We start from the raw sequence: 57,296 nt of genomic DNA, 5'->3' as shown, positions 1-57,296 counted from the left end.
TCGCGGACCCCGGTGGTCACCGTCCACTGTTGCCGGCCGATCTGCACGGTGCCGGCGTCGGCGCCGATGGTGCCGAACTCGTCGGCCAGCAACTTCTCCGGGGCGGCGTTGCTGGCCACCAGCGAGATGAATCCGTCGGGAGTCTGCCAGCCGCCGCGGACCGTCGCCGGCGTTCCGGTCTCCGACGACGGTTGATGCCCCCGCCGCACCACGCCGGGGTCGTTGTCGCCCCGACTGATCAGCGCGCTCGATCCCTGCCAGTCGTCCGGCAGATCCGTCGGCACCACCGGGGTGAACGGCAGCACCCGCGGGGCCTTGGCGAACTCGGCGGCCACATCCGCTTGCGGCACAGGACCTTCGGTCGGCCGTCCTGGGGAGAACGAGAAGAAGCCGTAGATGCCCGCGGCCGCCAGCACCACCACCGCGAGCAGGCCGATGGACCACACCATGTCTTTGATGGTCTTGTTGCGCTTCTCCGGCACCACACCGGTCCGCGGGTCGGGTGCGGCCGCGCCGCGCAGCCGCTGCCGGACGGCGACGGCAGCACCGGCCTCGCTGAGCGGCGGGCCGGACGCCCGGCTCACCGTGGGCGGCGCCGGGGCGTGGCCAGCAGCACGGTGGTCGACCCCGCCGTGTTCTACAACAGCGGGTTCAACAACAGCGGGTTCAACAACAGCGGGTTCAACAACAGCGGGTTCAACAACAGCAGGTTCAGCACCAGCGTGGCCACCAGCATTGGGTCCGTCAGCATCAGTGCCGCCAGCACCGTGCCCCCCAACACCCGGCCCCTCAACACCCGGCCCCTCAACACCGTGCCCCCCAGCGTCGGGTCCAGCGGTACCGTGGTCGCGACCCGGATTCGCCGAGCCGTCGTCGGCACCGGACGCCTGGTCCGGGCCGGCACCGCCGGGGAAAGCCGCATTCACCACGCTCCCGATCTTCCCACGCCGCAGCGGGCCCGGCGGACGGACGCTGCTCGCTACCCGCCCCGCTACACCGGCGCGGCGATACTCGCGGTGTCCGGGCGCCGGCCGCGGCGATGGCGGCGGATTCGATCCGCCCGGGTTTACCCCGGCCCAGCGTCCGGACCTAGGGTGATGGCATGGCCGACGACACCGCTGTGACCGCTGACGATTCCGCCACCACCAAGGGCGCGCCGACGGGGCAGCCGGCGCAGCGCAACCCGACCGTACAGACCGAGTACCGCGTCGAGCACGACACCATGGGCGAGGTCAGGGTTCCGAAGAACGCCGCCTACCAGGCGCAGACTCAGCGGGCGGTGGAGAACTTCCCGGTGTCCGGGCGCGGCCTTGAGCGCGGGCAGATCCGCGCGCTCGCGCTGATCAAGCAGGCCGCGGCGGCTGTCAACGCCCAGCTCGGCGTCATCGAAGCCGACCAGGCCGACGCCATCCGCCAGGCCGCGGAAGCCGTCGCCGCCGGCGAGTACGACGACGACTTCCCGATCGACGTGTTCCAGACCGGATCGGGCACCAGCTCGAATATGAACACCAACGAGGTGTTGTCGACGCTGGCGACGGCCAGCCTCGGCCGCAAGGTGCATCCCAATGATCACGTCAATGCCAGCCAGTCGTCCAACGACGTGTTCCCCACCTCCATCCACGTCGCCGCCACCGAGGCGGTGGTGCGGGACCTGATCCCGGCGCTGGACCATCTGGCCGGGGCGCTCGAGGCGAAGTCGGTCGAGTGGGAGACCGTGGTGAAGTCGGGACGCACCCACCTGATGGACGCCACCCCGGTGACGCTCGGCCAGGAGTTCGGTGGGTACGCCGCGCAGATCCGTTACGGCATCGAGCGGGTGCAGGCTGCCCTGCCCCGGCTCGCCGAGTTGCCGCTGGGTGGCACCGCGGTCGGCACCGGCATCAACACCCCGCCCGGGTTCGCCGCCGCGGTGATCGCTGCCCTCGCCGACAAGACCAACCTGCCGTTCACCGAGGCGCGCAACCATTTCGAGGCGCAGGGGGCGCGCGATGCGCTGGTGGAGACCTCTGGCCAGCTGCGCACCATCGCGGTGGGGCTGACCAAGATCTGCAACGACATCCGTTGGATGGGTTCCGGACCGCGGGCCGGCCTTGCCGAGATCCACCTGCCCGATCTGCAACCGGGATCGTCGATCATGCCTGGCAAGGTGAATCCGGTGCTGCCGGAGGCCACCCTGCAGGTGTGCGCCCAGGTGATCGGCAACGACGCGACGGTCGCGTTCGCCGGCAGCCAGGGCAACTTCGAGCTGAATGTGATGTTCCCGGTGATGGCCCGCAACCTGCTGGAGTCGATCCGGTTGATTTCCAACGTGTCTCGGCTGCTGGCCGACCGCTGCATCAGCGGCATCATCGCGGATGTGGAGCGCTGCAAGGAATATGCCGAGTCGAGCCCGTCGATCGTGACGCCGCTCAACAAGTACATCGGCTACGAAGAGGCCGCGGCCGTCGCGAAGCAGGCGCTCAAGGAGGGCAAGACCATCAAGACCGTGGTGTTGGAGCGCGGGTACGTCGATCAGGGCAAACTCACCAATGAGCAGTTGGACGCGGCGCTGGACGTGCTCTCCATGACCCACCCGTAGCGTCCCTGATCGGCGGGATCCCACTCTTGCGGGGTCCCGGGCGAGAGCCCGACGGCGCTCAGCGGAACAATCGGCGGCTCGAACCGCAACGCCCCAGGTCGAACTGGGCAAACGCGGTTCGAGACGCCGATTTTGCTCTTGCTGACCCGCCGGGTCCGGCTCGATCAGCCGCGCGGCGGTCGCCGACCATCCTGGACTACCTGACCCCGCCGGGCCGGCTTGATCAGCCGCGCGGCGGTCGCCGACCGTCCTGGTCGTCGTCATCGGCCGAGTCCGGACCAGCGCCGGTGGCACCGCCGGTGTCGGCGTCGCGCAGCGGGTCGAAGCGTTGGGTGCCTGGTCCGGAATCGCCCTGTCCGGCCGCGGATCCCGCCGCGGTGTCATCCCGCAGCGGGTCGAAGCGCTGAGTGCCAGGCCCGGAATCTCCTTGCGCCGCACCGGAAGCGGTACCTCCGGCGTCACGGTGCTGCAGCGGATCGAACCGCTCGGTGCCGGGTCCGACATCGGCGTTGTCACCGGCGTCGGGCTCGGACTGCTCGCGCCCTCCGGAAACCACGGTGGGATCCTGCGATCCGGCGAAAGGCACGGCCTGCGTTGGCATCTCGCCCGGATCGACCGGGTTGCGGCCGTCCGGGTAGTCCTGGGCGCGTTGATGGGAGAACAGGATCGGCCGATCGGGATGTTCGGAGTACATCCCGGCGACGCCAGGGGCCGGCGGCTGACTCGGCTGGGCCGGCTGGCTCGGCGGGAAACCCTGCTGCCCGGCGGCCTGCATGGCCTCACGCTCGCGCTGCGCCAGCTCGGCGTCCTCCTGCCGCCGACGCCGGATCACCATCGCAACGATGCCGGCGATCAGCGCCGCCACCACCAGCGCGGCAAGCACGATCCACAGCCAGACCGGACCGCGCGAGCTCTCCGCCGCGGTGCCGCCGATGGGCGGGGCCGAGCTTTCCGCTGCCGAACTCTCCGGGGTGGGGCTGGGGGTCGAGGTGGGCGGCGGCACCACGATCTGCTCCGAGCTGGTGGCCGGACCGGGGGTCGTCGGCTCGCTGCTGGTCGGCGGGGAGGTGACTGCCGCAGCCAGCACGGTGACATCGGCGACGCCGACCCGCTCGGAGTCCTCGCCAGTGACCCGCACCTGGTATTCGCCCGGCGCCGCCGACTCCGGCACCTGCCAGTCGATCGTCACCGTCCCCGAGTCGCTTGCCCTGGTGTCGGACAGCCCCGCGTCGGACGGCCCGTCGGCTTCCACATCCACGCCCTCCGACGGGGTGAAGCCGGCGAACCGCAGTTGCACGCTCTGGCCCGGCCTGGCCTGGCTGGGATCCACCGCCACCGCCGGCACCGTGGTGGGCGCCGGAGCCGAACTGGTCGACGAGCTGGTGGTCGGGGTGCTGCTGGTTTCCGTGGTCCGGGTGGTGGTCGGGGTGCTGCTGGTCTCGGTGGTCGGCGTGGTTTCGGTGGTCTGAGTGGTCGGCGTGGTCTGGGTGGTGCTGGTGGTCGGGGTGCTGCTGGTCTCGGTGGTCGGCGTGGTTTCGGTGGTCTGAGTAGTCGGCGTGGTCTGCGTGGTCTGCGTGGTCTGGGTGGTCTGGGTGGTCTGGGTGGTGCCGGTGCCGCCGGCACTGGTGGACGCGAACGCCACCGGGGCTCCCAGCACCGGGTCGTCACCGGGATCGGACTGCGAAAGCAGTTCCACCGCGCAGCCGTCGCCACAGTCGATGCCGAGCTGGTCCGGGATCCGCAGCGTGCCGCGGAACTGCCCGTTGTTCAGCGGCACCGCGCCGCGGCCGCCGCCCACCCGCAGCCACGCGGGCGAGCTGTTGTCCGGGATGGGGCCGCCGATGCACTCGCTGGTGTCGCCGTCGCGACAGATGGCGAGGTACATGCCACCGTCGACGGCCCCGTCACCGGAGAAACCGCTGCCCTGCACGGCAACGCTGCCGCCGGGCCTGAGCTGATCGACGGGATTGACGACGAGGCGGCGTCCGTTGTCGGTCACCGTGGTCGCGGCGACCAGCCGCGCCACCGCAACCCGAACAGCGGCGTCAGCCCGAGCAGCGGCTGCCGACCCGGCGTCAGACCGGCCAGCCGCTTCGGCGGCACCCGCCGACGAGCCGAGCAGCGGCAGCACCGCGACGACGGCTCCGGCAGCCAGCGCCAGGCCCGAAACCGCCAGCGCGGCCGGGCGGCGCCCCCGCCGGCCTCCGGCCGGGTCCGAGCGGGTCGGGCCGGGCGGCGCGGGGTGGGCGGATCCGGCGGCCATGAACTCTCCTTAGACGGATGCTGGGCTGTTGTCTGCAGGCCATTGTCCCGATGCCCGCTGTCCACGCCCCGCAGCCTGCCTGGCGGCAGCCGTCGTTCGGCGTGTCACCCCAGGTCAGGCGACTCCAGCAGGTCGGTCACCAGGGCGGCGATCGGCGACCGTTCGGAACGGGTCAACGTCACGTGGGCGAACAGCGGGTGTCCCTTGAGCGCCTCGATCACCGCGGTGACGCCGTCGTGCCGGCCCACCCGCAGGTTGTCCCGCTGGGCGACGTCGTGGGTGAGCACCACCCGAGAGTTGGTGCCGAGCCGCGACAGCACGGTGAGCAGCACGTTGCGCTCCAGTGACTGCGCCTCGTCGACGATGACGAACGAATCGTGCAGGCTGCGGCCGCGGATGTGGGTCAGCGGCAGCACCTCGAGCATGCCGCGCTCCACCACCTCTTCGATCACCGGTGGCGAGGCGACGGCGGACAGCGTGTCGAACACCGCCTGTGCCCATGGCCCCATCTTCTCGTTCTCGCTGCCGGGCAGGTAACCGAGTTCCTGCCCGCCGACGGCGTACAGCGGCCGGAACACCACCACCTTGCGGTGCGCCCGGCGTTCCAGCACCAGATCGAGGCCGGCGCACAGCGCCAACGCCGATTTGCCGGTGCCGGCCCGCCCGCCGAGCGACACGATGCCGACCTCGTCGTCCATCAGCAGATCGAGGGCGATGCGTTGCTCGGCGGACCGGCCGCGCAGCCCGAAGACCTCCTTCTCGCCGCGCACCAGCCGCAGTTGTTTGCCCGGCGTCACCCGGCCAAGCGCCGAGCCGGTGGCACCGGTCAGCTTGACCCCGGTGTGGCAGGGCAGATCCCTGACCTCGTCCAGGTCGATGAGTCCGCCGGCGTACAGCGCGTCGACCTGGTCGCCGGCGACGTCGATCTGCTCCATCCCGGTCCAGCCGGACGGCACCACGTCCTGCGCCCGGTACTCGTCCGCCAGCAACCCGACCGCTGCCGCCTTCACCCGCAGCGGCATGTCCTTGCTGACCAGCACCACGTCACGGCCCTCGGCGCGCAGGTTCAGCGCGCAGGCCAAAATCCGCGAATCGTTGGAGTCGTTGCGGAATCCCGCGGGCAGCACCGACGGGTCCGAGTGGTTCAACTCGACCTGCAGGGTGCCGCCCTGCGCGCCGATCGTCACCGGCGTGTCCAGCCGGCTGTGCACCAGCCGCAGGTCGTCCAGCAGCCGCAGCGCCTGCCGCGCGAAATACCCGAGCTCCGGATGGTTCCGCTTGGCCTCGAGCTCGCCGATCACCACCAGCGGCAGCACCACCGCGTGCTCGGCAAACCGTTGCAGCGCACCGGGATCGGACAGCAGCACCGAGGTGTCGATGACAAAGCTGCGGCGGCCGTCGTCGGCGCCGGACGCCGCCGTACCAGCCCGCTTGCGGCGGCGACTCGGGCTGTGCTGTGCCACCGATGCCGGCTCATGCTGGTGCGGCGGCCCTGCACTGCCGGCGGCGCCGGCCGTGCCTGCGCCGGCGCTAGCGGCAGCGCCGGGATCGGCCGGTCGGTCTGGGGTGGTGTCCGCACGAGCGGAGGCGGACTGGGCAGAGCCGGACTGGGCAGAGGCGGACTGGGCAGGGGCGGGACGACGAGCAGCCACAACGTGCTCCTGGTGAGCGCGGGTCCGCGCGCCCACGTGTTGGTCGATCACGGCCGGTGAGCCCCGGCGATGCCGCCCATCGGCGCCCGGCGTGCCGCCGGCCACGCCGCAGGTCAGACGCCGCGGGGGCCCGGTACCGGCCCCCTTCGATCGAGCCGGTGGGCGGCTGATCCGCCCGGGCTTGACGTCATGTTTCGGGGCCTCCCGTGCGGACCGCTTCCCCACGGCCCGCACCGCGGACGCTACCGGCCCGGCGCGAGCCGATCGGCGACGACACACGCAACCAGCGGATGAACTTCCGTTGGCCGGACGGGGTGTATGCGGTGCCCATCCACCGGTCACCGCAACGGTTCTCGGGCAGTCACCGTCCGTCGCCCGGCGCTGACGGCCGGGATCTCCCGCTGCGCGCGGGGCCCGCATGACACCATGGGCAGAGGGCGGCGTCCGTGCCGTCCTGGCCCGTTTCCTTGGCCACCAGGTCAACAGGTCAAATAAGCGCGCCAACAAGACCGACTCGGGAAGGTCCAACGCTGTGCACCACCGCGGTTTGACGCCAGAGCACACCAGGCAGGCTCGACTGCCCGACCAACCGGCGGCCGGCGGTCGCCAGGTCCGCGCATCTTCCAGGTCCCGGTGGCAGAGCCGGGCGCGCACCGCGCGCTGGGGCGCCGCGCTGCTGGTGCCGGTGACGGTGCTGGCTGCGTGCAGTTCCGGCGCCGGCAACTCGGCACCGGTCACCGAGACCGTGCAGGTGACCGTGCCGCCCAGCGACGCCGGCGGCGGCTCATCGACCGACGCCGGCGCAACGGGCACCGGGTCGGCAGCGCCCGGCGGTGCCACCGGCGGCACCGGCTATCCCGCGTCGGGCACCGGCGCGTCCGGGTCGGGCACCGGCGCGTCCGGGTCCGGAACCGGCGCGTCCAGCGCGAAACCCGACGCCTCCACCGCGCAGAGCAGCAAGCCGGCACCGACCAAGCCGACTGCGGGCAAGCCGTCGTCCGGCAAGCCGACAGACCCGAGCGCGGGCGCCATGCCGCCGGTGGACACCTCGAAGGACACCGAGCTCTGGGACGACAACTCGATGGTGCCGCACCTGTTCTTCCATTCGCTGGTGGTCGATCCGAAGCGGGCCTTCAGCGACCAAGAGTCCGGCGCCGGTTATCTCGACTACATGGTGACCCAGCGGGAGTTCGGCAAGATCCTGCAGCAGCTGTACGACAACAACTACGTGCTGGTCAGCCCGCACCAACTGGCCACCGTGCAAGCCGACGGCAGCATCAAGCCCAAACCGCTGAAACTGCCGAAAGGCAAGAAGCCGCTTGTACTTTCGGTGGACGACGTCTCGTACTACGAGTACATGGAAGGCGACGGGTTCGCCTCGAAGCTGGTGGTCGCCGACAACGGCCGAGTGCTCAACACCTATACCGACGCGGCCGGCACCACCAAGCAGGGCTCGTACGACGTGATGCCGATGGTGGACGATTTCATCCGCAAGAATCCCGACTTCTCGCACGCCGGTGCTCGCGGCGTTGTCGCGCTGACCGGCTACAACGGCGCCCTCGGCTACCGCTCGTCACCCAGCGAGTACGCCGGCAAGAACAAGAACCTCAAGCAGGACATCGCCACCGCCACCAAGGTCGCCGACGCCATGAAGAAGGAGGGCTGGGAGTTCGCCTCACACTCGTGGGGGCACATCAACTTCACCAAGTCATCGGTCGACCGCATCAGGAGCGACAACGAGAAGTGGATGTCGGACGTGGCTCCGATCGTCGGCAAGACGGACCTGTTGATCTATCCGTTCGGCGCCGACATCTCCGGGGTGGCCGAGTATTCCGGCGACAAGTACGACTACCTCAAGGGCCAGGGCTACTCGTTCTACTTCAACGTTGACGGTTCGACCACCGCCTGGGGTCAGTGGGGCGACGGCTACCTCAGGGAGGCAAGGATCAACGTCGACGGCCTCAGCATGAAGGCCGAGCTGGACGGCCGGAAGGTGCTCGACGCCTTCTTCGACACCAAGTCGGTGTTGGATCCGGCGCGTCCGCCGTCGATCTCCGGGAGCGGTTCCTGATCCTCGGTCACGGCCGTTGCTGTGACCGGTTGCGTCGCTGCCCGCCGGTCAGCCGCTGCGCAAGGCCGCCGCTGCCCAGCGAGATCGGGCCGCTGCGCTCGCTCGTCCTCGGCGTGTCAGCGGCGTCCGCCCCGTCGGGGTGATCCGCCGTTTTCGACGGTGCCCCAGGGGTTTTCAGCGGTTCCAGCCACAGCGGCAGGGTGACCGTTGTGGTCAGTCCGCCGCCGGGGGTGTGCGAAGCGGTGACCCGCCCGCGGTGGTTGCGGACGATCGCCGACACGATGGAAAGGCCGAGCCCGGTGCCGCCCTTGATGCGGCTGCGCGAGGCATCGACCCGGTAGAACCGGTCGAACAGCTTGGGCAGGTCGGCGTCGCTGACGCCCGGCCCGTTGTCGCTGACCACCACCGTCACCTCACCCCCGGTGACGCCGACCTGAACGGTGGCGACGGTTCCGGGGTCGGTGTGGGTGCGGATGTTCGCCAGCAGGTTGGCGAACACCTGATGCAACCGGTGCCGGTCGCCGATCACCAGCGGCCGCGGCGAGCCTACCGGCGCGAACCCGTGCGGGTCGGTCTGCCGGTCCCCGGCACCGGAGCGGACGTAGTCCTCACTCTCCGGGTCGGGCGGGGTGCCCACCTGCGGGTTCACCCGGCCGCCGGCGTCCAGCATCCGCCAGGTGCGGGTCGGGTCGATCACCGCGGCGTCGTCGACCACCCCGGTCAACACCTCGGCAAGATCGACCGGCTCGTACTTCTCGGCGCCCTCGTTGTCCGCCTGGATCAGCGTCAACAGATCACCGACCAACGCGCCCATCCGGTCGGCCTCGAAACCCATCCGCTGCATCGCCCGGCCGACCGCTTCGTCCTCGGGCAGCATCCCGGCCTTGTACAGATCGGTGTAGCCGCGCACCGCCGCCACCGGGGTGCGCAGTTCGTGGCTGGCATCGGCGAGGAACTGCCGCATCCGTTGCTCGTTGCGGGCCCGTTCGTCCAACAACTGCGAGATGCCGTCGAGCATCCCGTTGAACGCATAGCCCAGCCTGGCCACCTCGGTGCCGGCCGAGCCCGGGTAGACACGCCGGCCGAGGTCGCCGGCAGCAATGTCGTCCGCCGCGGTCGCCATCGCCTCAAGAGGTTTGAGTTCTCGCCTGATCACCACGCTGGCCACCGCGCCGAGCAGGATCAACACCGCAGCGGTGATCAACAGCGCGGTGACCACCAGTTCGCCGACCGCCTCCGACATCGGTGCCAGCGGTGCCCAGGCGACGACGTACCCGGCCCGCGCGTTGGTTTCCACGTCCCGGATCGCCACCGCGAGGATCCGGTACTTGGCTCTGGTGTGCACGTCGCCGACGGTGGCGATGCCGGTGGTGGGCGGGCTGGAGCCGACCTGCGGGTTGGCGTCGCCGGCGGCGGTCGAGGCCCGCACCACCTTGGCGACGCCGTCGGTGGTCACCAGGGTCAGCCCCACGTCGGAGCTGGGCGCCTCGTAGGCGAGGCTGCGGACGTTGAACGGCTGCTGGATCGAGGCGATCACCGTGCGCAGGTTGGTGTCCATCGAGTCGGACAGCGAACTGCGCAGGTTGATCGGCAGCAGGATGTCGACGGTGCCCATGGCCGCCGCCGCGATCACCAGCATCAGCGCGGTCAGCCTGGCCCTGAGCGTCCACCGACGCGGCCGGAACGCCGGGTAGGACGGCGCCGCGTCCTTGCGGTTGAGGGCGGTCGGCAGCGGGGTGCGCAGACCGCCGGTGATCGGTGCGGCCGAGCCGGGCCCGGCGAGCGGCTCGCGCCGCTGAACCCTTGGGTCCTGATCAGGACGAGGTGCTGACATCGGTACCGCCGCTGGCGGTTCCGCTCTTTCGCGGAGCCCGCAACACATAGCCGAACCCGCGATGTGTGTGGATCAGCGGTTCGAGTCCGTCGGTGTCGATCTTCCGGCGCAGGTACGAGATGTAGGTGGCGACCACCGAGTCGTCGCCGTAGAAATCCGCGCCCCACACCGCGTCCAGCAGCTGCCGGCGGGACAGCACCACCCCGACGTTGAGCATCAGATGTCGAAGCATCTTGTACTCGGTCGGCGCCAGGTCGACCTCCTTGCCGGCCCGCGTCACCTGGTAGGTCTCCGGGTCGAGGGTGAGGTCGGCGACCGTCATCTGCCCGGCGCTCTCCGCCTCGGGGCGCACCCGGCGCAGCACTGCCGACACCCTGGCAGCCAGTTCCTCCAGCCCGAACGGCTTGGTGACGTAGTCGTCACCGCCGGCCTGCAGCCCGGCGATCTTGTCCGCCGGGGTGTCCCGCGCTGACAGGAAAACCACGCCGGCATCGACCCCGGCGGCGCGCACCCTGCGCATCACCTCGAGCCCGTCGAAGTCGGGCAGCATTACGTCGAGGATGATCAGGTCGGGTTGCGATTCGGTGGCGGCCTTCACCGCTTCCCTGCCGGTTGCCGCCACCGAGACGTCGTAGCCGAGGAACCGCATGGAGGTCGCCACAATGTCTTGCAGCGACGGCTCGTCGTCCACCACCAGCAGGCGTCCAGCAGTCGACATGCTCGCTCCTTCGTGCGTGTGTCCCGGTACCCGGTGACCGGCAGTTCGATCAGCGCCGCGCTCTGGTTTCCGACCGCGGACCGCACAGACAGCGCATCACAGCAACGCCCGCGCAAGCTGACCGGTCGCTGTGAACCGGATGAGAACGAACCCTAGCCCCTTGGGTGTCGGGCCGGGGGTCCGTCGCGGTCAGGAACGCTTGCGGGCCAGCGCCACGATGCCGTTGCCCTTGCTGGGCACCAGTCGCTGCAGCCCCTGGAACGGCAGGATGCCGATATCGACGGCCAGCTCGCTGATCTTCCTCGACGGCTGCAGCCAGCGACCGGACTCGGCGGTCTGCTGCGAGGCCGACTCCTCCGACTTCGGCTCGCCGGTGGCCACCCGGTTGCGGATCGCCTCGAGCGCGAAGGCCAGCGGCCAGCCGTACAGGCTGACGTCGACCGGCTCGAATCCGTTGTCGGAGAACAACTGTGAGAGCTCGTCCGGCGAATACCTGCGGTAGTGTCCGACGGCCTTGTCCCACGGCCCGAACATGTGCTGCCAGGCCGGCACCGACACCAGGACGTACCCGCCGGGCGCCACCAGCGGCGCCCAGCTGCGCAGGGCACCGGCGTCGTCCTCCAGGTGCTCGAGCACCTCGAAGGCGCACACCAGGTCGAACGGTTCCGGATCGGTGAGATCGTCGCTGGTGCCGTTGACCACGGTGCCGCCGCGCGGCTCGATCCGCGACTTGGCCGCCTGGTACGACGTCTCGTCCGGTTCAACGGCGAGGTAGTAGTCCGTCAGGCCGACCAACCTGGCACCCATAGCGCCTTGACCAGCGCCGATCTCGAGCAGCCGGCGCGGCGCGACCCGTCGGGTGCCGCGCTTGATCAGCGGCCAGCGCAGCGCCGCTCTGGGCGACAGCGGCGCCGCCGGCGCCTTGGTCGAGGGGGCAGGAGCACTTCCGGACGTGTTAGTCACGGGGCATACCTTAGCCACCAACGGGGCCGCCACCGCCCAAGGAGTGAACTCGGCCGCGGCCAGTGCGCCGGCCTGCCGGCGTCGCTCGGCCAGCAACTCGCGGTCGCCGGCCAGCCGCCGCAGGTCGGCCGCCAGTCGGTCTGCTTGCGGCGCAACGAGTTCGGCTGCCTCGCCCAGCACCCGGCGCTGCGGAGGCGTGTCCGCGGTGACGATGGCGCAGCCCGCCGCTGCGGCCTGATACACCTTGTTCGGTACCACCTCACGGGCCTTGACCGTGCCACCGAAGATGCCGAGGGCAACGTCGTGGGCCGCGACGATGGCGGGGAGTTCGGCCGCCGGTACCCAATCCACCCAATCAACCTGCGCGGCGGCGCCGGCCGCCTGCTCGGCGGCCGCACGCTCCTGGCCCTTGCCGATCATGGTGATCCGAACCGGGGCACCGGCCAGTTGGGCGGCGGCCGCGCCGATCACCGTTGCGCCCTGCAGCGGGGTGTACAGCCCGTAGAAGACGACGGACAGCGGGCCGTCGCCGCTCGTGCCGTCGGCGGCGGATTCGGTCCCGGCCCTGAACCAAGACTCGTCGGCCCCCACCGGGCACACCACCGAACGGTCGCGAAGCTCATCCGGAACTCGCTGCTGGTGCTCAGCGGTGTCCACCACGATGACGTCGGCGGCGGCCAACGCGCGCTGGTCGATAGCGCCGAGAGCCCGCCCGATGAGCTGCGACTTCTGCCCGCGGTCCTTCGCGGTTCCGGCGGCAAAGATCAAGTGGTCCAACACGATCGGGGTGCCCTTGAACACCCGCCGGGCCAGGTGCACGTCGAAGTGACCGAGGTAGCCGACCAACACCGCGTCCGGCTGCTGCCCGTCTGCGGCGAACCGCTTGCGCAGTTTCCGGCCGCGCCTGGCCAGCGTCCACCAGCGGTTGACCAGCCGGGCGCCGAGCGCCGGTACCCGCCATGGCTGCTTGAGCATGGACACCCGGTCGGCGGTCGAAAGCCCGAGCGGTTCGTTGAGTTCGACCACCCGGTGCCCCAGTTCCCGCAGGCCTTCGATGAGCACCCTGACCCTGGGGTGGGAGTCGGCCTGGTAGGTGCCGAAGGCCACGAAGGTGAGCGTCCGGCCCAGCGCCTCGGCGCTGTGCGGGTGCGCCTCGGCGCTGTGTGCTCCGTGCGGCCGCGACTCGGCATTGTGCGGCTGTGCACGTTGCGGCTGTGCATGTTGCGGCTGTGCATGTTGCGGCTGCGCCGAGGCGGGTGTCGGCGCTGCTGGGTTCGGTGCGCTCACGCGGGTTCCACTCCTTGCGTGGGTCCGTGGTCGGAGTTGCTGCGGCGGCCGGCGGCGCTGGCGGCACCGGGCGGACCCGCTGGGGGCACTGAGGTGTCGCCCCCTGGGACGTCGCCGCCGACGGCGGTGTCGCCAACAGCGGTGTCGCCAACAGCGGTGTCGCCAACAGCGGTGTCGCCAACGGCGGTGTGGTCACCGGCGGCCACGACCGGACGAGACCCGGCGCTCGCCGTGCCCGCAGCGGTCGCCGCACCGGCTCGCCGGACGCTGCCCCTGGCGATGAGCGCCGCGAACCCGGCCAGCAGGACGTCGGCCAGGATGCTGAGCATGCGCGACACCAACGCCACCATCAGCGCGCTGCCGGTGTTCATGTAGCCGGAGAAGCCGAGCACGATGATCGCTTCCCTGACGCCGGCTCCGGCCGGCGCGATCACCAGCAGCGGGCCGGCCACCCAGGCCAGCGAGAAGATCCCGATGCACAGCAGGATGGACGGCTGCCGATCGGCGACTGCTGAGGCCAGCACCCACAGGTGCACGCCGCACAGCACCATGTTGATCACCGTGCACAGCACCACAACGGCGACCGCGGTGCCGCTGAGTGCCGGCGACGGCAGGGTGCGCCCGGTGACCCGCTCGACCAGCGCGAAGAGCTTGCCGAGCACCCGCGGGTGCACGATCAACGGCACGGGCACCACCAGCAGCAGCGCCCACCAGTACCGCCCGAGAACCTCGTGACCGGAGAACGCCAGGCTGATCCCGGCCACCGCGGCGGAGACCGGCAGGGCGATCAGCATCGCCATCGCCCCGGCGGTGGCACTGTGCCCGCGGGGTACCCGGAACCGCCGGGCCAGGCTGGCCTGCGCGACGATGTTCCAGACCCCGCCCGGCACGTATTTGGCCAGCTGCCCGATGAAGAAGACCCCGGCGGCGGGGCGCATCGGCAGCCGAGACCCCTGCGCTGCCAACAACTCTCGCCAGGCGAAGAACCCGCTCACCGCCGATCCCATGAAGAGCACCAGCGCAACGACGACGAGGCCGGGGTTGAGTTTGTGCAGCGCCGCAACCAGCCCGTCCCAGTTCTTGGCGACGGTCCACACCAGCACCGCGACGACGACGAGAATGAACACCCAGCGCAACGCGCCCATCAGGGTGCTGCGCATCGATCGGCGCCGCTGCGGGACGGCCGGGTCGGCCGGGTCGGCCGCGGGATGCTGCTGCCCGCCGTCGGTCGGCGACACCGGATCCGTCATGGGTGTTCGTCGTCTCCTCTCCCCACGGCTGGGTGCGTCCACCCGCTGAATGCGTTGCCACGGCCGTCGCAGACGGTCGAGCAAGTCTAGGCCGCGTGTCAGGTGCCGAAGCGCCGATGCCGCGCCGCGAAATCCCGGAGCGCCCGGAGAAAGTCGACCCTGCGGAAGTCGGGCCAGTAAGCCTCGCAGAACCAGAACTCCGAATGCGCGCTCTGCCACAGCAGAAAGCCCGACAGCCGCTGCTCGCCCGAGGTGCGGATCACCAGATCGGGGTCCGGCTGACCCGAGGTGTACAGGTGCTCGGACACCGCGTCGATGGTGACCGAATCGATCAGCTGCTGGGTATCGATCCCGCCGGCGCCACCGGCCAGCTCGGCCCCGTCGGTGGCGGCCCGGTCCGCGGTCTCACGCAGCAGCGACCGCACCGCGTCGACAATCTCCTGACGTCCGCCATAGCCCACCGCCAGGTTCACCACCAGCCCGGTGCGGTCGGCGGTGCGCGCCTCGGCCTCGCGCAGCCGGGTGGCCACCTGGCTCGGCAGCAGCTCGAGCGCACCCACCACCCGCAACCGGAACGGCTGCCCGTCCGCGGCGATCTCGTCGGCGACGTCCGGGATGATCGCCAGCAGCGCGGCGATCTCGTCGTCGCTGCGGCGCAGGTTGTCGGTGGACAGCAGCCACACCGTGACGGTGCCGATGCCGGCCTGGGCACACCACTGCAGCAGGTCGGCGATGTGTTGGGCGCCGACCCGGTGGCCGTCGCTGACGTTCTCGAAGCCGGCCTTGCGAGCCCACCGCCGGTTGCCGTCGATCAGCAGTCCGACGTGGTGCGGGATCTGCGCCCCGACGAGTTCTCTGGTGAGCTTGCGCTCGTACAGGCGGTAAAGGACACCCGGCAACCTCACGCGCCCACCCTACCCACCAGCCGACCCGTCAGGGCCATCGATCCGGCGCCCGGCCGCGATGCCGAAAACGCCGGCGACGTCGCCCGGTGGGCTGTGAATCCGCGCGCAGCTTGCCGCTGCCGCTGGCCCGCAGCCGACCGGACCGGGATAGTTGACGTCATGAGCCTCGCCGCGCCAAGCGCCAACCCGACCGCCCCGGCGGTGACGCGTCCGCGGGCCCGCGGCTGGATCCACCTGTACTCGGCGACGGTGGCGGCCGTCACCGCGATCGTGCTGGTGGTGATCGCAGCGGCGACCGTCGGACCGGGCGCGGCGGTGGCCACCTCGATCTACGGGCTGACGGTGATCGGGCTGTTCTCTATCAGCGCCACCTACCATCTGCACACCTGGCGGTCGTTGCGCAGCCGCACCTGGATGAAGCGCGCCGACCACTCGATGATCTTCCTGTTCATCGCGGGTACCTACACGCCGGTGGCGGCGCTGGCGCTGCACCCGCCGACCAGCACCGTTGTGTTGACGGTGATCTGGATCGGCGCGTTCGGCGGGGTGGCGCTCAAGATGCTGTGGCCGGCGGCGCCGCGCTGGCTGGGGGTGCCGATCTACATCGCGCTGGGCTGGGTGGCGGTGTTCGTGCTGCCTGACCTGTTGCACGCCAGCGTTTCTGCCACCGTGCTCATCATGGTCGGCGGCCTGCTCTACACCGTCGGCGCGGTGTTCTACGCCACCCGCCGGCCGAACCCGTGGCCGGCCACCTTCGGCTACCACGAGTTCTTCCACGCCTGCGTTTCGCTGGCGGCGCTATGTCACTGCGTGGCCATCTGGCTGCTGCTGTTCAGCTGACTTCCCCGCTGCCGGGCGCGGGCTGCTGGACGTGCGCGCCGATGCCGGGCCCGAGTTCTGGTCTTCGCCGACGCGCGCCTGGTCGTCGGTGACGGGCGTAGGATCGCCGGTGACGGGCGCCGGGTCGACGGTGACGGGCGCCGGGTCGAGGTCCCCAGCATCGTCGCCGGCAGCGGCCCGGTGCTCGCCCGCCGCGGCGGGCTCCGCTTCTTCCTCTTCATCGGCAACGCGTCCTTCTTCATGCGCAACGCGTGCCTGATGCGCTGCTTCCTGCTGCGCCGCGGCCAGCTTGACCCGCTTGACCTTGCGGCTCATGTTGCGCATCAGGAAGAAGAACGCCGCCGCCATCAACAGGATGATCAACAGGCCGATCGGCGCGGCCTTGCCCCACTCCGGGCCGGCGCCGGCCGGCGGCTGCGGCGGCGCCGCCAGCATCACGACCGCAGCCGCGACGTTCATGCCGACTCCCGCTCGGATCGAGAACCGGCGTCAGCCGATCCGGCACCGACCGAGGCCGAGGGGCGCAGCCCGGCGAACAGGTCGTCCTCGGGCAGCTGAACCGGAATGCGGCTCTCGGCGAGCTCGTAGTCGTCTGTGCCCCAGACCTTTGCCTCGATCTCCCGCGGCACGGCGAACCAGTGCGCGTCCGGATCGATCTGGGTGGCGTGCGCCCGCAGTGCGGCGTCCCGCCGCTCGAGGTACTCGCCCACCGGCACTCTTGTGGTGATCCGGTCGCTGCGGTCCGGGCGGCCGCTCTCTTCGATCCTGGCGATCCATTCGTCGAACGGGCCGGTGCCGGTGGCCGACTTCACCGCCTCGTTGATCGCGGTCAGCCGGGTCCGGGAGAAGCCGCCGTTGTAGTAGATCTTGCTGACCTGCCACGGCTCACCCGCATCCGGGTACCGGGCCGGATCGGCGGCGGCGTCGAAGGCCGCCATCGAGATGACGTGGCAGCGGATGTGGTCGGGGTGCGGGTAGCCGCCGTTCTCGTCGTAGGTGGTCATCACCTGCGGGCGGAACCGCCGCACCACCCGGACCAGCGCCTCGATCTCGACGTCGGGGTCGAGCGCACCGAAGCTGTCCGGCGGCAGCTGCCAGGTGTCCGGCTCACCCTCGTGATAGCCGGAGTCGTGAAATCCGAGCCACACGTGTGAGATCCCCAGAATGCTTGCGGCGTCGGCCATTTCGCGCTGCCGCAGCGCCGGCATGTCCACCGCGCCCGATTCCACCGCAGCGGCGAACTTCGGGTTGAGGACGTCACCGCGCTCACCGCCGGTGCAGGAGACCACCATCACGCCGATGCCCTCGTCGGAGTACTTGGCCAGGGTCGCTGCACCCTTGCTGGACTCGTCGTCCGGGTGGGCGTGCACGGCCATCATGCGCAGCGGTGCTGCGGCGGCGCGCTGGTCCCTGGCGCCGGCGTCGAGCGCCGAGTTCGGGCCGGTGCGCGACGCGGACGCTCCTGCGGCGGCCGGTGCCGGAGCTGCCGGCGAACCCTCGACGCCGGTCTCACCGACCGCCGGATCGATCTCGCCCGACCCGGCAGCACCGGCCGCGGCAGCACCGGGCGCAGCACCCGCGGTGCCGGCGACCCCCGTCCCGGCCGTTTCGGTGCCAGCGGACCCGGTCACATTGCTCATCGACGTCACGTCTTGCCTTCCTGCCACCGCTCGCCCCGGTGTCGCCGGCACGGTCGGGCAGCGTGTTGAACCGGGGCGCCAGATAGCCCCGACCTGTCCATTGTCCCCCGTCGTCCGCGGCCGATGTTGCCCACCCGGCGGGTGGCCGCCGGGTATCGGCGGCGCCGTCGGTCTGCTGCTCGGCCGTTGCCCGACGGGTGATCGGCGGATGGTCCGGTGCCTGGTCGGGAGCACCCGCCGGCCAGCCGCGATCGACCAAATCAGCCGGTCGGAGTGCCCGAGCGTGCTAGCCTTGATGCCACACACGCGGCCCGGCTGACTTCCCTGCCCACGGTGCAGAGATCGCTCAGCGTCGGGCCGCATCCGTGTTTGTGAGGGCTCGCTGCAGGCAAGTGGGCTTACCGGCGCACGTGCAATCCATCGCGTGCGCCAGCAGTTTATTGAGCCCGGAATGCGCGGCGGCCGGTCGCTACCTCGGTAGCGGCGACGACAATTCAGCCACTGCGCGTTCGGACTCACCGGTCCGATGCGTTGTCGGGCCGTTCGCCGAAGATCGGACTGATCTTCCCGAGCATGTAGGAGACGCCATGAGCGAGACCGCCGCCAGCACCTGGCTCACCCAGGAGGCTTACGACCGGCTCAAGGCGGAGCTGGACGATCTGATCGCCAACCGTCCGGTGATCGCCGCCGAGATCAACGCCCGCCGCGAGGAGGGCGATCTGAAAGAGAACGGTGGCTATCACGCGGCCCGCGACGAGCAGGGCAAGCAGGAGGCCCGCATCCGGCAGCTCCAGGAGCTGCTGAACGAGGCCCAGGTCGGCGTCCGACCGGAGTCCGACGGCACCGTTGAGCCCGGCACCGTGGTGACGGTCGCCTACGACGGTGACGAGGACGACCAGGAGACCTTCCTGCTCGGCTCCCGCGAGGAGGGCGCGCACGGCTCGCTGCAGGTGTACTCGCCGCAGTCGCCGCTCGGCGCCGCCATTCTCGGCGCCACCGTCGGCGAGTCCCGCGAGTACGAGTTGCCCAACGGCAGCACCCAGAAGGTGTCGATCCTCAAGTGCGAGCCGTTCGACGCGTGAGCGTCTGACCAGAACCCCGAACACCGGGCCGCCACCGCCGAGCGCGGGGCGGCCCGGTGTCGTTTCGGTCGGCGTTGTTTCGGTCGGCGTTGTTTCGGTCGGCTGTCAGCCGGCGGACAGCACTCGGTAGCCGGCGTCGGCCAGCGACCTGACCACCTCGTCGCGGTGCTCCCGGCCGCGGCATTCCAGCCGCAGCGCCACCTCGACGTCGCCCAACGGCAGCCCGCTGCCGAGCCGGGACTGCTCAAGGTCGACGACGCTGGCGCCGAGGCCACCGATCAGCGCCAGCAGCCTGGCCAGCGACCCCGGCCGGTCGGATATTTCCAGCCGCAGCGACAGGAACCGCCCGGCCGACACCAGGCCGTGCTCGGCGACGTGCACCATCAGCAACGGGTCGATGTTGCCGCCGGACAACACCACCACCACGGGCGGTTCGAAGTGTTCGGGGTTGGCCAGCACCGAGGCGACACCGGCGACGCCGGCCGGCTCCACCACCAGCTTGGCCCGTTCCAGCAGCAGCACCATCGCCCTGGCCAGCTCGTCCTCGTCGACCGTGATCACCTCGTCGACCAGGTCGGAGACGTGCGCGTAGGTCAGCGCCGACGGCTCGCCGACGGCGATACCGTCGGCCAGCGTCGACATCTGGGTGAGCCGCACCGGCTTGCCGGCCTCCAGTGACCCTGGCCAGGCCGCGGCCTGCGCCGCCTGCACACCGACGATGGTGACGTCGGGACGCTGCGGTTTGATCGCGGCGGCGATGCCGGAGATCAGGCCGCCGCCGCCGAGCGCCACCACAACGGTGCGCACGTCCGGCACCTGCTCGAGGATCTCCAGTCCGACGGTGCCCTGGCCGCCGAGAATGTCCTCGTGGTCGAACGGGTGCACCATGACGCCGCCGTGCTCGGCGATGTATTCCTTGGCGTGGTCGATCGCCTCGTCAAGCGTGTTGCCGACCAGGTGCACCGTCGCCCCGTACGCGCGGGTGGCCTGCAGCTTGGCGATCGACGCCCCGACCGGCATGAAGACGGTGGCCTCGATACCGAGAAGCTGTGCCGCCAGCGCCACCCCCTGGGCATGGTTGCCGGCGCTGGCGGCCACCACACCGGCCGCCTTCTCGTCGGCGCTGAGCCGGGACAGCCTGGTGTAGGCGCCGCGGATCTTGAAGGAGCCGGTGCGCTGCAGGTTCTCGCACTTGAGGTAGACCGGGCCGCCGACCCGTTCGGACAGCGGCCGCGACGACTCCATCGGAGTCAGCCGGATCACCGGCTCCAGCAGCTGTCTGGTTTGTTCGATTGCCTCAACACTGACGGGCGCCATGGGCTCGATCCTGCCGCATCCGGCCCTGGCCGGGTGCGCTCAGGACGGACGCTGCGGCACGCACCCGCGGGCCAGCAACCCGGCGGCGGCGCCGATGCTGGCGGCGTCGGCGCCGAGCACGGCCGGGATGATGCGCGGCCCACTGGCGTACGGCAGCGCCGCGTAACACTCGTAGCCGTCAGCGATGGGGTCGAAGAGCACCGGACCGACCCCGGCCAGCGCGCCGGCCAACACCACCACGTCAAGGTCGAGCAGGGTGACCGCACCGGCCAGCGCCTGGCCGATGGCCTCGCCGGCTCGCCGGAACGTCGCCAGCGCCACCGGGTCGCCGCGCCGGGCGGCGGCGGCAACGCCGAGGACGTCGGCGTGCGGCAGCAACTCGCGGGCGGCGCCGCCCGCACCGGCCGCGGCAGCCGGCCGGACCGTGGCGCCGGGGCCGGGCGAGCGGTGCGCGGTGGGCTTGCGCGCGGATCCGTGGCCGATGGCCCAGTCGACGATGGCGGCGCCGCCGGCGATCGCCTGCAGGCAGCCGCGGCCGCCGCAGCGGCACTCCGGGCCGTACGGGTCGACGCTGATATGTCCGATGCGGCCGGCATTTCCGGTCGGCCCGGTCAGCAGTTCACCGTCAAGCACCAGCGCACCCTCGATGGTGTCGTCCAGTTGCAGGATCAGCGCGTTGGGCCGGCCGACGGCAGCACCGCGCCAGTGTTCGGCGGCGCCAACCGCGGCGCCGGTGCTGAGCAGCCGGATGCGCTCTGCGCTCTGGTCGGCGGCGACGGCGAACTCCTCATTCAGCATGTCGCGCAACGCAATGGGCAGTTCCGGCTGGTCGGCAGTGGTGAAGCTGACGTCGCCGGTCCTGGCGTTGACCTGGCCGTCGACGGCGACGCCGATGCCGGCCAACCGCAGCGGATCGATCACGTCGATGGCATGCAGCACTTCTGCCACCCGCTCGCGCAGTTCGCCCATTGCCGCAGCGGGGTCGTCCCACAGCCCGTCGATTCTGGCGCTGACCTGGCGGGCGATCACCTCGCCGTGCCCGGCGACCACCGCAACCTCGAGCTGGTCGGCGCGCAGCACCAGCGCCAGCGCGCTGTGCTCGGCCTGGAAGTGCTCGTCACGGAGTTCGGCTTCGTCGTTCTTGTCGAGCCCAGCGGCGGTGTACCAGTCGTAGTCCTCCGGCGACATCCGTGCGGTGGCATCGGGATCGTCGGCCGGCAGCAGCAGCGGATCGACATCGACCACATCGTCCGCGCGGTTGCGGGCGGCCTCGGACGCCCCGGTACGAGCCGGTCCGGTCGGGTTGCGCTGGGCGATCATGCCGTGATTGTTCCGAACAGAACCGCTGTCGCGCAGGGATTTTCCCGAAGTGGGCGCGGTGGAATTCTCACCGGATCACGGCGGAACCAATGCCGCAGCCACCCCGTCGAAGAGCCGTCGGCGGCAGTGTCGCAGGCGGCTGGTGTCCGCAGGTGGGACGTGCAGGTGGTGGCGGCGGCGCGCTGTGGGCGGGGCGCGTCGGCGCGGGTGGCTGCCGCCGCGTCGTCGCCCTGGGTCCCCGTCGGAACCGGTCAGGCGAGGGCGTCGGCAAGATCGGTCATCAGGTCGTCGATGTCCTCGATGCCGACGGAGATCCGGATCAGGTCGGCGGGAACCTCCAGTTCGGAACCGGCGACGCTCATGTGCGTCATCAGCGCGGGCACCTCGATCAGCGATTCGACACCGCCCAGCGACTCGCCGAGCGTGAACAGTCGGGTCCGCGAGCAGATTTTCACTGCTTCTTCCTGGCCGCCGCGCACCCGGAAGCTGACCATGCCGCCGAACCGGCGCATCTGCCGTGCTGCCACCTGGTGGCCGGGGTGCTCGGGCAGCCCCGGGTAGTAGACGGTGCCGACCTTCGGGTTTTCGGTGAGCAGCTCGACGATCTGCTCGGCGTTGTCGCAGTGCCGATCCATCCGCACCGCAAGGGTTTTCACCCCGCGCAAGGTGAGCCAGGAGTCGAACGGTCCGGCCACTCCGCCCATCGACTTGGCATGGAAAGCGAACTGCTCGCCGATCTCGTCGTCGGCGGTGGTGAGCGATCCGCCGATCACGTCGGAGTGGCCGCCGATGTACTTGGTGGTGGAGTGCAGCACCACGTCGGCCCCGAGTTCCAGCGGTTGCTGCAGGTACGCAGTGGCGAAGGTGTTGTCCACCAACAGTTTCGCACCACCAGGAGCGCCATGGGCGATGTCGGCGAGCGCGGCGATGTCGGCGATGCCGAGCAGCGGGTTGGTCGGCGTCTCGCACCAGATCAGCTTGGTCTCGGGCCGCAGGGCGGCGCGGACGGCGCCGGTGTCGCCCAGCGGCACCGCGGTGTAGCTGACGCCCCACGGCACCGCGATCTTGTCGATCAGCCGGAAGGTCCCGCCGTAGGCGTCGATCGGGATGATCAGGTGGTCACCGGGCCGCAGCAGGGCCCGCAGCGCGGCGTCGGCTGCGGCCATGCCGGAGGCGAAAGCCGCTGTGTGCCTTCCGTTCTCCAGCGCGGAGAGGGCTTCTTCCAGCGCGGTGCGGGTGGGATTGCCTGCCCTTGAGTAGTCGTAGCCGGCCCGGGTGATACCGACCTGATCCTGCGCGTAGGTCGAGGTCTGGAAGATCGGCACCGCCACCGCGCCGGTCCGCTCCTCGGGCTCCTGCCCGGCATGGATCGCCTTGGTGGCAAACCCGTCGTCGGCCCAGGGCGATGTCCCGTCGACGGGCCCGCCGTGATTGCTGGGCTGTGCTGCTGGCTGATCGGGCGGCTGCGTCACGGGTGGCTGCGTCATGGGTGGATGTCCTGTTCTGGCTGCGGTGCGCCGGTGGGCGCGCTGTGAGTACTGGTGCTGCTTGGCTGGTGGCGGCGGGCTCGCGTCGGCGGGCTGGCCGTCAACTGGCCAGGAAGGCCAACAGGTCGGCGCGGGTCAACACGCCTGCGGGCTTGCCGTCCTCCACCACCATCACCGCGTCGACGCTCTCCAGCGCGGTCCGGGCGGCGGCCACCGGCTCGCCGGCGCCGACCAACGGGAACGGCGGGTCCATATGCTTGGACACCTGATCGGCCGGCGCGGCGGCACCGGAGAACAGCTTGTCCAGCAACGCTTTTTCGCTGACCGAACCCGCCACCTCGCCGGCCATCACCGGCGGCTCGGCGTTGACCACCGGCATCTGCGACACCGAGTACTCGTGCAGAATCTCGACGGCGTCGCGGACCGTCTCGGTGGGATGGGTGTGCACCAGCGCCGGCAGCTCGCCGCCCTTGGCGCGCAACACATCCCCGACGGTCGCCGAGTCGTCCCTGGCCAGGAACCCGTACGACGCCATCCACGAATCGGAGAAGATTTTCGACAGGTAGCCGCGCCCGCCGTCCGGCAGCAGCACCACCAGCACGTCGTCAGCGGTGAGGTCTTTGGCGACCTCCAACGCGGCGGCCACCGCCATCCCGCAGGAGCCACCGACCAGCAGCCCCTCCTCACGGGCCAGTCGCCTGGTCACCTCGAACGATTCGGCGTCGGAGACCGGGACGATCCGGTCGGCGACGTCGCGGTCGTAGGCGTCCGGCCAGAAATCTTCGCCGACACCCTCCACCAGGTACGGCCGACCGGTGCCGCCGGAATAGACGCTGCCCTCCGGGTCGGCGCCGATCACCTGCACCTTGCCGCCGGACTGCTCTTTCAGGTAACGGCCGGTGCCGGAGATGGTGCCGCCGGTGCCGACCCCGGCGACGAAGTGGGTGATCTTGCCGTCGGTGTCCGCCCAGATCTCCGGCCCGGTGGAGGCGTAGTGACTCGCCGGGTTGTTGGGGTTGGAGTACTGGTCGGGTTTCCAGGCACCCGGGGTCTCGCGGACCAGCCGGTCGGACACCGAGTAGTACGAATCTGGGTCGTCCGGCGCGACAGCCGTCGGGCAGACGACCACCTCGGCACCGTAGGCGCGCAACACGTTTCGCTTGTCCTCGCTGACCTTGTCGGGGCAGACGAAGATGCACTTGTACCCGCGTTGCTGGGCCACCAGCGCCAGCCCCACACCGGTGTTGCCCGAGGTTGGTTCGACGATGGTGCCGCCGGGCTGCAGCTCCCCGGACGCCTCAGCCGCCTCGATCATCTTGAGCGCGATGCGGTCTTTGACGCTGCCACCTGGGTTGACGTATTCCACCTTGGCCAGCACCAGCGGTGCCAGCCCTTCGGTGAGCGCGTTGAGCTTGACCAGCGGCGTGCCGCCGACCAGGTCCACCACCGATTCCGCGTACTTCACCCGTGCGTCCCTCCGTTCGATGAATGCTCGCCGGTGCGAGTCGCACATGGTGACCATGGCGACCGATCACCAGGTGACCGGCTGACCACTTGCCCGGCGGCGACCGCCTTCAGGCTAGCTGCCGCCGGGCCGGTGGGCGGCGGCCCGTCATGGCCGACGGCGGCGCCGGCGTCCGTCGCGCTGAACTGCCGGGCCGCGGCCCGTCCGTCCGTGCACCCGACCGCGCACCCGACCGCGGCCCTGCGCGACCAACCCCGGCGGTCCCGGCCTGGTGAACCGGGTGTAGCAATGAGGCACGGTCAGGTGGCCGTCAGCGGTGGGAATGGCAGCAGCAGGAGCGTCAATGGTCGGGAATCGGGAACAGGGGAATCGGGAACAGGGTCGGCATCAGGACCCGGGCCAGGGCCGGGCCACGGCCGGCGGGCGCCATGCCGCGACGCCGGCGGCAGCGGCGGCCGTCACCGCCGTGATCGGCGCGGCCGCGTTGGCGTGGACCACGATGCAGCGGCAGGCCAAGGCAACCAGCACCGCCATCGAGGAGGCGGCGGTCAACGCCGCGGTCGCCGCCGGCGCGATCCCACCGGGATCGGCAACGGCGCTCGGCGACATCCCGCCGCCGAACGGCGACGGAACCTATTTTCCCGGCGCCGCTCCGGGCGGTCACCGAACGACCGATGGCGAGCCCGGTGAACGGGCGCTGTCGCTGGTGCTGCTGGGCGACTCCACCGCGGTCGGCTACGGCTGCGAACTGCCGGACGAGTTGCCCGGGGTGTTGTTGAGTCGCGAGGTCGCCGACGAGCTCGGGCGTCCGGTGCGGCTGCTCACCGTTGGCCGGGTCGGGGCGACGTCGAATGAGTTGATCGGGCAGGTGCGCCGCGCGGCCGCAGCCGGCGTCGACGTTGCGGTGATCGTCATCGGAGCGAACGACATCACCGGGCAGGTGCCACCGCACCGGGCGGCGGTCCGGCTCGGCGCCGCGGTGGCGGCGCTGCGCCGGCAGCACATCGAGGTGGTGGTGGCCACCTGTCCCGATTTCGGGGTGATCGCGCCGATCCCGCAACCGCTGCGCACCCTGGTGACCCGCTGGTCGCATCGGTTGGCGGGGGCGCAGGCGCGGGCGGTCACGGCGGCGGGCGGTGCGGTGGTGCCGATCGGCCGGCTGGTCTCCCCCGGCTTCCGGGGTCGGCCTGATCTGTTCTTCGCCGACGGGTTCCACCCCAGCGCCGCCGGTTACGCCCGAGCGGTGGCGGCGATGCGGCCGGCGGTGCTGGACGCCGCGCGCACAGCGCTACGCCGCTGGGCGGGCAGGCTGAGCCGCCCGGCCGATCAGCGCCGTCGTCAGCGCCAGCCGAGCCTGGCGGCCAGGTCGGCGAGCAGTCGATCGGCAGCAGCCGCGGCCGCGGGCGGGTTGGTGCCGCCGGCGCCCCCGCGCGCCTCGCGATCGAGCACCGCGTCACCATCGAGCACCGCCTCGCCATCGAGCACCGCGTCACCATCGAGCACGGCGTCACCATCGAGCACGGCGTCACCATCGAGCACGGCCTCGCGGTAGAGCACGGCCAGCTGGTCCGGGTAGCTGGTCGCCGCGAGCTCGGGCAGCGGTTGGGCCGGCGCCGCCGAGAGTGCCACCAGCTGGTGCATGGTCGCCCTGACGGCGGCCCGCCGCTCCGCGGTCCAGGACGAGACGGGCCAGGCCCGCAGCCGACGGATCAGGTCGTCCGGCTGCGGGCCTGGGGTTGCGCTCGTCATTCAGTTCGGGTGGTGGTTGGCTTCAGTTCGGGTTGCGCCGGGGATGTCCCAGGGTCTGATCGGCGTCGGTGCCAGCCGGTCACTCGCTGCGCAGATAGCCGAGCAGGCGCAGGATCTCCAGGTACAGCCACACCAGGGTGACCATCAGCCCGAACGAGAAGTACCAGGCGGTCTTCGCCGGGGCGCCGGCCTTGATGGCCTGGTCGATCGCCTCGAAGTCGAGCATGAAGCTCAGCGCGGCGATGATGATCGCGACCACCGAGAAGATGATGGCGAGGGTGCCGCCATCGCGCAGGCCGAGCCCGCCGTCGATGAAGAACGAGGCAACCAGGTTGGCCAGCATCAGGATGACGAGGCCGATCATCGCGCCGACGACGACCTTGGTGAACTTGGGTGTCACCCGGATGACGCCGGTCTTGTAGACGATCAGCATGCCGATGAAGACGCCGGCGGTGCCGAGCACGGCCTGGTAGGCGATGCCGGGGAAATGCGCGTTGAAGACGCTGGTGACGGCGCCGAGGAAGGCACCCTCGGCCACCGAGTAGGCGGTGATCAGCGCGGGGTTGGTCGACCGCTTGAAGATCACGAACAGCGCGATGCCGAAGCCGACAAGGGCGCCGGGAATCGCCAGCATCTGCAGGTTGAAGTACGCGGTCAGCACACCGACGATCAGCGCGACACCGAGCAGCGTCGCGGTCTTGGCGACCACGTCGTCAAGGGTCAGGCCACGGTCCATCGGCTGCGCCGGCTTGGCGTAGCTGGGCTGGTTGTACATGTTCTGCAGGGTGTCGGCGGTCGGCGCCTGCGGTGCGTCGATCACCCGCTGCATGTTCTGGAATGCCGGGTTGGAACTGGGCACGGTCTCCTCCGTCTCAGGGGATCGAACCAGCGTGATTCAGTCGCTGATCTGCGGCCGGCTGTTCTCTGGGGGCCGCTTCCGTTTTGTGTAACGCCGTGACGAGCCAATCAGTTCCCGATGTTCAGCGCTCGTTCCGTGCCCGCTCAGTGCTGGATGTTCAGTGCTCGTTCCGTGCTGGATGTTCAGTACTCGTTCCGTGCTGGTTGTTCAGTGCTCGTTCCGTGCTGGATGGCGAGTGCTGGATGGTCAGTGCCGGTTCCCAGCTGTGCCCGCCGGCCCTGGTGCCCAGGACGACTTGGTGAGCGCGTTGCGCAGCCGGTCGGTTCGGGCCGCGTCCCAGCGCACGGCCGGGTCTGCTTCCAGCTGGTCGACGGTGAGCGCGGCGAGCCCCACCGCCGGCAGTGACCACCCGGAGTGCGCGTCGCCATCACCAGCATCGGCGACGGGGACGTCGGCGGCCCTGGGTCCGGCGTCAGCGGCGGGCCTGGGTTCGGCGTCAGCGGCGGGCGCCGGGAACCGGCGGGCGGCGATCTGCGGATTGCCCGGTGCCATCAACACCAATCCACGGATCAAGCCCATCGCCAGCACCGCGATCGCAGGGAAGTCCAGACCGGTCGCCGGCTTGACCCGCAACCCAAGCATGTCGGCAATGGATCGATAGCTGTCGGCCAGGTCGGCATTGAAGGCGTCCTCCGCCAGCACGAGTGCGGCTCCGACCCGCTCGCGCAGCTCAGCATCGGGCAGCGAGAAGTAGGTGGCATGGATCGCGAAGTAGGTGCGCCACTGCGGTGAGGAGTCGAACGATGCGAACTCCCGCAAAGCGCCCTGCTGCAACGCATCTGCGGCCGCGGCGAGCCGAGCGCCGGGCTGCTCGAGCCGGTCGGCCCAACCCAGCAGCGTGCTGTTCACCGCAGCAATCGCGTCCTGGTTGGCGCGCACCGCGGGGGCCACTCCGGACGCCAACTCCACCAGCACGTCGGCCCAGAACAAGTCCTTGTACGGCCAGCGGCGGTAGACGGCGCTGCGCGCCACCCCGGCGTCCCTGATCACATCCTCGAAGCTCAAGTGCTCAAGGCTGACGGTGAGTCCGCCGTCCACCACCATGGCCCTGGCCGCGGCGAGCATGCGATCGGCTGTCTCGGCGTCCGACAGCCGTTGTCGCCGGCGCGCCACCCCGGTGCCCGGCCCCGGGCTGGCGCTCTGCCCGGTGCGCTCGGTCTGCGTTGTGCCCGTGGCAGGCCCCGTGCTCGCGGTCTGCCCGGTGCGCTTGAACCGCCCGATGCTCGTGCGCGGGGTCTGCGGGTTGCGCTTGGTTTGGCCGGGACTCGTGCTCCGGGCGGTGCCCGGGCTCTGCGGAGCGCGCTTGGTCTGGCCGGGAACGCTCTTTGCCATGGCCCTATCCTGCGCTAGTCTTTCTTGAGACACAATGTCTCAAGTTCTAACTCGACTCGTTCACGAGAGGACTCCCCCATGACCGCCGTTCACCAATCCGCCCCAGCTGTCGGCATCGATCGCCAACTGCGGGCAGCGCTCTGGAGCGGAGCCGCCGGCAGCGCCCTGCTCGCCGTCGTCACCCTCGTCCGCTCCGGAGCCATCAGCGATCGCGTCACCGCGCTGGAGCGGCCATACATCGGCGCCGACAGAGCCGCGGGTTCCGGGTCGATCCTGATCACCATTGCGTTCGTGGTCGCCGGGCTGGGTCTCGCGGCCTGGTGGGTCACCGCTCACGCGGCCCGAACCGGACGCAGCTGGCTGCGCTGGTGGTGCGGTGCTGCCCTGCTGGTCGGAGTCGCCTTGGCCGTCGCCCTACTGCTGACCACCGAATACGGCCAGCGGGTGTACCCGCTCGAGATCGGATTGGTCGCGCTGCTGCCGTGCCTGATCGGTGTGTGGGTCTGCGCGCTGGTCTGGCGTCGCCGGTGAGCGCGGGTCGAGCTGACCCACATCCGCGCGAGCACAACGCTTCTCGCACAACGCAACTCGTTCGGCCGGCTGCACCGGTGGTGCGGTACCGAAAGGTGTGCGCTTGTGGACTCCACCGCAAGATCGGTGCCCCCGGTGGGACTCGAACCCACACTGTGCCGATTTTAAGTCGGCTGCCTCTGCCGATTGGGCTACAGGGGCGGCGCCGCCGGCGCCGCGACAGGCGGAACCGGCCGATTCGCGTCTTAGGGTACGGCGCGCCTCAGCTCACGGCGGAGAGCTGCTTGGCGCGGTTCACCACGTCGCCCAGCATGGCAGGGGTGAGCCGCCCGGTGAAGGTGTTCTGTTGGCTGACGTGGAAGCACCCGAGCAGCGTCAGCGATCGCCCAGACCCGTTAGTGAGCCGCAGTTCCGCGCCGTGCGCGAATTTCGGTCGGGGCCGCGGCACCGGCCAGCCTTGCTGCCCGAGCGTCTTCAGCATTGCCTGCCAGCCGAACGAGCCGAGCACGATCACCACCCGGAGATCGTGCAGAATGTCCAGCTCGCTGGCCAGGTAAGGGGCGCAGTTGTCGCGCTCGGCCGGGGTTGGCTTGTTGTCCGGCGGTGCGCAGTGCACCGGCGCGGTGATGCGGACGTCGCGCAGCGTCAACCCGTCGTCGATCGACACCGCATCGGGCTGTGACGCCAACCCGGCCCGGTGGAGCGCGGCATACAGAAAGTCGCCGGAACGGTCTCCGGTGAACATCCGCCCGGTCCGGTTGGCGCCGTGCGCGGCCGGCGCCAACCCGACAATGCCGATCCGTGCGTCGACCGGGCCGAATCCTGGGACCGGTCTGCCCCAATAGGTTTGGTCGGCGAACGACGCCCGCTTGTCCCTGGCCACCTGCTCCCGCCAGGCCACCAGCCGCGGGCACCGCCGGCACCCGGCGATCTCGGTGTCCAGCGCGAGCAGGCGCTGTGCTGGGGATGGCGTCACGGGTCGATGGTGTCAGAGGTCGGTGTCAGAGGTCGGTGTCGGAGTTTGGTGTCAGAGGTCAGGGCCAAACCATGACAGGTGGGCAGCACCCGGCGGCACCGCCCAGCAGCCGGCGTCCGGCACGACCGGGGCGGTCGACCCAGAGAGCCGTTAGCTACTCTAACGGCATGGCCAACGACGCTCCTCGCTCCGACTCGGCCGCTGCCGCAGCAGCGTCCAAGACCAACAACAACGCCAAACCGAACACCGACACCGGCGACCGGCCGGACGCAGAACTGGTGGTGAACGACGACCTGGTGACCACCCACCACACGTTCAGTTACCCGGGCGGTTCGCTGCCGTACACCGCCACCGCCGGCCGGATCGTGCTGCGCGAGGAGGTGATCACCGACGGCACGTTCGACGGCCATCAGCCCAAGGCCGAGATGTTCGTGGTGAGCTACACCGCCGACGACGCCGACCCGGCCACCCGCCCGGTGACGTTCTGCTTCAACGGCGGCCCCGGCTCCAGCTCGGTGTGGCTGCACATGGGGCTGATCGGGCCGAAGCGGGTGCTCGCCGGTGACGCCGAAGACCCGGTGCCGCCGCCGTACCAACTGGTCGACAATCCCGAAAGTCTGCTGGCCGTCACCGATCTGGTGTTCATCGACCCGATGTCCACCGGATTCACCCGACCGGTCAAGGGCGGCAAACCCGAGACCTACCACGGCTTTACCGCCGATCGGGACGCGGTGGCCGAGATGATCCGGTTGTGGACCACCCGCAACAACCGCTGGCTGTCGCCGAAGTTCTTGGCCGGCGAGTCGTACGGGACGCTGCGGGCCGCCGCACTCGCCGGCCGGCTGGCCGATCGCCACGGGATGAACCTCAACGGGCTGATGCTGATCTCGGCGGTGCTCGACATGGGGTCGATCCGGTTCACCCCCAACAACGATGATCCCTACGTCGGCTTCCTGCCCACCTACGCCGCTATCGCGCACTACCACGGCAAGCACGGCAGGCGCAGCCTGGAAGCCGTCGTCGACGAGGCTCGCGAGCTGGCCGAACGCGACTATCCCTGGGCGTTGGCGCGCGGCAACCGGCTGACCGACAGCGAGCGGGCCGACATCGTTCGCAGGGTGGCGGCGGCAACGGGGCTCAGCGAGGACTACGTCGACCGGGCGAACCTGCGCATCGAACACCAGCATTTCTACGCGGAACTGTTGCGCGACAAGGGTTTGGCCGTCGGCCGCCTTGACGGTCGATTCTCCGGCGCACCTGCCGACAAGAACGCGGCGACCATCGCCGACGACGTCTCCTACCGCGGCTTTCAGGGCCCGTACACCGCTGCCGTCAACCACTACCTGCGCAGCGATCTGAATTACCAGAGCGACCTGCCGTACGAGATCCTCACCGACCGGGTACATCCCTGGTCGTACAAGGAGTTCGAGGGTCGCGGCGTCAGCGTGATCGGCGATCTGGATGCCGCCTGGCGGATCAATCCGTTCCTGCGGGTCCACGTCAGCTGCGGCTGGTACGACGGCGCCACCCCCTTCGCCGCGGCCGAGAACGGTTTCGCCACCATGGATCTCACACCGCAGGCACGAGAGAACCTGAGCTACGACTACTACCCGGCCGGGCACATGATGTACCTGCACGAACCGTCCCGGCTGCAGCAGAGCGCCGACCTGGCGGAGTTCATCGAGGCGGCCGGCCCCGGCACCGAACCGACCGGCAAGCGCAGCCGCAGGTCCGGCCGCAAACGCTCATCGCGTTGAGCAATCGGATCCCCCGCCGCCGCGGCCTGGCCGGTGCCGAGCCGCGGCGGCTACCCCGGGCTCGGGGCTACTGCGTCACGACCGTGGCATGGGCGTTTGCAGCAGCCATTCGTGCCCGAACGGGTCGCGGATGCGGCCACCCCTTGCCCCGTAATCCTGATCGGCCACCGGGAAGACGCTGATGGCGCCGGCATCCAGCGCCGCCTGCTGGTAGCGGTCGGGGTCTGCGGTGTCTGCCTCCACCAGAACGCCGCGGCCGTCGGGGGCCGGATCGAACTCGTCGCCGTCCTTGAGCGCCACCACCCCGCCGAACACCTCGATCTCGGCGTGCACCACCTGCTTTCCCGCCGTGTGACGCTGCAGCGGCTTGGCATCGAAAACCCTGACATACCAGGCGATCGCGGCGTCCGCGCTCGGCACGGGCAGCTTCGGGCGTACCGGATAACTCATACCAGTCATGCCGAGCAGTCTGCAGCACGACGCGGCGCCGGGCTTGAACATTTGAGCGTTGCTGGGGGGCGGTGCTTGTCCGCGTAGCGTGGCAACGGCTCGACTCCCGGCACGGCGCTTGTCCAGTTAGCTACCCACCAAGACGGTAGTCACCGGCACAGACGCCGGCCCCGGAACTCCCGACGATGAAGTCATGTCTTCGGCTACCACTGTTTCGCATTCCTCGGCACCGAAACTGGCCGGGCGCGCAGCACTGCTGCTGCAGCGCAGCCGGTCTGTCCGGTCGGCGGTGCGCCGCTGGGTGAGCGGGCATCCACTCACCACCGGCCTCGCCCTTGCCATGGTGGTGCTGGGCACCTCGCTGGTGGTGTTGACCGGAGGTGGCGACGCCGCCACCGCGATGGTCGGCTATGGCAGCCACGCGCTGGACGGACAGTGGTGGCGGTTCGTCGTCGGAGCGGCCGTGCTGCCGGATCCGCGGCTCTACCTGGTGATGGTGCCGTTGCTGGTGCTGGCGGTGGGCAACTACGAGCATCGAGTCGGTTGGCGGACCACCGCCGGGGTACTCGCCGCAACGCATCTGGCCGGGACGGTCGGTGCCGCGGTGCTGGTGCGCGCGCTGGCCAACACCGGGTGGCCGTGGATGACGTTCACCGCCGACCAGACCGATCTCGGCCTGTCGGCCGGGGTGGTCGGGGTGGTGGCCGCGCTGACGGCAACACTCCCGGTCGGGCCGCGGCGCACCCTGCGGTGGGTTGGCACCGGCTTCCTGGCGGTGATGCTGTTGCGCAGCGGATTGCTGTGGGACGCAGAGCATCTGCTGGGCTGGACTGCGGGACTGTTCCTGGGCGGTGTGGCGTGGCGGCGACCGATGGGCTCCGCCGCGATGCGGAGGTCCGGGCTGCGGTCTCCGGGAATGCCGACGCGCTCGGTTGCGGCCTTGGGTGTTCTGGTGCTCGCCGGGTCGGAGCTGGTACTGGCGTTGTACCAGGGCGTCGGCGGGCTCTTCGCGGTCCACCCGCAGGCCGGCGCCGGCCGGATCGGAGCGACCGTGCTGTTGGCCGCGGCGGCGGTGCTGATCGCCGATGCACTGCGGCGCGGGCTGCCGGCCGGTTGGTGGGCCGGCGCGACGTTGACGTGCCTGATGGGAGCGCGTTCGGCGCTGACGGACGGCAGCGATGCCGCCGCCGGTGTCGGCGCGCTGTTGTGGGTCGGGCTGCTGGGCGCTCTGGTGAGCTGTCGGCACCACTGGCCGAGCCGGCTGCCGATGCGAGCGCTGCGCCGGATCGGGTCGCGGCTGCTGCTGGCGATGCTCGGCTTCATCGCCGCTTCGACGGTGACGGTGTGGCTGCTGCGCGACGCGCTGAGCGCCAGCGACCCGCGCCGCACACTGCACCAGATCCTGCTACGTGCCGTGTTTGCCGGTGGCGACTTGGAACCCCAAACCGCCTGGGCTGCAGCAATTCTGGTGGTATCGAGTTGGGTGTGGGCGCTGGTGCTGTTGGTGTTGTTGGCCCGGCTGCTGCACGCCGCCCTGCCCGGGCTGCCGCGGCACTCGCGGCCTGCCGGCGTCGCGTCACGGCACTCGGCCTGCGCAGCCGAGCCTGGCGTGCCCACCGCCCGCACCGGGGTGGACGCGCAACCGGCAGCCGGTGATGGAGGGCAGCGAATGTTCTGGTGGCGGCAGATGCTGCGGTACGGCGGGGGAAATCTCGGCTGGCAGCGCACCTGGCCCCGGGTGTCCACCTGGCACGGCTCCGGGCCGGCGGCCGAGGTCAGCATCGGCTACCGGCTGGAGCAATCGGTGGCGATCGTCATCGGCGACCCGGTTGGTCCAAAAGCGCACTGGAAAGCGGCGGCCGAACAGTTCACATCGTTTACGCAGCAACAGGGTTGGACGGTAGCCTGGTACGCCGTCAGCCACGCCTTCGTGACGTCGGTCGGCCCCGCGCGCACCCTGCAGATCGGCGAAGATGCCGTCATCGAGCTGGCGGGTCTGCGATTCACCGGTAAGGCATGGCAGGACGTGCGCACCGCCCGCAACAAGGCAGGCAAGGAGAACATCACGCTGCGCGAGGTCGACCTGGCTACGGCCGACCCCGAGCTGCGCGCCCAGATCGACGGCGTGAGCGGAGCGTGGTCCGACGGGAAAGCCCTGCCGGAGATGGGATTCTCGCTCGGGACCATTGAGCTGGCCGACGACGGGCAGATGCGCACCATCGTCGCCGTTGACGACGCCGGCACCGTGCACGGCGTCACCACCTGGATGCCGATCCACGAATCCGGACGGGTGGTCGGCTGGACGCTGGACGTGATGCGGCGCAGACCCGACGGGTTCCGGCCGGTGATGGAGTTCCTGATCGCCGAGTGCCTGCTGCAGTTCCAGACCGAAGGATGCGCCAGGGCCAGCTTGTCGGTGGCACCGTTGGCGCGCAACGACTCTGGCGCCGCCGACGCCGGCACTCTGGCCCGGGGGCTGGACAAGATCGCCGAACTGCTCGAGCCGGTGTACGGATTCCGCTCGCTGCTGGCGTACAAGCGCAAGTTCGGCCCTCGGTTCGAGCCGGTGTACCTTGCCTATGGGTCGGCGTGGGAACTGTCCGAGATAGGGCTGGCGATATGCCACGCCTACCTGCCGGATCTCACTGCGGCACAGGCACTCTCGATCGGACAGGCGCTTCGGCAGGCCCGGCGCCGGAAGCGAACAGCGCCGTCGCCCTCCGCGTCGGCGGATCGGCATCCGCGGTCGGCGGCCGCCGCGGCGTGACCACGCTGGGAGCGTGACGGTGCTGGAAGGCTGCTGCAGTAGCGACCTCGGGTTCAACGAGTGCACTGGTCCGGCGGTTCGACACGTTTCAGCGTGAAGATATTTCAGCGTGACGATTGTGACGGCGAGTGCCTGCAGGACAACCTTTGTTGTCAACGAAATCCGTTGTCGGTGCGGCTCTTTGGCCCTCGCTCGCTCGTAGACGGGGAGTGAAGCGTCACGGGTTTGGTACCGGTCGTGTTGTGTGGGCCGGCTCTGGTTGGAGCACGGTCAGTAGTCGATCGTAGTGGGCTTGTTCGTACTCGGCGGGTGGCTGGTAGTGCAGCCGGCTGTGGAGCCGGTGCACGTTGTACCAGGACACCCATTCAGCGGTGATCCACTCGGCGTGGGCCAGGTTCCTGATCGGCCCTTCGGGTTTGATGCACTCGTTCTTGTACAACCCGTTGATAGTCTCCATCAGCGCGTTGTCGTAGGAGTCGCCAACACTTCCAGTCGAGGGCTGCATGCCATGCAGTGCAAGGGTTTCACCGAAGCGAACAGCCGTGTATTGGGCTCCCTTGTCGCTGTGATGGATGACCTGCTGCCCGATCGGACGACCTTGGTGCGCCCGGCAGGGCCGACGTCGGCGCCAGATGCAGCGCCGTCCGCCAGCCGATTACCCCACCCCACCGATTGCCACCCCGCCGGCGACACTGCACCCTTGCACTGCAGCCATGCAATGCACGTCCGCTTGTGCAGGCACGCATGGCACCGACAGAAAGGACCAGCCCATGAGCCGCGACAACGACAAGAACGACGAACTCCGCGAAGACCGGTTGCACCAGGAGGAGCACCGGCAGGAACGCCGCGACGAACGGTTCGAGAGCGACGAGGTCGAGGCGCTCGAGGAGCAGGCCGAGCACCCCGACCGCAGCCAGCGGTAGCAAACCGTCGCGGGGTCCGCCCCAGTGCGACCCGCGCCGCGCACATCACCCGGTACGGCCTCCTGAGCTGTCCCGGTACGGCGCGGATCGCACCGGGGCATCAGGGCCGTCGGGGTCGGTCGGACGCTCGCGTTCGTTGCCGTCCAGCCGCAGGCAGGGCGGCAACGGTTGGGCATCTCAACGCGTCCTGGACTCGGGGAGCAATGTCGGTGCCGTAGCGGCCGATGGTGCCGGCGGCGCCCGCCCGTCGATCAATGCGGGCGTTGGCGTCGTCGAGGTGCTCCGGCGGGATGCGGGTGGCGGAAGCGGTCCAGGCCAGCACGGTCCCCACATCCAAAAACCTGGGTGGTACTGATGATCGGAGACGACGATGTCCAATCCCGTCGCCGCGACCAGCCAACCGGTTCAGCTCACCGCGCTCACCGGCAAGGAGATCGCAACGCTCACAGCGCTTCTGGCCCGGGTGGTCGAGGCCGGCTAAGGCAGCGCGGTCGCCAACGAGAGCACCAGTCCGTCGAGCAGATCGCGGTTGGACAGCCGCACCGCTCGGATGCCGGTGCGCTGCTCGACCGCAGTCAGCGCCCTGGACAGAATCAATCCGCCGGCACCGATCACGTCGACCCGGCCCGGCAGTACATACCGCAGCGCCGCCCGGTGCGCGCGGGTGCTGGTCAGCAGATTCCTTGCCGCCGAATGGATCCGGTCGCTTCGCACCTCGGCGAGATGCAGTGTGTAGGGATCGAGCAAGGCATGTCCGAGCGCCGCGGCGCCGACCGTCAGCGCCGTCCCGGCCACCGCGACCACCTGCTCCACCCCGGTGAGATCCAACGCCGTCAGCGCGGCTGTACATTCGGCATCAATCCACCGCTGGGCGTCCGCGCGTTCTTCACGGGTCGGCGGATCCGAGCGCAGCACTCGCTCGGTGATCCGCACCGCGCCGATCTGCGTGCTGACCGCCTGCAACGGGGCGGCGAGCGCGGCCGGTCCGGCCGGCCCTACCACCCATTCCGTTGAGCCCCCGCCGATGTCGATCACCAGCAGTCGCCCCCACTGCGCGGGAAGTGCTGCCGCCGTGCCGTAAAACCCCAGGCGCGCTTCCTGTTCGCCGGTCAAGACCTCGGGCAGTTGCCCAAGGGTCGAGGACACCATCGCCAGAAAATCAGCGCCGTTGCTGGCGTCGCGGAGCGCGGACGTGGCCGCCATCCGCACCCGCACCGCGCCGCTGGCGCGCAACACCGCCACGTAATCGGCGAGCACCTGCCAGGTACGGTCGAGCGCCTGGGTGGACAGCCGCCCGGTGGCGTCAACGCCCTCCCCCAGCCGCACAATTCTTTGCTCACGGTGGATCTCGTCGACGACGGTGGGGGTACCGTCCGCGTCGCGCGCAACGTCGGCCACCAGCAGCCGCAACGCATTGGTGCCGGCATCGATGCCGGCCACTCGCATCGGCTCACCGATCGGACCGGCGGACGAAGCAGTCACCGTGCGCTCAGCACGATTGCCGGCGACGTCTGAATTCCTGCTCGGCTCAACACCATCGCTCGCCACCGACCCGGTATCGGCGTAGAACCCGTTGATATGAGCCGACATCAGCCGTGCCGCGCTGGCGCCGCGCCCGGCTTGCACCGCGTCGAACACCGCCCGATGCTCCCGACGCAACCGCGCCGCCATCGCCGGCCAGTCCGGCAGGGCCTGCACGGCGGCCGAAACGTACGACTCGATGCCGTGCCGCATCGCCTGCAACATGGCCGCCACCACCGCGTTGCCCGCCGCCTGGGCGAGCGCGAGGTGAAACTCGGTGTCCAGGTGGAGGAACTCGGCGGTGTCAACGGTGCCGTCCATGGCGCTCAGCAAGTTCGCCGCCCGCTCGCGCGCCGCCGCTGCGGACGCCGGCTCGGTCGGCATGGGGTCCCCGCCGTCCCCGAACGCCGCACCCGCCGGCACCGGCGCGGGCGGCGTTTCGGCAACCACCCGAGCCGCATGCTCCGCGGACCAGCTCTCCACCAACACCCTGGCCGCCACCAGGTCGGCGACGGCCAGCCCCCCGGCCGCGGCGTGCCACCGCAGCGCGGTGCCGATGGACGTGCCCGGTTCGGAGATCAGCACCATTCCGGCCTCAGGGCCCGAGCCGGTCTGCGCGCGCACCATCCCGAGGGTTTCCAGCACCTTGACGGCTTCCCGGACGCTGGAGCGGGCCACCCGGTAGCGCTCGGCCAGCGCCCGCTCCGCCGGCAGTCGCCCACCCGGCGCCAGCCGGCCGGCCCGCAGATCGTCCTCGATCCGGGCCAGCACCTGCTGGTACGCGCGCACCAGCCGAGTGTGGCAGACCGACTCGCGATAGTGTGGTCAGACCACAGGGCCGTTCCGGCGCGCGGCGACCAGCAACGAGCGGACCAGCGCCGGACGTCACCCGGGCCGGGATGCACCAGAGCAACCAAGGAGGCACCATGCGGATCGCGTTGTTGGCGACCTGCCTGGCCGACGCCATGTTCCCCGACGTGGCCGCCGCCACCGTCACGCTGCTGCAGAGGCTGGGCCACCAGGTGGTGTTTCCGCAGGCGCAGACCTGTTGCGGGCAGATGCATGTCAACACCGGCTACTTCGCCGAGGCGCTGCCGATCGTCCGGCATCACGTGCAGACCTTCGAGGCCGCAGGCGTGGACGCCATCGTGGCACCGTCTGGATCGTGCGTCGGCTCGGTCCGGCACCAGCACGCCATGATCGCCCGCAAGGGTGGGGATGACGGTCTTGCCGCCGCCGCGACCGACCTGTCCGCGCGCACCTACGAGCTGTCCGAGTTGCTGGTGGATGTCTTGGGAATCACCGATTCTGCCGCTCAACTCGGCTCGTACTTCCCGCATCGGGTCACCTACCACCCGACCTGCCATTCGCTGCGAATGCTCCGGGTTGGCGAGAAGCCACTGCAGCTGCTGTCAACGGTGCAGGGCATCGACCTGGTTGAACTGCCCGGTGCTGATCAATGTTGCGGCTTCGGCGGCACCTTCGCGCTCAAGAATCCCGACGTGTCGACCGCGATGCTCGCCGACAAGATGGCCGGCATCATCGCCAGCAGGGCCGAGGTGTGCAGCGCGGGCGATTCGTCGTGCCTGATGCACATCGGCGGCGGGCTTTCCCGGATGCGGGTCGGCGTGCGGACCGTGCACTTGGCCGAGATCTTGGCGGCCACCAAGGAATCCGCCCCGGCCGCCAACCCAGCCAGCACTACCGCCACCGGGAATGTCGGAGCAGCGCGATGACAACCTTCCTCGGAATACCGCGCCGCAGCCGCCCATCGGGGCACGGGATGGGTCACAACGGACTCCCGGATTCGCCGCTCCGCGGCCACACCTCGTTTCCCGATGCGGCCAGATCGGCGGTCGGCAACACCCAGCTGCGCCGCAACCTCGGCAACGCCACGGCGACCATCCGTGCAAAGCGCGCCGCCGTCGTCGGCGAGCTGGACGACTGGGAAGCCTTGCGGGACGCCGGATCTGCCGTCAAGCAGCAGGTGATGGCGCGCCTGCCGGAGCTGCTGGAGCAGCTGGAGGCTCAGGTGACGGCGCGCGGCGGCGTTGTGCACTGGGCCGCAGACGCCGACGAGGCCAACCGCATCGTCGCCGGCCTGGTGGAGAACTCGCTGCAGCCGGGCGACGCCCGCGAAGCGGTCAAGGTGAAATCCATGGCCACGCAGGAGATCGGCCTGAACGAGTACCTGGAAGAACGCGGCATCGAGGCCTTCGAGACCGACCTGGCCGAACTCATCGTCCAGCTCGGCGGCGACACCCCGTCGCACATCCTGGTCCCGGCCATCCACCGCAACCGCAGCGAGATCCGGGAGATCTTCCTGCGCGAGATGCCCGACGCCCCAGCCGATCTCAGCGACGAGCCGCGCCGGTTGGCGATGGCCGCCAGGGAGCATCTGCGGCGCAAGTTCCTCTCGGCGAAGGTGGCCATCTCCGGGGCGAACTTCGCCATCGCCGAGACCGGCACCCTCGCGGTGGTGGAGTCCGAAGGCAACGGGCGGATGTGCTTGACGTTGCCGGAAACCTTGATCACGGTGATGGGCATCGAGAAACTGCTGCCGACCTTCGCCGACCTCGAGGTCTTCCTGCAGCTGCTCCCGCGCAGCTCCACCGGCGAGCGGATGAACCCGTACACATCGTTGTGGACCGGAGTCACCCCTGGTGACGGGCCGCAGAACTTCCATCTGGTGCTGCTCGACAACGGCCGCACCAACGCATTGGCCGACGAGGTGGGACGCGCTGCACTGCACTGCATTCGCTGCTCGGCATGCCTGAACGTCTGCCCGGTGTACGAGCGGGCCGGCGGCCACGCCTACGGGTCGGTCTACCCCGGCCCGATCGGTGCAGTGCTCACCCCGCAGCTCACCGGCATCGACGGCCACGACGATCCGAATGCGTCACTGCCGTACGCGTCGTCGTTGTGCGGAGCCTGTTTCGACGCCTGCCCGGTGAAGATCGACATCCCGTCGCTGCTGGTGGAACTGCGCGGGCGGGTGGTCGATGCGGACCGCGACCGCACCATCCCCGGCGGCTGGGACGCGGCGATGCGCGCGGCCAGCTGGGTGATGAGCAGTGGCAAACGCTTCACCGCGGCCGAGAAGGCCATGAAAGCCGGGCGGGTGCTGGCCGGCAAGAAGCACAAGATCAGCTCACTGCCACCCCCGTTGTCGGCCTGGACCACCAGCCGTGATCTACCGGAACCCCCGCGGCAGACCTTCCACCAGCGCTGGCGGGCCGAGCACGGATCCAGCGACGACGCGCCGGCACCAGGAGGCGAGCCCAGATGAGCCGGTCCAGAACCGCCATGCTGCAACGGATCCGCGAGGCGATCGCCGGCACCCCAGAACCTGCCCCGGTGCCCCGCGACTACCGGCACACCGGCGACCACCCGCCCGGCTCGCCGGCGGTGGTCGAGCTGCTGGTGGACCGACTGGTCGACTACCGCGCCGACGTGCGCGTGCTCGCGCCGGACGAGCTGCCCGCCGCCGTCGCGGATGCCTTGCGGCCCAGCGGTTCCGTTGTGCTGGCCGACGACGCGCCGGCCGAGCTGGTCGATGCGGCAAGCGCCTCGACAACCCAGCTGATCGTCGACCGGCGCTCCGCTCCGCTGTCCGCGGCCGATCTCGATCACATCGACGCGGTGCTGACCACCGCCGCGGTCGCCATCGCCGTCACCGGCACCATCGTGCTGAACGCCGGCCCCGGCCAGGGCCGGAGAGCCATCACCCTGGTGCCGGACAGGCACCTGGTGGTGTTGCGTGCCGATCAGATCGTCGAAACGGTTCCGGAAGCCATTGCCCGCCTTGAGGAATCGGACACCCGACCGCTGACGATGATCTCCGGGCCGTCCGCGACATCAGACATCGAACTGTCGCGGGTCGAAGGTGTGCACGGGCCGCGCACCCTGATCGTGCTGATCGTGCGCTGACCCGCGCGCACCACACGTCGAGCCGACGGGCCGAGCCCGACTGACGACGGCCGATCGCGGCGTCAGTCCGCGGCCGTCGTCCCGGTCGCCATGGTGGCCGCACTGGCCAGCAGCCGCTGGAGTTCGCGCCGATCGGCTGCCGGCATGTCGGCCAGCAGCTCGTCCTCTGCCACGTGGATCCGGCGCTGCACCTGCGCGACCACCGCGCTGCCGTCCTCGGTGATCCACAGCGTGTTGCTGCGCCGGTCGGACCCGCTACGCCTGGTCAGCAGCCCGCGCTGCTCCAGCAGATCAAGATCGGCGACGATCCGATTCCGTGAGTACCCGAGTAGCTCCGCGGTGGCCAGCTGATTCATCCCCGGCCGGAAGGCGACAACCGACAACACCGCGTACTGCCACATGCTGAGCTGGTGCCGCTCAGCGGCATCGTCCTCGATCCGGCGCAGGGCGCGGGCAAGCGGAAACACCAGGCCGAGCAGATCTGGCCGCGGTGCGGAAGTAGCCACGCAGGCATGCTACTCAACCAGGAACAATCACCACTTGACAATGATTGCTACATTGGGATCATGTCTTCGACTCCGACACCCGACCCCGCTCAACACCACCTGCTGTCCGCGCTGAACGACGCCACCGGAGCGGCCGCGAAGATCCAGGCCACCGATCTGGATCGGCCCACCCCTTGCGCCGAGTGGACCCTCGGGGCGCTGCTGGGACACATCGGCGGACAGTGGCGTGGCTTTGCCGCCGCCCTGCGGGACGGCGATGCGCCGGCCGAGCGGTATGCCCCGATCCCGTTCAACCAGACCGACTTTGCCGCGGCCCGCGACGAACTCGTCGAAGCCGTTCGGTTGCTCGACCCGGCGTCGGCGGTGCGGATCGCCGACTTCGGGCCCGACCCGATTCCCGCTGCCGGCGCGGTGTCGGCACAACTGCTGGACACCGCCGTGCACACCTGGGACGTCGCGACCGCGCTCGGCAACGACTACCGTCCTGAGCCCGAAGTGGTGACCAGCGTCAGGAACATCGCCGCCGGCATCCCGGAGGCGGCGAGCGCTGGGCCGGACGCCCCGTTCGCAGCGCCGGTCGATTCCGCCGACGCCACCGATCCATGGGAGTGGGCGCTGGCGCGGGTCGGGCGCCAAACTCCAAGCCGCGCTTGACCTCTACCTGCCGTGCACGATGACGGTGCGCGACCAGACCCGGTACTGCAGGGGCCTGTTCCAGTCCGCGCCCTGATCTCCGAACACCATCACGGTCTTGCTACCGGTCACCATCATGAAGCCGTTGGCCGAGTTCTGGTAGTCGACCCAGGTCTGGGGCGTCCAGGTCTTGCCGTCGTCCCTCGACCGCAGGAGCGAAAGACCCGGCCGCCCCACCAACAGCAGCAGTGAGCCGTCGGCCATCCGCTCCAGAGTCGGGAACACGCTCGACACCGGTTGTCCCGTAGTGGTTCTCACCGGCTGCGGGGTGCTCCAGGTGTACCCGTCGTCGGACGAGTACGACTGGTACATCGGCAGGTACGAGCCGGTCCGCATCACCATCAAGAACCCGTGCTCGCCGATCCTGGTCAGCACTCCCTCGGGAAAACCCTCGAAAGCCTTGTCGGTACTCAGGTTCGGGTTGTTGGCAACGGTCGCGCGCACCGTCCAGTCAAGTCCCTTGTTCTTCGAGACCAGCAGGATCTGCCGCAGCTTGGTGTCGCCCTGGTACCGGCCGTACGCGGTCTGATAGAGCGTCCCGTCCGGGTCCTCGACCACACTGTGCACCTGCACGATCGCGGTGCAACCGGCGGGCCGCTCACATGCGTAGGCCGCCAACGGTTCCGGCGAGGTGAGCGTTCCGTCACGCTGAGTCCAGGTGACGCCGTTGTCGGTGGACGTCGCGCTCTCGATCGTCGCCCTGGTCGGGTCGGCGGTGGCGTAGTTGTGGTAGTTCATCGCATAGAGGCTGCCGTCCTGCAGTCGGGTGATGAAGATCGACGGCACCTGCGGCATCGGGTTGTGCGATTGGTAGTCCTGCCATGTCTTTCCGCCGTCGTCGGAGATCACCATCCGGTTCCCGGTGTCGGTGGCCGAGTCGCCGTGCGCCGGGAAGCTGGCGATGATCCGCTTGCCACCGACGGCGGTGGGCCATGGCACCTGCACCGCCGTGGTCGGCATCTGCGCCGGCGTGCTGGAGGTCGCGAGGTAGTACTTCGGCCCGATGGCGTACTGCGCGGTGATCGCGTTGGGGCGCCTGGCCAATGCCGGGCCGACGGTGACATCGTCCAGGTACGCGGTATCGCCAACGGTGGCGGTGCCGCTGCTGGCCACCTGCCACCCGGTGAGGGTGCGCACCGGGTTGATCGTCTGCGGCCCGGCGGATCCGCGGTAGCTGCCGTTGACCGACAGGTAGACCGCATCCTGGTCGCCGGTCACCCCGAGTTCAAGTCGGCTCCAGACTCCGGTCGGTACGGTGCCGGCCGGCGCCAGCGGCCGCCAGCCACCGCGTTCGTCGTACCAGCGCACCGCACCGTCGCCGACGACGATCAGGTGGAAGATGCCACCGGCACCGGCGGTGCTGGTACCGGTGAGATCGATCGCGATACCGCCGCGGACCGCGGTCGGCTTGATCGACAGCGCCAGCTGCGCGCCGGCACGGGCACTGAAACTGCAGCCGAGAACCGTTTGGGCCGAAGCATTCTGATCATCAATGAGCAGCGACTGCCGACCGCTCGCCGCGTCCGCGGCGGTGATCACCGCCGGCGCCTTGCCCGCGGGAGCGGCACAACCTGCCGGGACCGAGCCGGGCGTTCCCGACTCGAAGTCCCAACGGGCCGGATCCCGCAGCGCCAGTTCCGACCGGGCCAGTTCCGACCGGGCCAGTTCCGACCGGGCCGGGTCCGACTGGGCCGGGTCCGACCGGGCCGGGAGCCCGGCATCCGCTCGCGCTGCCGAGTCCGCGGGCGCGGCGGCGGGCGCGGCTCCGACGACGGGTTGACCGGTGGCGCCGGCAGCCGCGGCGGGCACCACCGCGCCGGTCGCGGCCAGCGCGAGCACGAGCGCGAGCGAAACGGCTCCGCGCCGCCGCCGCGGTGCGCGCGAGTCCGCATGCGCTGCTGGCAATCCGGTTCGCCGAAGATCCATGAGTGCCTCCCAGCCGGACGCGTCCGGGCCACCGTCGGCCCACACTTGAAACGCCGTTTCTATGCAACACCGGTGCCACCGGCTGGTCAACAGCTCGCGGGTGCCGACGCCGAGCCGCGAACGGGCTGCAGGTGGCGGGCCGGCGGCCCAGTATTCTGTCGGTACCGCGCCTGAGAAACCGGCCGGTCAGCCAGGGAGCGCATGCATCACATCTCGGAGCCGAACCGGCACCTCAGCCAGCAGGCGGTGCCGCGGGGCGCCGGCCATCGCGCCGGTTCACTCGTTGTCTTCGGCGACATCACCGTGGATCTCACGCTGCAGGTGTCGGCGGAGCCGCGACCCGGCGCCGATCTGATCGCCGACTCTTCGGGGCAAACCGTCGGCGGTTCGGTCACCAACACCGCGATCATGGCGTCCCGGCTCGGCCTGCCGGTGACGATGGTCGGCCGAGTGGGCATGGACCCGGCCGGCCGGCACGCGCAGGCCGAGCTGCGCGCCGAACACCTTGATACCCAACACGTCTCCGAAGATGCAACGCTGCCGACCGCCACCACTGTTGTGGTGGTGCCGGACCACGGTGAGCGATTGCTGATCGCGCATCGCGGGGCGAACACCGCGGCCGGGTTGACGCCCGATGCGCTTGCTCTGGTGCGTGGCGCTGGCGCGCTGCACCTGTCTGGATATTCGGCGCTCTCCCCCACCCAGACCACCGCCGTGGCGGCGGCCCTCGCGGTCGCCGGTGACGCCGGCATCAGGGTCAGCATGGATCTGCCGCCGGCCGCGGTGGCCGCCGCTGCGCAGGTCGAGACGGTGCACAGTTGGCTTCCACTCATCGATCTGCTGATCGCCGGTTCCGCCGAACTCGCGGCGCTCAGTGGAATCTCCGACCCTGCCCTTGCAATCGCCCGGCTGCGGGAACGCACCGACGCCACCATCGCCGTCAAGCGAGGCAGCGCGGGAGCAACACTGCATTGCGCCGGCGGCGACCAGCTGTGCATCCCGGGAATGCCGGTCCAGGTGGTCGACACCACCGGGTCAGGCGACGCGTTCAGCGCCGGCTTGCTGTACGGCCTGCACTCCGGAGCCCTCACCGAAGACCCGCACGCGGCGCTGGTGCTCGCCGGGACGCTGGGTGCGCTGACCGCAGGCAGACGCGGCGCCGGCCGGGCGCTTCCCGAACTGCCGAGCATTGCCTCGGCGCTGCGCACCGGTTGGAGCGGCCAGGACGGACGGGCCGGCGCGCGAGCGGCGGCCGCCTTGCCAGCGCCGACCCGGCCACTGCTGCGGTGACCGCCACCGCCGCACCCGATCCGAACTTCCGCCGGACCCGCCCGGCACCCCGAGACACCTGAACACCCGAGCCAAAGGATTCTTGCCATGTCAGAACAGCTTTCGCCGGCCGGGCCGCCGGTTGACGCACCGATCGCTCCGATCGTCGTTCGGGCCGATGTGGCCGACGCGCTCGCTGCCGGTCGACCGGTGGTGGCTCTTGAGTCCACCATCATCAGCCACGGCCTGCCGAAGGACAGCGGCTTCGAGGTCGCCGGCCAGATCGAGCAGGCGGTGCGCGACGGCGGCGCCACCCCGGCCACCATCGCGCTGTTCGACGGCACCGCCCACATCGGGTTGGACGAGCAGCAGCGCCGCGAGCTGGTCGACACTCCCGAGGTGGCCAAGGCCAGCATCCGCGACCTGCCGATGGTGCTGGCGACCCGCGCGGTCGGCGCGACGACGGTGGCTGCGACGTCGTACCTGGCCGTCAAAGCCGGCATCGAGGTGTTTGCCACCGGCGGGCTCGGCGGCGTTCATCGTGAAGCCGCCGACAGTTGGGACGAGTCCGCCGATCTGTATGCGCTCGGCCAGATTCCGATCACCGTTGTGTGCGCCGGCGCCAAATCGATTCTCGATATTCCGGCGACGCTGGAGCGGCTGGAGAGCCTGTCGGTCGGAGTGGTCGGCTACCGCACCGACGTGTTTCCCGGCTTCTACGTCAGCCGCACCGATCACCCGGTGCCGTGGACGGTGAACACTCCGGACGAGCTGGCCGCGCTGGTGCGGGTGCGCCGCGAACTCGGTCTGCCGCAGGGCCTTGTGGTGGCAAATCCGATCGCCGAAGATCGTCAGCTCGACCCCGCGGTGCACGACGCCGTGCTCGCCGAAGCGCTCGAAGGATTGCAGCGCAACAACATCAGCGGCAAGGACGTCACCCCGTACCTGCTGGCCTACTTCCACGAGCACACCGAGGGCGCCAGCCTGCGCGCGAACATTGATCTGGTGTTGGCCAACGCCCGCCTGGCTGCCGAACTCGCGGCGGCAGCAGCCGGCTGACCGCCGGTGCCGCCGCCGGCAACTCGCGCACATCCCCACTGTTGAACAGCCACGGCGCGGCAGCGCTCGCGAGATACTGAGCGCCATGACCGACCAACTGCCCGGAAACCACCAGCCCTCCCCGGCACCACCAGGCTTGACGTCCGCCCACGCGCCGAACCGCGGCCGGCGGTTGCCGGTGATCGCGGCGCTGGTCGGGGCGCTGGTCGGCGCCGGGATCGTCGGCGCGGTCTGGCTGGTCAGCTCCGCATCGGACAGCGCAGCGTCCGGCTCTGATCCGCTGCCACCTCCGATACCGATCGGTCTGGACACCCTGCCGGACTCCGTGCTCGGCCTGCAGCGTGACGACCTCGCGCTCGCCGAGAAGTACCCCGATCAGGGCAGGGCTCAGGCGGCCGTCGCGACCGACGGCATTGCCGCGTTCACCCAGGCGTACGGCGGCCCCGGCATCCAGATGGCCTACGGCACCGTGGAGAACACTCGGCTGTTGCTGACCGTGGTGAACGGGATGCAGCCGGCGCCGCTGACCTCCAGCGACGCCATGCTGCTGCGCGTCCGTCAGATCGGCGCGACGTCTGCGCTGCCGGTTCCCGGGTCGGACACCGTGCGCTGCACGGCGGCTCCGACCAGAGCGATCAACGTTGACAGCGCCGCCGACCTCGCGGCTGCCAAGCAGCAGGTGCTGGACAGCACCGACGCCATGATCACCTGCGTGCGCTCGGATCGGGCCAGGAACGTCAGCATTCAGCTGGCAGCCACCGGCGCGGGCGAGCCACCGCAGCCGACGACCGAACGCGCGCGGGCGTTCGCCACCGAGATCGACAGGCTGTGGGGCTCAATGGTGCGATGATCGCCGCCCTACCGATGTCGCCGCCGTCGCCGCCCTACCGATTGTCGCCGTCCGCCGGTGCTCGCGTTGCCACTCACGATTCACAACGCCGGGGTGCGATCCAGCGCGGTAACGTCCCGCCGACCCGGGCGGTCGAGTGCTCTAGAACGTGAGCAGCCGAGTCAGTTCTTGCCGGACTTGCCGCCGTCGGGCGCTCCGTCGGCAGATCCGTTGTCCTGCTTGAACATCCCGCCCAGCCGGCTACCGGCCTTGGCCAGCTGGTCACCGACGGTGTTGATCAGGTTGGTCAGCGGATCGGTCGACTCCTCGGCCGCGGTTTTGTACGAGCGGGCGGCGCTGCTCATATCCTCGCCGAGGTCCTTCTGTGGAGTGTCGTCCTCGCGCTTGGGGTAGGTGCCGCCGAGGATCGCGCGGTAGTCCTCCGACGCGGCCCACTTCTGCAACTGGGCGGCGCGCACCACGGCGAGGGGATGCGTCATGCCCTCGACCGCACGCAGCTTGTGGATGGAGTCACGGATGTCCTCCACCTGCGTGTACTCCTCGGCCTGACGCAGGAATGACGGTATGTCGATCTGCTCGCTCTCGATGCCACCGGCCAGGTACACATGCGCGCGCAGCGCCGCCTTCGGATCTTGCACGGTGAGCAGCCCAGCCCGGTCAGCGGTGAGTTCGGCCTTACGGAACCACTCGCGCAGCGCAGCGATCACCGCCCGCAGCCCGAGCGCGCCGGCCGGCACCCATGCGATGGTCGTCTGCAGGCTGAGCAGTCGGATCAGCAGGGTGCGCAGCACCGCGTGCCCGGACAGCACGTGCCCCATCTCGTGCCCGATGACGAACCGCAGTGCGTCGTCGTCCAGCGCCTCAACCAGCCCGGTGTTGATCAAGATGAACGGCTCGTCGATACCGATGGTCATGGCGTTGGCGTACGGGTCGCGGTGCACGAACACGTTGGGAACCGTTGGCAGGTCGAGGATCGCGGCGCAGTCCTGGCGGATCTTCTCCAACTGCGGATACTGCTTGTCCCCCACCCGGATGCACGAGGCCAGGGCCATCAGCCGCTCGCCACGCTCCGGGAAGATCCCGGACAACGTCTTGAGAATGTCGGCCAGTCCGGGAACGGCGCGCATGGTCGCCATCACCCCGCGGTCGGCCGGGTGCTCGTAGGCCCGCGGGCTGATGCCGGGGAACCGCACCCGGCCGTCCACCTTCGCCGGCTGCTTGCTCGCACGCTTGCGCTGCTCCGCCATGCTGCTACCCCTCCGCTGCTGATCCCTGCTGACCAGCAACCCCGACGGCGCCGGCACCCTCACTCTATTGACCTGCGGCGGCGCGCGGGAGAGTTTCGGCAGGGTCCGAATCATCCCGCACCGTGGGCGGGCGGGGCAGCCAGTTTCATCACCTGCTGCAGCAGCGGCCCATTTCCGTCCGCGACCGGCGAGAATCACTCACTGGTGCAGCGGATGATGAATTCGGCGGCCGTAGGCTGACGCGATGGAACCGGCACAGGTGGTCGCCGCGCTGCAGGCAGCGGTGCGGATCCCGACGGTGTCGCACGTCGGCGATGCCGGAACCGACGCCGGCGCGTTCGATGCCTTGCACGCCGAGCTGCGCCGGCGATTCCCCTTGCTGCATCGGGCTTGTGAGATCACCACGCTCAGCGACGCCGGCATCGGGCGCGGCCTGTTGCTGCGCTGGCCGGGCGCCGACACCGGCGGTCGCCCGCTGGTGCTGATGGCTCACCAGGACGTGGTGCCGGCGTCCCACCCGCCAGCGTCCGGCCCGTTCGGTGTCAACCCGACAGCCGAACCGGGCACCGAGCTGCGCACTGAGACCGATGCTGGCTGGCGGCATCCACCGTTCGGCGGTGACGTGGCAGTCGACGCCAACGGTCGGGACGCGGTGTGGGGCCGGGGCACGCTGGACTGCAAGGGGTCGCTGATCGCCATCTGCGCAGCGGCCGAGCGGCTGCTGGCCGGCGGGTTCAGCCCACGGCGCGATGTGTGGTTCTCGTTCGGGTGCGACGAGGAGGTTGCCGGGCCGTCCGCCGCGGCGGCAGCGGCAGAACTGGTGCGCCGCAACGTTGATCCGGTACTCGTGCTGGACGAGGGCGGCGCTGTCGCCGAGCAGGCTTTCCCCGGCATCGGCGATCCCCTTGCGGTGATCGGCGTCGCCGAGAAGGGCCTGCTGAGCCTGCTGCTGGTCGCCACCGACGCCGGCGGCCATGCCTCAACGCCCACCCGCAACGCCGCGGTCGCCCGGCTGGCCAAGGCCATCGTCGCCATCGACGCTCGCCCGTTCCCAGCCGGCGTCCCGCCGATCACCGTGCGGTTGCTGCGCACTCTCGCACCACGGATGAAACCCCCACTGCGACAGGTACTCTCGTTCCTGACCGGGCGCCCGCGCCTGCTGGCAGCGGTGCTGGCGCGGCTCGGCCCGGAAACCGCAGCGATGGTGCGCACCACCACCTCGGTGACCATGCTGTCCGGTGCACCGGCGCCGAATGCCATGGCCGACCGCGCGCAGGCGGTTGTCAACGTCCGGGTGCGGCCCGGCGAATCCACCGCATCGGCCGTGCAGCGCATCCGCCGCGTCGTCAAGGGCACCGGCGTTGCGGTGCAGGAACTTTCGGCGAGCGAACCGTCACCGCAGGCACCCACCGCCGGTCCGGCGTTCGAGTTGCTCACCAGCACCACCGCTGCGGTCCTGCCGGACGCGGTGCCGGTGCCGTACCTGACCATGGCGGCCACCGACGGGCGATTCTTCCAGCAGCACTGGGACCAGGTGTACCGATTCACCCCGATCAGGATGAGCCGGCAGCAGCGGCAGAGCCTGCACGCAGCCGACGAGCACATCGCTGTGGAAGATCTGCACGCCGCCGTCGACTGGTACACGGCGCTGCTGCGCGCCGGCTGACCACCCGGCGCGCTCAGTCCAGCCGGGCGCAGGCCGCCTCGCCGGCGAAGTAGTCGCCCAGCGCGTCGACGGCCTCGTCGCCGAGCGGGTTCACCCCGCGCCCCACCGCCAAGGAATGCGCTATCAACACATGCAGGCATTTCACCCGGTCCGGCATGCCACCGGCCGTCACGTCGATACCCAAGTCGCCCAACGCATTCCGGGTGGCAAGGTAGCTCTCGTGGGCCCGGCGGTAGCCGGCTGCCAGGTCGGCGTCGTTGGCCAGTCGTTGCGTCATCCGGGCCATCAGGCCGGATGATTCCATCCGCCCGACGGCCGAGTTCAGCGTCTTGCAGCACAGGTAGTACATGGTCGGGAACGGGGTGCCGTCCGGCAGCCGGGGCGCGGTCTGCACCACCGCAGGGACCCCGTGGTCGCAGCGGTAGGCGACACCGATCACGCCGCGCGGCGGCCGGCCCATCTGCTGCTGGAACAGTTCGGCGTCGGCCGGCGTCATCGGGGTGAGTTGCCGTGGGCCGGCACCCGGATCCGTCATCGCCGTCACCTGGTACCAGCAGCCGCCGAGGTGCTGGGCGCCGTGGGCCCGGCAGCGCCGGTGGCGCCTGCACCCGCGGTAGCAGCGGCGCCCGAGGTGGTGCCGGTCGCAGGCGCGACCGGAGCAGCGGACGTGCCGGTGGCCGGCGCACCGGTGGAGCCGGGTGCGGCGGTCGAGCCGGGTGCGGCGGGTTCGGTCAACGAGTCCCACAGGTCCCCGTACCAGGGCTGCTCGGTGGTTGCGGGGGCACTGGTGCCGGGAGCCGCGGTCCCGCCGGCCGCGGCGGTGCTCTCGGGTTTGCCGCCTACCACCCGGTACACCCGCTCGCCCTTCTCCACCCACTGCAACCGCTGCCTGGCCTGCTCCTTGACGTAGTCAGGGTCTTTCAGGGCGTCGCGACGGTCCTGCAGCACCTGCTTCTGCCGCTCCAACTCCTGCTGCTCGGCGATGGCGCCGGCCAGCTGCGCCCGCTGGTCGAGGTAACCGCGGAGCGGCACCGCGACGGCCAGCGCGACGGCGATCAGCACAAGGCCGAGCACCGTCAGCTGCCGCCACATCCCCGAGCCGGAATCCGCACCCCGGCTCTTGGCCGTGCGGGCAGTGACCCGCGCGGTACCTGCACCGCGGCCGGAGGATTTGGCGCCGGTTGCCCTGGCCGCACCGGAGCCGGTGCTCCGAGCGGCACCGGAACGGCCGGTGGCGTCGCTGCCGACCGGCCGGCCGGGGGCACGCCGGACGGCCCGGCCTCCCCGCGGGGCGGCCGGGCCGTTGCTGTTGCGACGGGCGCCCGGTCCCTGGCGTCCACTGCTGGCGGAGCGCCTGCGGCCGGGGCCCCGCTCGGCAGGGCGCCTACTCATCACTGATCAGTGAACCTCGGGAAGGCCAGCTCACCTTGGTAACGCGCCGCATCGCCGAGGTTCTCTTCGATCCGCAGCAGCTGGTTGTACTTGGCCACCCGCTCGGAGCGGGCCGGCGCGCCGGTCTTGATCTGGCCGCAGTTGGTCGCCACCGCCAGGTCGGCAATGGTGGTGTCCTCGGTCTCGCCGGACCGGTGGCTCATCATGCAGCGGAACGCGTTGGACTGGGCCAGCGCCATCGCATCAAGGGTTTCCGACAGGGTGCCGATCTGATTCACCTTCACCAGCAATGCGTTCGCCGCGTGCCGGGTGATGCCTTCCTCCAGCCGGTCGGGATTGGTGACGAACAGGTCGTCGCCGACGATCTGCACCCGGTCGCCCAGCTGCTTGGTGATCTCCACCCAGCCGTCCCAGTCGTCCTCGCTGAGCGGATCCTCGATCGAGACGATCGGGTAGGCGTCCAGCAGCTCCCGGTAGTAGCCGATCAGGTCGGCGGTTGAGGTCTTCTTGCCCTCGAAGGTGTAGTTGCCCTTGGATCCCTTGCCGTCGAAGAACTCCGTCGCAGCCACATCCATGGCCAACGCGATGTCGCGGCCCAGCTTGAAACCGGCACCGGAGATGGCCTCGGAGATGAGGTCGAGCGCGGCCCGGTTGGACGGCAGATTGGGCGCGAACCCGCCCTCGTCGCCGAGTCCGGTGGAAAGCCCCTGCTTCTTCAGCACCGACTTCAGCGAGTGGTAGGTCTCTGCGCCCCAGCGCACCGCCTCCTTGAAGGTGGCGGCGCCGATCGGGGCGATCATGAACTCCTGCACGTCGACGTCGGAGTCGGCGTGCGCCCCGCCGTTGAGGATGTTCATCATCGGGACGGGCAGGATGTGCGCGTTCGGGCCGCCGATGTAGCGGAACAGTTCCAGCTCGGCGGAATCGGCCGCGGCCTTCGCCACCGCAAGGCTCACTCCGAGAATGGCGTTGGCACCGATCCGTGACTTGTCCGGGGTCCCGTCGAGATCGATCAGAACCTGATCGATCACCCGCTGCTCCGTCGCGTCGTAGCCGATCAGCTCAGGGCCGATCTCGTCGAGGACGGCCTCGACCGCCTTGGTGACACCCTTGCCCTGGTATCGGCCCTTGTCGCCGTCGCGCAGCTCCACCGCCTCGTGCTCGCCGGTGGACGCGCCGGACGGCACCGCGGCCCTGGCCAGCGAACCGTCGTCAAGGGCAATCTCCACCTCGACGGTCGGATTGCCGCGCGAGTCAAGGATTTCGCGCGCGCCGATGACCTCAATTGCCGCCATGTCTTCTCTCCTCCGGACGCGGTTCCCCCGCGCCTACTTGTCTGTGATCTCGCCAGGATCTTCGCCAGACAAGACTATCCGGCCGGTGCCGGCTCAGGCGCTCAGCACTGCCACCTGGGACTGCAGCGAGCGCTGCAGGTCCTCGGAGTCTTCGGCGTGGTACTCGAACGCATACCGGCCGACGGCGCCGGTGCAGTAGAACTTGGCTTCGAGGGTGTTCCGCAGGCAGCTCACCCCTTCCATCCCGCCGGGCGCCGCCATCGGCGAGTAGCCGGGTTTGCTGGCGGTGAGATCGCGGACGAACTGGGCGGACACCAGTGCCGCACCGGCGTGATCCTTGGCCCGGTAGACGGTGGACCGGCCGCTGCCGACCGCGTCCACCTTCGCCTGCTCGAACACCTCGCTGTCGGCCTTGTAGTCGCCCATCGCATGCAGGAACGCCTTGGCCGACCAGGCGCCGTCGTAGACGGTGCCGTCACCCTTCTTGTTCGGCAGCGCGCGGGCGTAGGCCCCATCGGGGTCGAGCTTGAGGGTCTTCAGTTTGGCCTTGGGCACCGGTTTGAACGACGCGGTGGATTTCTGCAGGGCGGCCAGATAGCTGCCAACGGCCGGCAGCTTTGGCGTCATGTTCTCCCCGCGCTCACCGGCGAGGTAGACGTACAGCACCAGGCTCCCGGAGGCCAGAAAGCCTTGCAGGCTGGGCGTTTTCGGGTTCTGCAGACCGAAGCCCTTGGGCTGGTTCGGCAGCTTCACCGCCTTGTACGGCAGGTCGGGGTCGTCGCTCACCCCGGCTTCGGCCAGGGCCTTGGCGGCCTTGCCGGCGGCGTCCGGGCTCGGGAAGATCAGCGCGGCGAGGATCAGCGAGCTGTCCTTCTTCTTGACCGACCGACGCCCGGTGCTGAACCCGCCGTACATGCCCAGCTTCGTGCCGACGGCCACGCCGGGTTTGTCCAGCAACGCGGTGAGGCTGTCGCCGCCGCGCATCGGCAGCACGTTCAGCGACAGCACGTCGGTGTACTGCGGGTCGAGCGCGGTCGGGACCGGTAGGTAACCGGCAAGGGTGCGGCTCTGGATCAGCATTCCGGTGTTCTCGCTGGGTGCCAGCTCGACGAACTGCTGCGGCTTGGTCGGGTAGTAGATGCCGCCGTTGGACGTCTCCGGCTGGTCCGTCGACAACGCTGCGCTGTTAGGCGTTGACTCGCCGCTGCTCGGCGCCGACCCCGACGACGGCTGCGCCGGTCCGGGTGCGCCGGACGAGGTTGCCGGACCAGTCGGCCCGGTTTCGGTGGAGGCCGACGGCGACGGCCCGACGGGCGCCGGGTCGACTTCGCTGGCGCCCGGCGGGGGCGTCGAGCCCGACGTGTCGGAGCCTGAGGTGGTGGACTCTGAGGTGGTGGAGCCTGACGTGTCGGGGCCGGCGACCGCCCCGCCCTGCTGGGCAACCCCGGCCACCGTCGTCGCGCACCCGGAGGCCAGCACGGCAGCAGCCAGTACCGGCGCGAGCAGCCAGCGGCGCCGACCGGATACTGCCGGCCGGGCGGTTCTCGGGGCGGTGCTCGGGGCGGTGCTGCCGTGACGGCGACTGCGCTGACTCATGTGTGCCTGCCTCCCAGCTCGTTGGCCGCCGATGAAACGTCGACGGCGCGCTCACCCTCCGACGCACGTTCCGGGTGGACGGCTCCATCATCGCGTACCGCCCTGGTGAGCGTGGCCCGCTCGGCCAGTTGGCCGGCCGGCGGGTAGTCGACGCCGGTCAAGGTGAGGCCGCGGGCCGGGGCGGTGTGTATCGCCGCGGTGCGCTCGCCGGCCGCCAGCAGTCGCACCGGAGCGGCGAGGTCTGAGCGTTCCTCGCCCACCGCGATCAGCACCCCGACCAGCGACCGCACCATGGAGTGGCAGAACGCGTCGGCGGTGACCAGCACCTCGATCTCGCCGGGGTTCGCTGTGCGCCGGACGTCCAGCCGCTGCAGGTCTCTGATGGTGGTGCTGCCGGGGCGCGGGCGGCAGTACGCGGCAAAGTCGCGCAGGCCCAGCAGGCCCTGTGCGGCCCGGTGCATGCGGTCGGCGTCCAGCGGTCTCGGCAGATGCAGCACATCGTTGCGGCGCAGCGGATCGACGCCCCAATCGGCGGTGACGATCCGGTAGCGGTAGTGCCGGCGCAGCGCGGAGAACCTGGCATCGAACCCGTCGGGGGCGCGGGTGACGGCACGCACCCGCAGATCCGCGGGCAGCAGCCCGGCCAGCCGGCGGCGCAACCCGGTGAGGCCGGGCATCGCGGCCGAAGCGTCCTCGCCGTCGGGCGCGTTCTCGCCAGGCGCGTTCTCGCCGTCGGGCGCGTCCTTGACATCGGGGGCGTCCTGCGCGGGCGCCGAAACGTCCTGACCCAGGGCCGAAACGTCCTGGGCGGCAACCGGAGTGCCGCCGCCGGCGCCCGACGTTGCTGTGGCCGTGGCCGGCTCGCCCCCACTGGTCCGTTGCGGGCGGGCGCCGCGGCGCTGCCGGGGCGCCAGCCGGGCCAACGCGTCCGGGTCGACGTCGATGTGTGCGACCTGACCGCTGGCGTGCACGCCGGAATCGGTGCGTCCCGCCACCACCAGCGGCACCGGCGCCCGGAACAGCACCTGCAGCGCGTCGCCGAGCTCGCCGGCGACCGTGCGCAGCCCTGGCTGCACCGCCCAGCCGCGGAAATCCGTTCCGTCGTAACAGATGTCCAGTCGCAGCCGCACCAACCCGGCGGGCCGGGCGGCGTCCGGGGGGCCAGCGGTCTCGGCAGTGTTGGCAGTGTCGGCAGTGTCGGAAGTATCGGCAGTGTCGGCGGTATCGGCGGTCACGGCCGGCGCGCCGGGCTCGGACAGCAGCGCGGGCCCCACTCCGGTGTCGGAGTGGGGCCCGCGCTGCGGCTGCTCGGTCTTCATGACTGCGGCGTTCTTACGGTCTTACCGCCGAGCCTGCCCAGTCGGCGATATCAGCTCTCGCTGGAATCGCTGTCGGCGTCCTCACGCTGCGACGGCGGCAGCTGGAAACCGGCCTTCTCCGCGTCCTCGGCGGTGGCGAACCACACCTCGGCAACGGTCCTGTCGTAGAACGCCGAATCCGGCACGTGGTAGAGCATCGAGTCGGCGTTGCCCTTGATCGGGAAGCCGTCCGGCTGCCCGCCGTCCTCCAGCGGGGCGTGGCTACCGGGGCCGTAGGGCGCGTCGTCGGTCGATGCCGACTCCTCGACCTCGGTGTCCGCCACAGCCTGCGGGGTGCCTGCGGTGTCGGAGTTGTCGGCACTGTCGTCGGAGCCGGCGGACCCCGCGGAGTCGGCGGAGCTGGTGGACTCCGTCGACTCGGTGGCAGCGCTGTCGGTGCTCTCGGCGCCGGCGGCGGAGTCACCGGCGTTGTTGCGGCGGGACGCGGCCCGGCGCGCAACCCGGTTGGCCTGCGAGCTGACGGTCTCCTCACCGATCAGCTCGATGACGGCCATCTGGGCGTTGTCACCCTTGCGCGGCATCGTCTTGACGATGCGGGTGTAGCCGCCCTCTCGGGTGGCGAAGCTGGGGCCGATCTCGGCGAACAGCTTGTGCACAACGTCCTTGTCGCGGATGGTCTTCATGACCTCACGACGGGCGTGCAGGGTGCCGCGCTTGGCCGCGGTCACCAGCTTCTCGGCCACCGGGCGCAGGCGCTTGGCCTTGGTCTCGGTGGTGGTGATCCGGCCGTGCTCGAACAGCTGAGTGGCCAGGTTGGCCAGAATCAGTCGCTCGTGCTGCGGCGAACCGCCGAGCCGCGGACCCTTGTTCGGGGTGGGCATGATCTACGTGCTCCTATCAGATCTGTTCGGTCTCGGCGTAGTCGCCCTGGTCGTCACCGCTGCCGCCGTC

Annotated in this window: 48 protein-coding genes and 1 tRNA gene (2 of these 49 running past the window's edge); 18 read left to right on the top strand and 31 right to left on the bottom strand. The window is 70.2% G+C overall.

The genetic code is table 11. The features are described from left to right. A protein-coding gene (locus HKD39_RS06070; protein WP_171198895.1) for a DUF4245 family protein crosses the window boundary here: on the bottom strand, window positions 1-584 show its 5' portion. The gene continues 115 nt to the left of window position 1, outside the view; 584 of the gene's 699 nt are visible here — the first part of the coding sequence; its start codon is at window positions 582-584; its stop codon lies off the left edge, out of view. Between the two features lie 518 nt (window positions 585-1,102). Here HKD39_RS06070 and HKD39_RS06065 point away from each other — a divergent pair. Further along, window positions 1,103-2,578 (top strand): class II fumarate hydratase, encoded by a 1,476-nt coding sequence (locus tag HKD39_RS06065; protein ID WP_171198894.1) that lies wholly within the window; start codon window positions 1,103-1,105, stop codon window positions 2,576-2,578. A gap of 223 nt (window positions 2,579-2,801) precedes the next feature. Here the strand turns inward: HKD39_RS06065 and HKD39_RS06060 are convergent, their stop codons facing one another. Beyond that, a complete protein-coding gene (locus HKD39_RS06060; RefSeq protein ID WP_171198892.1) occupies window positions 2,802-4,841 on the bottom strand; it encodes a hypothetical protein in 2,040 nt (679 codons plus the stop codon). 104 nt (window positions 4,842-4,945) lie between these two features. Further along, window positions 4,946-6,220: an RNA 5'-3' helicase PhoH2 gene (gene phoH2 / locus HKD39_RS20350; protein WP_343074621.1), complete on the bottom strand. Its 1,275-nt coding sequence runs from the start codon at window positions 6,218-6,220 to the stop codon at window positions 4,946-4,948. Window positions 6,221-6,911: 691 nt separating this feature from the next. On the opposite strand from phoH2, the gene HKD39_RS06050 reads away from it, so the two are divergent. Continuing rightward, window positions 6,912-8,564, top strand: coding sequence for a polysaccharide deacetylase family protein (locus HKD39_RS06050; protein ID WP_171198889.1), 1,653 nt, complete (start codon window positions 6,912-6,914; stop codon window positions 8,562-8,564). Window positions 8,565-8,571: 7 nt separating this feature from the next. On the opposite strand, the gene HKD39_RS06045 is transcribed toward HKD39_RS06050, so the two are convergent. The 5 genes from HKD39_RS06045 to HKD39_RS06025 all read right to left on the bottom strand — a co-directional run bounded on the left by HKD39_RS06045 (window position 8,572) and on the right by HKD39_RS06025 (window position 15,521). Then, a complete protein-coding gene (locus HKD39_RS06045; protein ID WP_171198887.1) occupies window positions 8,572-10,398 on the bottom strand; it encodes a sensor histidine kinase in 1,827 nt (608 codons plus the stop codon). Beyond that, window positions 10,379-11,116, bottom strand: coding sequence for a response regulator transcription factor (locus tag HKD39_RS06040; protein WP_171198885.1), 738 nt, complete (start codon window positions 11,114-11,116; stop codon window positions 10,379-10,381). Before HKD39_RS06040 ends, HKD39_RS06045 begins: the two co-directional genes overlap by 20 nt. Before the next feature lie 189 nt (window positions 11,117-11,305). Then, entirely contained in the window at window positions 11,306-13,366 is a 2,061-nt protein-coding gene (locus tag HKD39_RS06035) for a methyltransferase domain-containing protein (protein WP_171198884.1), read from the bottom strand. After that, window positions 13,363-14,616, bottom strand: a complete 1,254-nt coding sequence (locus tag HKD39_RS06030; RefSeq protein WP_171198882.1) for a lysylphosphatidylglycerol synthase transmembrane domain-containing protein — start codon at window positions 14,614-14,616, stop codon at window positions 13,363-13,365. The genes HKD39_RS06035 and HKD39_RS06030 overlap by 4 nt, the downstream gene beginning before the upstream one ends. A 98-nt stretch (window positions 14,617-14,714) precedes the next feature. After that, window positions 14,715-15,521: an isoprenyl transferase gene (locus HKD39_RS06025; protein WP_171198880.1), complete on the bottom strand. Its 807-nt coding sequence runs from the start codon at window positions 15,519-15,521 to the stop codon at window positions 14,715-14,717. 159 nt (window positions 15,522-15,680) lie between these two features. Here HKD39_RS06025 and trhA point away from each other — a divergent pair, with 159 nt between their 5' ends. Then, entirely contained in the window at window positions 15,681-16,361 is a 681-nt protein-coding gene (gene trhA, locus HKD39_RS06020; RefSeq protein ID WP_171198878.1) for a PAQR family membrane homeostasis protein TrhA, read from the top strand. Here the strand turns inward: trhA and HKD39_RS06015 are convergent. Then, complete coding sequence (locus HKD39_RS06015) at window positions 16,320-16,796, bottom strand: hypothetical protein (protein ID WP_171198877.1); 477 nt, start codon at window positions 16,794-16,796, stop codon at window positions 16,320-16,322. The genes trhA and HKD39_RS06015 overlap by 42 nt on opposite strands. Before the next feature lie 20 nt (window positions 16,797-16,816). Next, window positions 16,817-17,740: a mycothiol conjugate amidase Mca gene (mca, locus tag HKD39_RS06010; RefSeq protein WP_343074620.1), complete on the bottom strand. Its 924-nt coding sequence runs from the start codon at window positions 17,738-17,740 to the stop codon at window positions 16,817-16,819. Window positions 17,741-18,588: 848 nt separating this feature from the next. Here mca and greA point away from each other — a divergent pair. Continuing rightward, window positions 18,589-19,083 carry a transcription elongation factor GreA gene (gene greA, locus HKD39_RS06005; protein WP_171198875.1) on the top strand — a complete coding sequence of 165 codons (495 nt, stop codon included), beginning with the start codon at window positions 18,589-18,591 and terminating at the stop codon, window positions 19,081-19,083. A gap of 105 nt (window positions 19,084-19,188) precedes the next feature. Here the strand turns inward: greA and ilvA are convergent, their stop codons facing one another. The 4 genes from ilvA to HKD39_RS05985 form a co-directional block, all read right to left on the bottom strand. Continuing rightward, complete coding sequence (gene ilvA, locus HKD39_RS06000) at window positions 19,189-20,400, bottom strand: threonine ammonia-lyase (RefSeq protein WP_171198874.1); 1,212 nt, start codon at window positions 20,398-20,400, stop codon at window positions 19,189-19,191. A gap of 39 nt (window positions 20,401-20,439) precedes the next feature. Further along, complete coding sequence (locus HKD39_RS05995) at window positions 20,440-21,720, bottom strand: ROK family protein (protein WP_171198872.1); 1,281 nt, start codon at window positions 21,718-21,720, stop codon at window positions 20,440-20,442. 251 nt (window positions 21,721-21,971) lie between these two features. Continuing rightward, window positions 21,972-23,207, bottom strand: coding sequence for a cystathionine gamma-synthase (locus HKD39_RS05990; RefSeq protein ID WP_171198870.1), 1,236 nt, complete (start codon window positions 23,205-23,207; stop codon window positions 21,972-21,974). 100 nt (window positions 23,208-23,307) lie between these two features. Next, window positions 23,308-24,672 (bottom strand): cystathionine beta-synthase, encoded by a 1,365-nt coding sequence (locus HKD39_RS05985; protein ID WP_171198868.1) that lies wholly within the window; start codon window positions 24,670-24,672, stop codon window positions 23,308-23,310. Between the two features lie 343 nt (window positions 24,673-25,015). Between HKD39_RS05985 and HKD39_RS05980 the strand changes: the two genes are divergently transcribed. After that, entirely contained in the window at window positions 25,016-26,224 is a 1,209-nt protein-coding gene (locus HKD39_RS05980) for an SGNH/GDSL hydrolase family protein (RefSeq protein WP_171198867.1), read from the top strand. Between the two features lie 276 nt (window positions 26,225-26,500). Here HKD39_RS05980 and HKD39_RS05975 read toward each other — a convergent pair whose 3' ends face one another. Next, a complete protein-coding gene (locus tag HKD39_RS05975) occupies window positions 26,501-27,250 on the bottom strand; it encodes a Bax inhibitor-1/YccA family protein (protein ID WP_171199003.1) in 750 nt (249 codons plus the stop codon). 276 nt (window positions 27,251-27,526) lie between these two features. Continuing rightward, window positions 27,527-28,672: a TetR/AcrR family transcriptional regulator gene (locus HKD39_RS05970; protein WP_212754029.1), complete on the bottom strand. Its 1,146-nt coding sequence runs from the start codon at window positions 28,670-28,672 to the stop codon at window positions 27,527-27,529. Window positions 28,673-28,750: 78 nt separating this feature from the next. Here HKD39_RS05970 and HKD39_RS05965 point away from each other — a divergent pair, with 78 nt between their 5' ends. Then, window positions 28,751-29,203: a hypothetical protein gene (locus HKD39_RS05965; protein ID WP_171198865.1), complete on the top strand. Its 453-nt coding sequence runs from the start codon at window positions 28,751-28,753 to the stop codon at window positions 29,201-29,203. Between the two features lie 127 nt (window positions 29,204-29,330). Here the strand turns inward: HKD39_RS05965 and HKD39_RS05960 are convergent. Both HKD39_RS05960 and HKD39_RS05955 read right to left on the bottom strand, forming a co-directional pair. Continuing rightward, window positions 29,331-29,404 (bottom strand) — tRNA-Leu (locus tag HKD39_RS05960). 61 nt (window positions 29,405-29,465) lie between these two features. After that, entirely contained in the window at window positions 29,466-30,179 is a 714-nt protein-coding gene (locus HKD39_RS05955; protein WP_171198864.1) for a uracil-DNA glycosylase family protein, read from the bottom strand. A 167-nt stretch (window positions 30,180-30,346) separates the two neighbouring features. Here HKD39_RS05955 and HKD39_RS05950 point away from each other — a divergent pair, with 167 nt between their 5' ends. Beyond that, window positions 30,347-31,936: a S10 family peptidase gene (locus tag HKD39_RS05950; RefSeq protein ID WP_171198863.1), complete on the top strand. Its 1,590-nt coding sequence runs from the start codon at window positions 30,347-30,349 to the stop codon at window positions 31,934-31,936. Between the two features lie 75 nt (window positions 31,937-32,011). Here HKD39_RS05950 and HKD39_RS05945 read toward each other — a convergent pair whose 3' ends face one another. Then, on the bottom strand, window positions 32,012-32,395 hold the full coding sequence (locus tag HKD39_RS05945) for a VOC family protein (RefSeq protein WP_171198862.1): 384 nt from the start codon (window positions 32,393-32,395) through the stop codon (window positions 32,012-32,014). A 292-nt stretch (window positions 32,396-32,687) separates the two neighbouring features. On the opposite strand from HKD39_RS05945, the gene HKD39_RS20345 reads away from it, so the two are divergent. Further along, complete coding sequence (locus HKD39_RS20345; protein WP_171198861.1) at window positions 32,688-35,153, top strand: phosphatidylglycerol lysyltransferase domain-containing protein; 2,466 nt, start codon at window positions 32,688-32,690, stop codon at window positions 35,151-35,153. Window positions 35,154-35,370: 217 nt separating this feature from the next. Here HKD39_RS20345 and HKD39_RS05935 read toward each other — a convergent pair whose 3' ends face one another. Then, window positions 35,371-35,658, bottom strand: coding sequence for an integrase core domain-containing protein (locus tag HKD39_RS05935; protein WP_171198860.1), 288 nt, complete (start codon window positions 35,656-35,658; stop codon window positions 35,371-35,373). 265 nt (window positions 35,659-35,923) lie between these two features. Here HKD39_RS05935 and HKD39_RS05930 point away from each other — a divergent pair, with 265 nt between their 5' ends. Then, entirely contained in the window at window positions 35,924-36,076 is a 153-nt protein-coding gene (locus HKD39_RS05930; protein ID WP_171198859.1) for a hypothetical protein, read from the top strand. 477 nt (window positions 36,077-36,553) lie between these two features. Here the strand turns inward: HKD39_RS05930 and HKD39_RS18665 are convergent, their stop codons facing one another. Then, entirely contained in the window at window positions 36,554-38,386 is a 1,833-nt protein-coding gene (locus tag HKD39_RS18665) for a Ppx/GppA phosphatase family protein (protein WP_212754027.1), read from the bottom strand. A 137-nt stretch (window positions 38,387-38,523) separates the two neighbouring features. Between HKD39_RS18665 and HKD39_RS05915 the strand changes: the two genes are divergently transcribed. Genes HKD39_RS05915 through HKD39_RS05905 form a run of 3 tightly spaced genes read left to right on the top strand, consistent with a single transcriptional unit; the run spans window position 38,524 to window position 41,527 of the window. After that, window positions 38,524-39,333 (top strand): (Fe-S)-binding protein, encoded by an 810-nt coding sequence (locus HKD39_RS05915; RefSeq protein WP_171198858.1) that lies wholly within the window; start codon window positions 38,524-38,526, stop codon window positions 39,331-39,333. Next, window positions 39,330-40,886 carry a LutB/LldF family L-lactate oxidation iron-sulfur protein gene (locus HKD39_RS05910; protein ID WP_171198857.1) on the top strand — a complete coding sequence of 519 codons (1,557 nt, stop codon included), beginning with the start codon at window positions 39,330-39,332 and terminating at the stop codon, window positions 40,884-40,886. Before HKD39_RS05915 ends, HKD39_RS05910 begins: the two co-directional genes overlap by 4 nt. Beyond that, a complete protein-coding gene (locus tag HKD39_RS05905) occupies window positions 40,883-41,527 on the top strand; it encodes a LutC/YkgG family protein (protein ID WP_171198856.1) in 645 nt (214 codons plus the stop codon). Before HKD39_RS05910 ends, HKD39_RS05905 begins: the two co-directional genes overlap by 4 nt. Before the next feature lie 62 nt (window positions 41,528-41,589). Here HKD39_RS05905 and HKD39_RS05900 read toward each other — a convergent pair whose 3' ends face one another. After that, window positions 41,590-42,033 (bottom strand): MarR family winged helix-turn-helix transcriptional regulator, encoded by a 444-nt coding sequence (locus HKD39_RS05900; protein ID WP_171198855.1) that lies wholly within the window; start codon window positions 42,031-42,033, stop codon window positions 41,590-41,592. 60 nt (window positions 42,034-42,093) lie between these two features. Here HKD39_RS05900 and HKD39_RS05895 point away from each other — a divergent pair, with 60 nt between their 5' ends. Beyond that, entirely contained in the window at window positions 42,094-42,687 is a 594-nt protein-coding gene (locus HKD39_RS05895) for a TIGR03086 family metal-binding protein (RefSeq protein ID WP_171198854.1), read from the top strand. A 3-nt stretch (window positions 42,688-42,690) separates the two neighbouring features. Here the strand turns inward: HKD39_RS05895 and HKD39_RS05890 are convergent, their stop codons facing one another. Then, window positions 42,691-44,565 carry a sialidase family protein gene (locus HKD39_RS05890; protein ID WP_212754025.1) on the bottom strand — a complete coding sequence of 625 codons (1,875 nt, stop codon included), beginning with the start codon at window positions 44,563-44,565 and terminating at the stop codon, window positions 42,691-42,693. Between the two features lie 288 nt (window positions 44,566-44,853). Between HKD39_RS05890 and HKD39_RS05885 the strand changes: the two genes are divergently transcribed. The 3 genes from HKD39_RS05885 to HKD39_RS05875 all read left to right on the top strand — a co-directional run bounded on the left by HKD39_RS05885 (window position 44,854) and on the right by HKD39_RS05875 (window position 47,830). Further along, on the top strand, window positions 44,854-45,942 hold the full coding sequence (locus HKD39_RS05885; RefSeq protein WP_171198852.1) for a carbohydrate kinase family protein: 1,089 nt from the start codon (window positions 44,854-44,856) through the stop codon (window positions 45,940-45,942). Window positions 45,943-46,029: 87 nt separating this feature from the next. Then, a complete protein-coding gene (locus HKD39_RS05880; protein WP_171198851.1) occupies window positions 46,030-46,980 on the top strand; it encodes a pseudouridine-5'-phosphate glycosidase in 951 nt (316 codons plus the stop codon). An 85-nt stretch (window positions 46,981-47,065) separates the two neighbouring features. Next, window positions 47,066-47,830 (top strand): hypothetical protein, encoded by a 765-nt coding sequence (locus HKD39_RS05875; protein ID WP_171198850.1) that lies wholly within the window; start codon window positions 47,066-47,068, stop codon window positions 47,828-47,830. Between the two features lie 161 nt (window positions 47,831-47,991). On the opposite strand, the gene HKD39_RS05870 is transcribed toward HKD39_RS05875, so the two are convergent. Continuing rightward, entirely contained in the window at window positions 47,992-49,077 is a 1,086-nt protein-coding gene (locus HKD39_RS05870) for a M48 family metalloprotease (protein WP_171199000.1), read from the bottom strand. Window positions 49,078-49,321: 244 nt separating this feature from the next. On the opposite strand from HKD39_RS05870, the gene HKD39_RS05865 reads away from it, so the two are divergent. Continuing rightward, window positions 49,322-50,743: a M20/M25/M40 family metallo-hydrolase gene (locus tag HKD39_RS05865; RefSeq protein WP_171198849.1), complete on the top strand. Its 1,422-nt coding sequence runs from the start codon at window positions 49,322-49,324 to the stop codon at window positions 50,741-50,743. Window positions 50,744-50,756: 13 nt separating this feature from the next. Here the strand turns inward: HKD39_RS05865 and HKD39_RS05860 are convergent, their stop codons facing one another. The 4 genes from HKD39_RS05860 to HKD39_RS05845 all read right to left on the bottom strand — a co-directional run bounded on the left by HKD39_RS05860 (window position 50,757) and on the right by HKD39_RS05845 (window position 54,606). Next, a complete protein-coding gene (locus HKD39_RS05860; protein WP_171198848.1) occupies window positions 50,757-51,278 on the bottom strand; it encodes a DUF501 domain-containing protein in 522 nt (173 codons plus the stop codon). A 5-nt stretch (window positions 51,279-51,283) separates the two neighbouring features. After that, complete coding sequence (locus tag HKD39_RS05855) at window positions 51,284-52,135, bottom strand: FtsB family cell division protein (RefSeq protein ID WP_171198847.1); 852 nt, start codon at window positions 52,133-52,135, stop codon at window positions 51,284-51,286. Then, entirely contained in the window at window positions 52,135-53,430 is a 1,296-nt protein-coding gene (gene eno, locus HKD39_RS05850; RefSeq protein WP_171198846.1) for a phosphopyruvate hydratase, read from the bottom strand. Before eno ends, HKD39_RS05855 begins: the two co-directional genes overlap by 1 nt. A gap of 93 nt (window positions 53,431-53,523) precedes the next feature. Then, window positions 53,524-54,606: a DUF7373 family lipoprotein gene (locus HKD39_RS05845; RefSeq protein WP_171198845.1), complete on the bottom strand. Its 1,083-nt coding sequence runs from the start codon at window positions 54,604-54,606 to the stop codon at window positions 53,524-53,526. Here HKD39_RS05845 and HKD39_RS05840 point away from each other — a divergent pair. Then, complete coding sequence (locus tag HKD39_RS05840; protein ID WP_171198844.1) at window positions 54,578-55,006, top strand: hypothetical protein; 429 nt, start codon at window positions 54,578-54,580, stop codon at window positions 55,004-55,006. The genes HKD39_RS05845 and HKD39_RS05840 overlap by 29 nt on opposite strands. Window positions 55,007-55,022: 16 nt before the next feature. Here HKD39_RS05840 and HKD39_RS18660 read toward each other — a convergent pair whose 3' ends face one another. The 3 genes in view from HKD39_RS18660 to HKD39_RS05820 are tightly spaced (at most 50 nt apart) and all read right to left on the bottom strand, a layout consistent with a single transcriptional unit that may run on beyond the window. Beyond that, on the bottom strand, window positions 55,023-56,345 hold the full coding sequence (locus HKD39_RS18660; protein WP_212754021.1) for a tRNA pseudouridine synthase A: 1,323 nt from the start codon (window positions 56,343-56,345) through the stop codon (window positions 55,023-55,025). 50 nt (window positions 56,346-56,395) lie between these two features. Further along, a complete protein-coding gene (rplQ, locus tag HKD39_RS20340; protein WP_171198843.1) occupies window positions 56,396-57,226 on the bottom strand; it encodes a 50S ribosomal protein L17 in 831 nt (276 codons plus the stop codon). 16 nt (window positions 57,227-57,242) lie between these two features. Beyond that, window positions 57,243-57,296: the 3' portion of a DNA-directed RNA polymerase subunit alpha gene (locus HKD39_RS05820; protein ID WP_171198842.1), read on the bottom strand. 1,056 nt of this gene lie beyond the right edge of the window; 54 of the gene's 1,110 nt are visible here — the last part of the coding sequence; the start codon falls outside the window, past its right edge — the gene reads right to left on this strand; it ends in the stop codon at window positions 57,243-57,245.

It is taken from the genome of Nakamurella aerolata, assembly GCF_013002705.1.
Lineage (GTDB): Bacteria > Actinomycetota > Actinomycetes > Mycobacteriales > Nakamurellaceae > Nakamurella > Nakamurella aerolata.
The sequence above is the reverse complement of the archived record's forward strand: the minus strand, read 5'-3'. Positions and strand labels throughout refer to the sequence as shown.

Coding starts and splice junctions, on each gene's coding strand:
- eno (WP_171198846.1), bottom strand. CDS start 53,430: ATGGCGGCAATTGAGGTCATCGGCGCGCGCGAAATCCTTGACTCGCGC.
- ilvA (WP_171198874.1), bottom strand. CDS start 20,400: ATGGCGCCCGTCAGTGTTGAGGCAATCGAACAAACCAGACAGCTGCTG.
- HKD39_RS05975 (WP_171199003.1), bottom strand. CDS start 27,250: ATGCAGCGGGTGATCGACGCACCGCAGGCGCCGACCGCCGACACCCTG.
- greA (WP_171198875.1), top strand. CDS start 18,589: ATGAGCGAGACCGCCGCCAGCACCTGGCTCACCCAGGAGGCTTACGAC.
- rplQ (WP_171198843.1), bottom strand. CDS start 57,226: ATGCCCACCCCGAACAAGGGTCCGCGGCTCGGCGGTTCGCCGCAGCAC.
- HKD39_RS05970 (WP_212754029.1), bottom strand. CDS start 28,672: ATGGCAAAGAGCGTTCCCGGCCAGACCAAGCGCGCTCCGCAGAGCCCG.
- HKD39_RS05870 (WP_171199000.1), bottom strand. CDS start 49,077: ATGGCGGAGCAGCGCAAGCGTGCGAGCAAGCAGCCGGCGAAGGTGGAC.
- HKD39_RS05980 (WP_171198867.1), top strand. CDS start 25,016: ATGGTCGGGAATCGGGAACAGGGGAATCGGGAACAGGGTCGGCATCAG.
- HKD39_RS05865 (WP_171198849.1), top strand. CDS start 49,322: ATGGAACCGGCACAGGTGGTCGCCGCGCTGCAGGCAGCGGTGCGGATC.
- HKD39_RS06040 (WP_171198885.1), bottom strand. CDS start 11,116: ATGTCGACTGCTGGACGCCTGCTGGTGGTGGACGACGAGCCGTCGCTG.
- HKD39_RS05895 (WP_171198854.1), top strand. CDS start 42,094: ATGTCTTCGACTCCGACACCCGACCCCGCTCAACACCACCTGCTGTCC.
- HKD39_RS05855 (WP_171198847.1), bottom strand. CDS start 52,135: ATGAGTAGGCGCCCTGCCGAGCGGGGCCCCGGCCGCAGGCGCTCCGCC.
- trhA (WP_171198878.1), top strand. CDS start 15,681: ATGAGCCTCGCCGCGCCAAGCGCCAACCCGACCGCCCCGGCGGTGACG.
- HKD39_RS06065 (WP_171198894.1), top strand. CDS start 1,103: ATGGCCGACGACACCGCTGTGACCGCTGACGATTCCGCCACCACCAAG.
- HKD39_RS05875 (WP_171198850.1), top strand. CDS start 47,066: ATGACCGACCAACTGCCCGGAAACCACCAGCCCTCCCCGGCACCACCA.
- HKD39_RS05905 (WP_171198856.1), top strand. CDS start 40,883: ATGAGCCGGTCCAGAACCGCCATGCTGCAACGGATCCGCGAGGCGATC.
- HKD39_RS05945 (WP_171198862.1), bottom strand. CDS start 32,395: ATGACTGGTATGAGTTATCCGGTACGCCCGAAGCTGCCCGTGCCGAGC.
- HKD39_RS05880 (WP_171198851.1), top strand. CDS start 46,030: ATGTCAGAACAGCTTTCGCCGGCCGGGCCGCCGGTTGACGCACCGATC.
- HKD39_RS06030 (WP_171198882.1), bottom strand. CDS start 14,616: ATGACGGATCCGGTGTCGCCGACCGACGGCGGGCAGCAGCATCCCGCG.
- HKD39_RS06045 (WP_171198887.1), bottom strand. CDS start 10,398: ATGTCAGCACCTCGTCCTGATCAGGACCCAAGGGTTCAGCGGCGCGAG.
- HKD39_RS05860 (WP_171198848.1), bottom strand. CDS start 51,278: ATGACGGATCCGGGTGCCGGCCCACGGCAACTCACCCCGATGACGCCG.
- HKD39_RS06015 (WP_171198877.1), bottom strand. CDS start 16,796: ATGCTGGCGGCGCCGCCGCAGCCGCCGGCCGGCGCCGGCCCGGAGTGG.
- HKD39_RS05950 (WP_171198863.1), top strand. CDS start 30,347: ATGGCCAACGACGCTCCTCGCTCCGACTCGGCCGCTGCCGCAGCAGCG.
- HKD39_RS05935 (WP_171198860.1), bottom strand. CDS start 35,658: ATGCAGCCCTCGACTGGAAGTGTTGGCGACTCCTACGACAACGCGCTG.
- HKD39_RS05930 (WP_171198859.1), top strand. CDS start 35,924: ATGAGCCGCGACAACGACAAGAACGACGAACTCCGCGAAGACCGGTTG.
- HKD39_RS06060 (WP_171198892.1), bottom strand. CDS start 4,841: ATGGCCGCCGGATCCGCCCACCCCGCGCCGCCCGGCCCGACCCGCTCG.
- HKD39_RS05965 (WP_171198865.1), top strand. CDS start 28,751: ATGACCGCCGTTCACCAATCCGCCCCAGCTGTCGGCATCGATCGCCAA.
- HKD39_RS18660 (WP_212754021.1), bottom strand. CDS start 56,345: ATGAAGACCGAGCAGCCGCAGCGCGGGCCCCACTCCGACACCGGAGTG.
- HKD39_RS05910 (WP_171198857.1), top strand. CDS start 39,330: ATGACAACCTTCCTCGGAATACCGCGCCGCAGCCGCCCATCGGGGCAC.
- mca (WP_343074620.1), bottom strand. CDS start 17,740: ATGATGGCCGTGCACGCCCACCCGGACGACGAGTCCAGCAAGGGTGCA.
- HKD39_RS06050 (WP_171198889.1), top strand. CDS start 6,912: ATGACACCATGGGCAGAGGGCGGCGTCCGTGCCGTCCTGGCCCGTTTC.
- HKD39_RS05990 (WP_171198870.1), bottom strand. CDS start 23,207: ATGACGCAGCCACCCGTGACGCAGCCGCCCGATCAGCCAGCAGCACAG.
- HKD39_RS05995 (WP_171198872.1), bottom strand. CDS start 21,720: ATGATCGCCCAGCGCAACCCGACCGGACCGGCTCGTACCGGGGCGTCC.
- HKD39_RS05885 (WP_171198852.1), top strand. CDS start 44,854: ATGCATCACATCTCGGAGCCGAACCGGCACCTCAGCCAGCAGGCGGTG.
- HKD39_RS05915 (WP_171198858.1), top strand. CDS start 38,524: ATGCGGATCGCGTTGTTGGCGACCTGCCTGGCCGACGCCATGTTCCCC.